The organism is Rheinheimera mesophila (assembly GCF_000986865.1).
GTDB lineage: Bacteria > Pseudomonadota > Gammaproteobacteria > Enterobacterales > Alteromonadaceae > Pararheinheimera > Pararheinheimera mesophila.
On record NZ_LAVS01000096.1, the window covers coordinates 115343 to 173013 of the forward strand.

General features: G+C 48.3%; 46 protein-coding genes (2 of these 46 running past the window's edge). 22 read left to right on the forward strand and 24 right to left on the reverse strand.

Features of this window, described 5'->3' with window-relative positions; genetic code table 11:
* From SD53_RS17085 to SD53_RS17120, 7 genes are all read right to left on the reverse strand, one after another.
* On the reverse strand, nucleotides 1–241 hold the 5' portion of the coding sequence (locus SD53_RS17085; RefSeq protein WP_241481855.1) for a glycoside hydrolase family 13 protein. Its footprint begins 1613 nt before the window's first position; only the first 241 of its 1854 coding nucleotides appear in the window; its start codon is at nucleotides 239–241; its stop codon lies beyond the left edge, outside the window.
* On the reverse strand, nucleotides 238–2643 hold the full coding sequence (locus SD53_RS17090) for a glycoside hydrolase family 31 protein (protein WP_046521396.1): 2406 nt from the start codon (nucleotides 2641–2643) through the stop codon (nucleotides 238–240). Before SD53_RS17090 ends, SD53_RS17085 begins: the two co-directional genes overlap by 4 nt.
* Before the next feature lie 49 nt (nucleotides 2644–2692).
* Nucleotides 2693–4189: a tryptophan halogenase family protein gene (locus SD53_RS17095; RefSeq protein WP_046521397.1), complete on the reverse strand. Its 1497-nt coding sequence runs from the start codon at nucleotides 4187–4189 to the stop codon at nucleotides 2693–2695.
* 98 nt (nucleotides 4190–4287) lie between these two features.
* A complete protein-coding gene (locus SD53_RS17100; protein ID WP_046521398.1) occupies nucleotides 4288–7140 on the reverse strand; it encodes a TonB-dependent receptor in 2853 nt (950 codons plus the stop codon).
* A gap of 437 nt (nucleotides 7141–7577) precedes the next feature.
* Nucleotides 7578–11567, reverse strand: a complete 3990-nt coding sequence (gene pulA / locus SD53_RS17110; protein WP_046521400.1) for a pullulanase-type alpha-1,6-glucosidase — start codon at nucleotides 11565–11567, stop codon at nucleotides 7578–7580.
* 71 nt (nucleotides 11568–11638) lie between these two features.
* Nucleotides 11639–14557, reverse strand: coding sequence for a TonB-dependent receptor (locus SD53_RS17115; protein ID WP_046521401.1), 2919 nt, complete (start codon nucleotides 14555–14557; stop codon nucleotides 11639–11641).
* A 338-nt stretch (nucleotides 14558–14895) separates the two neighbouring features.
* Nucleotides 14896–16536, reverse strand: a complete 1641-nt coding sequence (locus SD53_RS17120) for an SGNH/GDSL hydrolase family protein (protein WP_046521402.1) — start codon at nucleotides 16534–16536, stop codon at nucleotides 14896–14898.
* 447 nt (nucleotides 16537–16983) lie between these two features.
* On the opposite strand from SD53_RS17120, the gene SD53_RS17125 reads away from it, so the two are divergent.
* Genes SD53_RS17125 through SD53_RS18760 form a run of 3 tightly spaced genes read left to right on the forward strand, consistent with a single transcriptional unit; the run spans nucleotide 16984 to nucleotide 19375 of the window.
* Nucleotides 16984–18813, forward strand: a complete 1830-nt coding sequence (locus SD53_RS17125; protein ID WP_046521466.1) for a carbamoyltransferase family protein — start codon at nucleotides 16984–16986, stop codon at nucleotides 18811–18813.
* Nucleotides 18813–19223, forward strand: coding sequence for an SxtJ family membrane protein (locus SD53_RS17130; RefSeq protein ID WP_046521403.1), 411 nt, complete (start codon nucleotides 18813–18815; stop codon nucleotides 19221–19223). Before SD53_RS17125 ends, SD53_RS17130 begins: the two co-directional genes overlap by 1 nt.
* Complete coding sequence (locus tag SD53_RS18760; RefSeq protein ID WP_173425708.1) at nucleotides 19223–19375, forward strand: DUF5989 family protein; 153 nt, start codon at nucleotides 19223–19225, stop codon at nucleotides 19373–19375. The genes SD53_RS17130 and SD53_RS18760 overlap by 1 nt, the downstream gene beginning before the upstream one ends.
* A 146-nt stretch (nucleotides 19376–19521) precedes the next feature.
* Here the strand turns inward: SD53_RS18760 and SD53_RS17135 are convergent, their stop codons facing one another.
* Nucleotides 19522–21147 (reverse strand): methyl-accepting chemotaxis protein, encoded by a 1626-nt coding sequence (locus tag SD53_RS17135; protein WP_046521404.1) that lies wholly within the window; start codon nucleotides 21145–21147, stop codon nucleotides 19522–19524.
* A 177-nt stretch (nucleotides 21148–21324) separates the two neighbouring features.
* On the opposite strand from SD53_RS17135, the gene SD53_RS17140 reads away from it, so the two are divergent.
* From SD53_RS17140 to argA, 4 genes are all read left to right on the forward strand, one after another.
* Entirely contained in the window at nucleotides 21325–21738 is a 414-nt protein-coding gene (locus SD53_RS17140) for a DUF350 domain-containing protein (protein WP_046521405.1), read from the forward strand.
* Between the two features lie 27 nt (nucleotides 21739–21765).
* Complete coding sequence (locus SD53_RS17145; protein ID WP_046521406.1) at nucleotides 21766–22380, forward strand: DUF1190 domain-containing protein; 615 nt, start codon at nucleotides 21766–21768, stop codon at nucleotides 22378–22380.
* Between the two features lie 6 nt (nucleotides 22381–22386).
* Complete coding sequence (locus SD53_RS17150) at nucleotides 22387–23538, forward strand: glutathionylspermidine synthase family protein (RefSeq protein WP_046521407.1); 1152 nt, start codon at nucleotides 22387–22389, stop codon at nucleotides 23536–23538.
* Between the two features lie 328 nt (nucleotides 23539–23866).
* Complete coding sequence (gene argA / locus SD53_RS17155) at nucleotides 23867–25186, forward strand: amino-acid N-acetyltransferase (protein WP_046521408.1); 1320 nt, start codon at nucleotides 23867–23869, stop codon at nucleotides 25184–25186.
* On the opposite strand, the gene SD53_RS17160 is transcribed toward argA, so the two are convergent.
* From SD53_RS17160 to proB, 3 genes are read right to left on the reverse strand one after another with little or no spacing between them, the layout of a single operon-like run.
* Nucleotides 25181–26263, reverse strand: coding sequence for a glycerol-3-phosphate dehydrogenase/oxidase (locus tag SD53_RS17160; protein WP_046521409.1), 1083 nt, complete (start codon nucleotides 26261–26263; stop codon nucleotides 25181–25183). The two genes, argA and SD53_RS17160, sit on opposite strands and share 6 nt — an antisense overlap.
* Before the next feature lie 42 nt (nucleotides 26264–26305).
* Entirely contained in the window at nucleotides 26306–27550 is a 1245-nt protein-coding gene (locus SD53_RS17165) for a glutamate-5-semialdehyde dehydrogenase (protein WP_046521410.1), read from the reverse strand.
* Between the two features lie 2 nt (nucleotides 27551–27552).
* The gene (gene proB, locus SD53_RS17170) at nucleotides 27553–28671 is read right to left on the reverse strand and encodes a glutamate 5-kinase (RefSeq protein ID WP_206539968.1); all 1119 of its coding nucleotides are present in this window, start codon (nucleotides 28669–28671) and stop codon (nucleotides 27553–27555) included.
* A gap of 170 nt (nucleotides 28672–28841) precedes the next feature.
* On the opposite strand from proB, the gene SD53_RS17175 reads away from it, so the two are divergent.
* Both SD53_RS17175 and SD53_RS17180 read left to right on the forward strand, forming a co-directional pair.
* On the forward strand, nucleotides 28842–29492 hold the full coding sequence (locus SD53_RS17175; protein WP_046521411.1) for a YiaD family glycine zipper/OmpA-like lipoprotein: 651 nt from the start codon (nucleotides 28842–28844) through the stop codon (nucleotides 29490–29492).
* Nucleotides 29493–29592: 100 nt separating this feature from the next.
* Nucleotides 29593–30441, forward strand: coding sequence for an EamA family transporter (locus tag SD53_RS17180; RefSeq protein ID WP_046521412.1), 849 nt, complete (start codon nucleotides 29593–29595; stop codon nucleotides 30439–30441).
* 12 nt (nucleotides 30442–30453) lie between these two features.
* Here SD53_RS17180 and SD53_RS17185 read toward each other — a convergent pair whose 3' ends face one another.
* Nucleotides 30454–31119 carry a hypothetical protein gene (locus SD53_RS17185; RefSeq protein WP_046521413.1) on the reverse strand — a complete coding sequence of 222 codons (666 nt, stop codon included), beginning with the start codon at nucleotides 31117–31119 and terminating at the stop codon, nucleotides 30454–30456.
* A gap of 163 nt (nucleotides 31120–31282) precedes the next feature.
* Nucleotides 31283–32134, reverse strand: a complete 852-nt coding sequence (speE, locus tag SD53_RS17190) for a polyamine aminopropyltransferase (RefSeq protein ID WP_046521414.1) — start codon at nucleotides 32132–32134, stop codon at nucleotides 31283–31285.
* A 126-nt stretch (nucleotides 32135–32260) separates the two neighbouring features.
* On the opposite strand from speE, the gene speA reads away from it, so the two are divergent.
* The 4 genes from speA (at nucleotide 32261) to SD53_RS17210 (ending at nucleotide 37249) form a co-directional block, all read left to right on the forward strand.
* Nucleotides 32261–34147, forward strand: coding sequence for a biosynthetic arginine decarboxylase (gene speA / locus SD53_RS17195; RefSeq protein ID WP_046521415.1), 1887 nt, complete (start codon nucleotides 32261–32263; stop codon nucleotides 34145–34147).
* Nucleotides 34148–34236: 89 nt separating this feature from the next.
* Nucleotides 34237–35130 (forward strand): 1-acylglycerol-3-phosphate O-acyltransferase, YihG family, encoded by an 894-nt coding sequence (gene yihG / locus SD53_RS17200; protein ID WP_046521416.1) that lies wholly within the window; start codon nucleotides 34237–34239, stop codon nucleotides 35128–35130.
* On the forward strand, nucleotides 35130–36053 hold the full coding sequence (gene yihG, locus SD53_RS17205) for a 1-acylglycerol-3-phosphate O-acyltransferase, YihG family (RefSeq protein ID WP_046521417.1): 924 nt from the start codon (nucleotides 35130–35132) through the stop codon (nucleotides 36051–36053). The genes yihG (SD53_RS17200) and yihG (SD53_RS17205) overlap by 1 nt, the downstream gene beginning before the upstream one ends.
* Nucleotides 36047–37249 (forward strand): mechanosensitive ion channel family protein, encoded by a 1203-nt coding sequence (locus SD53_RS17210; protein ID WP_068226387.1) that lies wholly within the window; start codon nucleotides 36047–36049, stop codon nucleotides 37247–37249. The genes yihG (SD53_RS17205) and SD53_RS17210 overlap by 7 nt, the downstream gene beginning before the upstream one ends.
* On the opposite strand, the gene SD53_RS17215 is transcribed toward SD53_RS17210, so the two are convergent.
* The gene (locus SD53_RS17215) at nucleotides 37246–38442 is read right to left on the reverse strand and encodes a methyltransferase (protein WP_046521418.1); all 1197 of its coding nucleotides are present in this window, start codon (nucleotides 38440–38442) and stop codon (nucleotides 37246–37248) included. The genes SD53_RS17210 and SD53_RS17215 overlap by 4 nt on opposite strands.
* Before the next feature lie 180 nt (nucleotides 38443–38622).
* Between SD53_RS17215 and SD53_RS17220 the strand changes: the two genes are divergently transcribed.
* A complete protein-coding gene (locus SD53_RS17220; protein ID WP_046521469.1) occupies nucleotides 38623–39018 on the forward strand; it encodes a response regulator in 396 nt (131 codons plus the stop codon).
* Between the two features lie 68 nt (nucleotides 39019–39086).
* On the opposite strand, the gene SD53_RS17225 is transcribed toward SD53_RS17220, so the two are convergent.
* From SD53_RS17225 to SD53_RS17235, 3 genes are read right to left on the reverse strand one after another with little or no spacing between them, the layout of a single operon-like run.
* On the reverse strand, nucleotides 39087–40064 hold the full coding sequence (locus tag SD53_RS17225) for an FHA domain-containing protein (protein WP_046521419.1): 978 nt from the start codon (nucleotides 40062–40064) through the stop codon (nucleotides 39087–39089).
* Entirely contained in the window at nucleotides 40052–41308 is a 1257-nt protein-coding gene (locus SD53_RS17230) for a S1C family serine protease (protein WP_052749451.1), read from the reverse strand. Before SD53_RS17230 ends, SD53_RS17225 begins: the two co-directional genes overlap by 13 nt.
* A 25-nt stretch (nucleotides 41309–41333) precedes the next feature.
* Nucleotides 41334–42179 (reverse strand): co-chaperone YbbN, encoded by an 846-nt coding sequence (locus tag SD53_RS17235; protein ID WP_046521420.1) that lies wholly within the window; start codon nucleotides 42177–42179, stop codon nucleotides 41334–41336.
* Nucleotides 42180–42921: 742 nt separating this feature from the next.
* On the opposite strand from SD53_RS17235, the gene SD53_RS17240 reads away from it, so the two are divergent.
* Nucleotides 42922–44661, forward strand: coding sequence for an acetolactate synthase 3 large subunit (locus tag SD53_RS17240; protein ID WP_046521471.1), 1740 nt, complete (start codon nucleotides 42922–42924; stop codon nucleotides 44659–44661).
* A gap of 1 nt (nucleotide 44662) precedes the next feature.
* Complete coding sequence (gene ilvN, locus SD53_RS17245) at nucleotides 44663–45154, forward strand: acetolactate synthase small subunit (RefSeq protein ID WP_046521421.1); 492 nt, start codon at nucleotides 44663–44665, stop codon at nucleotides 45152–45154.
* Nucleotides 45155–45258: 104 nt separating this feature from the next.
* Here ilvN and SD53_RS18145 read toward each other — a convergent pair whose 3' ends face one another.
* The 3 genes from SD53_RS18145 to SD53_RS17260 form a co-directional block, all read right to left on the reverse strand.
* The gene (locus SD53_RS18145; protein ID WP_052749452.1) at nucleotides 45259–46557 is read right to left on the reverse strand and encodes a TylF/MycF/NovP-related O-methyltransferase; all 1299 of its coding nucleotides are present in this window, start codon (nucleotides 46555–46557) and stop codon (nucleotides 45259–45261) included.
* A 24-nt stretch (nucleotides 46558–46581) separates the two neighbouring features.
* Nucleotides 46582–47862: a cation:proton antiporter gene (locus SD53_RS17255; RefSeq protein ID WP_241481857.1), complete on the reverse strand. Its 1281-nt coding sequence runs from the start codon at nucleotides 47860–47862 to the stop codon at nucleotides 46582–46584.
* Between the two features lie 175 nt (nucleotides 47863–48037).
* Nucleotides 48038–49282 carry an NRAMP family divalent metal transporter gene (locus tag SD53_RS17260; protein ID WP_046521423.1) on the reverse strand — a complete coding sequence of 415 codons (1245 nt, stop codon included), beginning with the start codon at nucleotides 49280–49282 and terminating at the stop codon, nucleotides 48038–48040.
* A 210-nt stretch (nucleotides 49283–49492) separates the two neighbouring features.
* On the opposite strand from SD53_RS17260, the gene SD53_RS17265 reads away from it, so the two are divergent.
* Complete coding sequence (locus SD53_RS17265; protein ID WP_046521424.1) at nucleotides 49493–49756, forward strand: hypothetical protein; 264 nt, start codon at nucleotides 49493–49495, stop codon at nucleotides 49754–49756.
* A gap of 325 nt (nucleotides 49757–50081) precedes the next feature.
* Here the strand turns inward: SD53_RS17265 and SD53_RS17270 are convergent, their stop codons facing one another.
* Nucleotides 50082–50648, reverse strand: a complete 567-nt coding sequence (locus SD53_RS17270; protein WP_046521425.1) for a GNAT family N-acetyltransferase — start codon at nucleotides 50646–50648, stop codon at nucleotides 50082–50084.
* Nucleotides 50649–50726: 78 nt separating this feature from the next.
* Here SD53_RS17270 and SD53_RS17275 point away from each other — a divergent pair, with 78 nt between their 5' ends.
* Nucleotides 50727–52067, forward strand: a complete 1341-nt coding sequence (locus tag SD53_RS17275) for an NAD(P)/FAD-dependent oxidoreductase (RefSeq protein WP_046521426.1) — start codon at nucleotides 50727–50729, stop codon at nucleotides 52065–52067.
* Between the two features lie 210 nt (nucleotides 52068–52277).
* Here the strand turns inward: SD53_RS17275 and SD53_RS17280 are convergent, their stop codons facing one another.
* Nucleotides 52278–53024, reverse strand: a complete 747-nt coding sequence (locus SD53_RS17280) for a substrate-binding periplasmic protein (RefSeq protein WP_046521427.1) — start codon at nucleotides 53022–53024, stop codon at nucleotides 52278–52280.
* A gap of 76 nt (nucleotides 53025–53100) precedes the next feature.
* Here SD53_RS17280 and SD53_RS17285 point away from each other — a divergent pair, with 76 nt between their 5' ends.
* The 3 genes from SD53_RS17285 to SD53_RS17295 all read left to right on the forward strand — a co-directional run bounded on the left by SD53_RS17285 (nucleotide 53101) and on the right by SD53_RS17295 (nucleotide 55618).
* Nucleotides 53101–53361 (forward strand): GNAT family N-acetyltransferase, encoded by a 261-nt coding sequence (locus SD53_RS17285; RefSeq protein ID WP_046521428.1) that lies wholly within the window; start codon nucleotides 53101–53103, stop codon nucleotides 53359–53361.
* A gap of 105 nt (nucleotides 53362–53466) precedes the next feature.
* Nucleotides 53467–54003 carry a glycine zipper 2TM domain-containing protein gene (locus SD53_RS17290; protein ID WP_046521429.1) on the forward strand — a complete coding sequence of 179 codons (537 nt, stop codon included), beginning with the start codon at nucleotides 53467–53469 and terminating at the stop codon, nucleotides 54001–54003.
* Between the two features lie 160 nt (nucleotides 54004–54163).
* Nucleotides 54164–55618 (forward strand): diguanylate cyclase, encoded by a 1455-nt coding sequence (locus tag SD53_RS17295; protein WP_046521430.1) that lies wholly within the window; start codon nucleotides 54164–54166, stop codon nucleotides 55616–55618.
* Here the strand turns inward: SD53_RS17295 and SD53_RS17300 are convergent.
* Nucleotides 55602–56030, reverse strand: a complete 429-nt coding sequence (locus SD53_RS17300) for an Lrp/AsnC family transcriptional regulator (RefSeq protein WP_046521431.1) — start codon at nucleotides 56028–56030, stop codon at nucleotides 55602–55604. The two genes, SD53_RS17295 and SD53_RS17300, sit on opposite strands and share 17 nt — an antisense overlap.
* Nucleotides 56031–56224: 194 nt before the next feature.
* Here SD53_RS17300 and yjeH point away from each other — a divergent pair, with 194 nt between their 5' ends.
* Nucleotides 56225–57496, forward strand: a complete 1272-nt coding sequence (gene yjeH, locus SD53_RS17305) for an L-methionine/branched-chain amino acid transporter (RefSeq protein ID WP_046521432.1) — start codon at nucleotides 56225–56227, stop codon at nucleotides 57494–57496.
* On the opposite strand, the gene SD53_RS18430 is transcribed toward yjeH, so the two are convergent.
* Nucleotides 57453–57671: the 3' portion of a YceK/YidQ family lipoprotein gene (locus tag SD53_RS18430; protein ID WP_082101908.1), read on the reverse strand. It continues 117 nt past the right edge of the window; 219 of the gene's 336 nt are visible here — the last part of the coding sequence; its start codon lies beyond the right edge, outside the window; its stop codon occupies nucleotides 57453–57455. The two genes, yjeH and SD53_RS18430, sit on opposite strands and share 44 nt — an antisense overlap.

Sequence of the window (57671 nt, forward strand, 5' to 3'; positions counted from 1 at the left end):
CGACAAACAAATAATTGGGGTTTTCGACCTTTTGCAGCCCTGTAACTTTGACCCCCGGATAATTCAACTGCACTTGAGCCTGTTGAATATCCTTGGCATGTACCATCAGTTGCAGCTTAGGTTCTTTCATACCAGCCCACCAAAAGGCCGGTTCCAGATGTTGGATTGTGGTCGCCTGAGCTACAGGGGCCAGTAAAGCCAGACTCAGCAGCACAGCCTTTATCGGATACATAGTTGTCATTGCAATGCCACCTTCACTTTGGCCTGATCCCAGTTAAACTTCACCCGCACTTGTTGTTTCGCTTTATCAAACCAGGCTGTCCCTGCAGTCAGCTCCGCTGCAGAGTTCACCCATCTGTGGCTTTTACCATTGACCAACAGCTCAGAATTTTGAGCGAATTGGTGCACCACCAGCGTGACCTCACGCTGCTTCGGCATACCTGTATAGCCTAAGCCTGTGCGGTTCAATTCCAGTGTTAGTCTGTTGTTTTTCGCCACAGCGCCAAAGGTCAGCAGCTCATACTGGCCACTTTTTAACGAGTCCGGCGATACACCATCATCTTCATACAGCATGCCTTTGGCCGAATTCACAGATGAGTCGTGGTAATAATGCAGCTCTAACTGACGGCTGCTGTAGTCTTTTAAACTTTGTACCGCAGGTACCATAGGCACAAAGGAGCCAGCCCGCACCAAGACTGGCAAAGTAGTTAAATCCGTTGGCTGCTGAATAGTTTTACCGCCCTGATATACCTTATCCGTCCAGTAATCGAACCAAACCCCTGCTGGCAATTGCACGGCGACCGACTTGACACCCGCTGTTGTGACTGGTGTGACTAAAAAAGCATCGCCCCAGAGGTAACTGTCTTTATTGGCGATTAAGCTGGTGTCGGCTTCGTTTTCAAAAAATAACGGCCGCATCAGTGGCATACCAGTCATGCTATTTTCATAGGCCAAACTGTAGTTGTAGGGCAATAAGCGGTAACGTAATTTCACGTATTCACGCAGGATATCTTTGGTTTCTTTGTCGTGCAGCACAGGCTCAGGCGCTATCTGCTCCTGCGCATGAGGGCGATACACCGGCTGAAACACACCGTACTGCAACCAGCGGATATACAGCTCTTTATCAAAGACTTCGCCACCGGCAAAACCACCCAAATCGGAGTGGGTATAAGCCATGCCTAACAAGCCCATTTGCAATGACAATTCCACCTGCGGCTTTAACCCCTCCCAGCTACGGCTGACATCACCTGTCCAGGGGATCATGCCAAAACGTTGTGAACCGGCAAAACCAGAACGCATCATGATCATAGGACGCTGTGCGGCTTGCTGCTCTAAGCGGTTTTTGTAAAGCAGTTCAGCCCAACGATGACCATAGGCATTATGGATTTCATCGGCTGTGCCTATGCTATGAATAGTGTCCGCTGGATGTACTTCAGGTTCGCCTAAATCGCCCCACCAGCCTGCCACACCATAATCAGCCAGTTCGTTATAAATACCTTCAAACCACTTACTACCCTCTTCTGAAAACACATCGACTAAACCCGTGTTACCAAAATAAAAGTCGAAGGTTTTCGCCTTACCCGCTAAATCCCTGGCCAATGCGTTGGCTTGTACCGCTTCATTCCAGCGTTTAGAGCTGCTGAGTACAAAAGGCTCGGTAATCAGCACTGTATTGACGCCTTTGGCTTTAAAATCGCTGATCATGTCTTTTGGGTTGGGAAAGGCTTTTTTATCCCAGGCTAAGTTTCCCATGTGGCCCTGAATGTCTGGCCCAAACCAGTATAAATCCAATACCACAGCATCCAGCGGAAAGTCTTCAGCAGCAAATTTATCCACTATGGCACGGGTCTCGCTTTCGGTACGATAACCAAAACGCGAGGCAAAGTTACCAAAAGCCCAGCGCGGTGGCAGCGGCTGCTTACCTGTGACAGTGACATACTGTTCAATTAACGCCGGATAAGAAGTGGCTGTCATCACAATATAGGAGGTGCGGCCAGCCACAGCCTCAAACTGCAATACATCCTTTTCTGTTTTACCTAAGTCGACAAAACCACTGGCACTGTTATCAAACAGCACCAGATACTTTTTACTCGACAAGACGGCAGGCAAACCAAAATACATTTGCTGTGCTTCAGTACCGTAGCCATAACTGGCCTTGTTGTATAAAGGTAAACGCTGGCCCCGTCTGTCCATACCGACTACACGTTGACCTGTGCCTAACAGCTTTTCATCATCCTGTAACTGAAAACGGAAGCCGCGCAGGGTTTCATGGGCGAAAAAACCTTTTTCTTCGGCCAGGACCAGTTCATCGCCACGGTAGTAACTCAACCGGAAAGGCGCTTTATCAATACGCACTGTCAGATCTGTGGTGGCAAATTCGAGCTGCTGTGGCTGTTCATTCAGCGTAGCGGCAAGCTGTTGTTCCGGTGCAGCCAACGCAAAAGATGGCAGTTGTTTCAGACAGGCTTTTTGGTACAGCACTTCGACACTGCCTTTGCTTTTAAAGCTCAGAGAGACGGTGAACTCATCGGTTTGTAGCTGCAGTTGATTGCCCTGCAACTGGTGAGACTGATAGGTGGCAGCATGTGCGGTAACAGAAAAAAACACCAGCACAATACTCAGCCAGAAACGACTCGATATCATATAAAAATCCTGTGTCAAGCCAGCCTCAGCTCAGGTCTGGCGTCATACATTAGCCTGCTGAGATGCCACAAGCCCGGCGTAAGAACTCATCATGCGAGGGGAGTTTTGCTAAAGGCTCCTGTTTGATAGCCCTGATCCCACTTAACATGTCTTTTAACTGAGCTTCTGAAAAGTTGTCTGCCAACGGGTGATAATCTCTGGGCAATACCCCTTGTCCTAACATCACCTGTAACCAGGATGCGTCATGGAATAAGTCGTGTTGCTCACGGAAAATACTGCCATCGGCCTGAAACAACTCTATTTTATGTTTCAGTGAATCCGGAATTTGCAACTGACGCATATCACGCCAGAACTGGCTATCGGTGCGCTCTGTCACATGGTAATGCAGCAATAAAAAGTCGCGGATATAGACAAATTCAGCTTCGGATTGTTTGTTGTATTCAGCCACAGTGGCCGGTTCAATACCGTTATGCGGGAACATTTTCAGCAAACGCACTATGCCCGATTGCACCAGATGGATACTGGTCGATTCCAGTGGTTCCAGAAAACCGCTGGCTAAACCGACAGCCAGTACATTGTGATGCCATTGTTTACGGGCACGGCCTGTTTTGAATTTAATCAGTTTAGGCTCGGCCAATGCGGTACTTTGCAAATTCCCCATCAGTACATCCAATGCTTGTTGTTCGGTGTAGTGAGCACTACAGAACACCAGGCCATTGCCGTTGCGATGCTGTAATGGAATACGCCATTGCCAGCCCGCCTGATGCGCTATAGCTCTGGTATAAGGCAAGGTCTGCTCAAAACGTTCAGTGGGAACTGCCCAGGCCCGGTCACAAGGCAAAAAATGACTCCAGTCGTCATAGCCGACGCCAAGTTTACGTTGCAGCAACAGACTGACGAAACCCGAACAATCAATAAAGAAATCACCCTTCACTTCGCGGCCATCGTTGAGCAGTAAACTTTTGATATGGCCATTGTGATGTTGTGTAACCTGATCAACTATCCCCTCAGTACGTACTACTCCCATAGGCTCGCTAAATTTACGCAAAAAGGCTGCGTATAAACCGGCATCAAAATGGTAGGCGTAAGGTAACTCGAGGATAGGGTCTTTTGCGGTGATAGAAGCAAATTTACCAGCTTCAGCGCAGAGATAATTTAAATCGTACTGCCAGATAGACGTCATATCACCCAATTGTTGCCGTGCCTTTAACCACAAATGATGAAAGTGGCAAAAGGTCAGACTGCGGCCGGGAGCACCAAAACTGTGGTAGTAACTATCGCCCTGGGTACGCCAGTTCTCAAATTTAATCGCCAGTTTGATAGTGGCTTTGGTTTCACGCAAAAACTGCGCTTCGTTGATACCCAGCACCTGATTCAGCACACGAATAGGCGGAATAGTCGCCTCACCGACACCGACAGTGCCGATAGCATCCGATTCCACCAACTCAATCTCAACCACAGCACCCAGTACCTTTTTCAGCAAGGCGGCACTGAGCCAGCCTGCGGTACCGCCCCCCAGAATCACTACTTTTTTGATCGGAGTCATGCGAATTCCCTAAAGAAAAAACCCAGCCACAACGGCTGGGTTTTATACGAAATCAGTAGCCGGTCTGGGTTACAGTACCGGCACAACCTCAGCCTGCATTAGAACTTATAGTTTAAGCCTAACAGGAAGTTACGGCCAAAGCTCTGATACTGAGTGACCTGACGTGGATCACCTGGGTTGTTCTGAATGGTTTTCTCATCTGTTAAGTTCTGGCCTTGTAATGACACGCGCAGACCGTCCAGTGCGTCTATACCTGACTCACTGAAGTCGTAACCGATCTGTGCATCCCACAGCTCGCTACCCTGATCCACAGTAGGAGCCAGACTTAAGCTGATACCACGGGTTTCAGTGGCAAACTGGTCACGTTTAGTACCAGAGACACGAACCTCGAAACCTGCACGCTCATAATAAGCCGTCAGAGTGTAGATCTCTTCAGATAAACCCGGTACACGGCCACCGTCATCTAACTCACCGTCCATAAAGGTGGCGCTGGCCACTAAACCAAAGCCATCCAGTACTTCGTCGATGATATCAAACGGCACACTGGCCTGAACTTCGTAACCACGGACAAAACCTGTTAAGCCATCCTGACGGATATCCAGACGACCTAAGAAGGTTGCCGGAGGTGCATTAGGCGGTGTTGCCTGGGCTGAAGTCTGGTGGTAACCAGGAATGTAGTAATCAGAGAAGTCATTGATTAAGGTGATATTACGGTGCCAGTTTTTCAGGTCTTTGTAGAAGAAACTTGCCGCAATAAAACCGTTATCATGATAGTAATTTTCATAAGATAAATCGAACTGGTCTGCTTCTAACGGCTTCAGTTCTGAGTTACCGGCATTACCCGCAAAAGCGCTGTTTAACGGATCATCATCCAGAATGTTGGTGTCATTAAAGTTAAAGGTCACCTGACTGTTTGGACGTAAGTCATCCATACGTGGACGGCTCATCACTTTAGACACAGCAGTACGCACAAACTGACTATCTGCAACTTCGAAGCTCAGGTTCATGCTTGGTAACACATCAGTGTAATCCGCGCCACCTGATACCGGCACTGCGTTGGTGTAACGGTCGCTGCCTGAGGACGCGTTAAAACCAAAACCTTCCTGATCAGATTTGACAATTTGTACACCGATATTACCCGTCACAGGGATAGAGCCTGCGTCTGTATTAATATCTAACATACCGTACAGCGTGGTGATCTTCTCATTGATTTCGTAAGTGTCACCAAAACGACCATTTTCGAGGAAAGCTGCATCGGTAGCGATGTAATAGCCGTTGTTGTACAAGGCTAAGCTGTCATAGGCCAACACGCCGTTGATACCCACAAAACTTAAATCGGCTACACCTAATACATCAGGAATAGCGTCTGAGTTTGGCCATACGTTCGCAGTCAGATAAGCACCGTTGTTGACTTTGCTCTTGGTACGATCTTTGTAGACCACACCAGTTTCCAGACCGGTGAAAATACCCCACTCCACTACGCCATTAAATTGCAGACGTACGCTGTCCAGCTCTTCTTCAAAAATAGGTTGGTTTACGAAACCGTCCTGAGCTGTTGTTGGGCCATAACCGTCGCCTGTGTTTTGGAATGCCGGAACCGGAGCTAATGAGCCACCCCAGGCTTGTGGACCAGCTAAGCGAATGATAGAAGGGTCAGTCAGATCAACAGTAGCTATAGTTGGATGGGCACCAAACATAGCGCCTGACGGAGTCATTACCCATGAACGGGCCGTGATAGGTCTATTATCCGGGCCTAAACCACCGGCACGACCTACACCTGAATAACTTTCTACGTCGGTGATGGTTTTATCAACTTTACCAGTTGACAGATCCAGCTCACTGGTCCAGTTATCATTGATATTGTATTCCAGGTTCAGACCGAAGGTTTTCAGATCAGCATCCTGTTCACGGGCGTCATTTCGAATCACGGAGAAGAAACCGTCGTGGTAAGCCGCAGTAGCTAAACCATTCTGAACTTCAGTGATAGTGTAAGCACCTGTGCCCCACTCAGCCATACCTTCTTCTAAACCACGACGCACGTCAGTTTCGTTAAAGTCGATATAAAGCGCATCAAATTTAACTTTTAAATCGTCGCTGGCATCGTATTCCACAATGGCAGCAATAGAATCACGTTCCAACATAGCGGAACGGGTGAAGGTGTCATGACCACCAAGAATGAATGTATCATCCGGCACTGTGACGCCAGGCGCACCTTTTGTCGTTGCAGCTTCAGGATAACCCCAACCGCGGAATTGTTGTTCCTGACGCGGAGATTCGATAGAAGACAACACCAGGGCAAAACCCAGTTTGTCGTCCACAAATTTATCAACATAGTTGATTGATGCTTTATGACCGTGGTCATCAAAATCCGGGTTGCCGGCTTCCTGATCGTTTTGTTCGTAGTTCAGGTTAACAACAAAGGTATCTTCTGCCGTCAGAGGACGTACAGTTTGCAGGTCTACCGTACCGCCAATACCCTGCGCCATCAGTGATGCATCAGGAGTTTTGTAAACCATAGCAGTAGAGACTATTTCAGATGGGTACAGGTCGTATTCAACACCACGGTTGTCACCCATACCTAATAATTCACGACCGTTTAATGAGGTGCCCACGTAGTTTTCGTTAAAACCACGCACAGATAAACCACTGGTACGGCCGTTACGACGCTCACCGGCTAAGCCAGGTAAACGCGCTAATGATTCTGCCACGCTAGTATCCGGCAGCTTACCTATATCTTCAGCTGATAAGACCTCAACAATGGAATTTTCGCTCATCTTCACAGCCTGAGCTTTTTGCAGACTACCACGGAAACCTGTGATACCGATGACTTCGATTTGTTCTTCTTTGGCAGGTGTGGCTTTGGAATCTTCGGTCTGTTGTGCGTAGCTGTACGAACTGACGCCAGCAGTCGCAATAGCCATGGTGAGTATGCTTAACTTAAATTTATTCATGCCCTTATCCCCGGATTTGTTTGTTTTTCTGTTTCAGACTTATATCTGTCTGGTAATCGATACTAGTCTGACCTTACTAGTTAAACTTATCGCCGCCAATGTTCAACATGAATACGTATTCACCTCCTATGTTGACGCCCCTTTGCAGGGCATTTATGCAATTTTGCATGCTATTGGTGCAAACATCTTGCTGAATCGCCTGATTTATTTGAAGGAATGGACCAGAGCTTACGCCCTAACTTAATGCAAACTTAGCTCAGTTCATCAAAGTTGCAAGTGGGTATGCATTCAGCTTTGCATAGCTGCGGAATCAAGACGTTACAGTGCTGTGGTCTGGCCGACCGCTCAGCGGCTCAGTCTGCTGCAGCCCGATACGGCCAAAGACCATAAAAAAAGGCCGTTATCTCTAACGGCCTTTTTTGCTACAGAGTTTGGTGTTATTCGACTTTCGACACCGTCAGTACAGGTGCAGCAGTATCTGTTGCATCTACTGCAAACTGATAATTTCCTGCCTCGTCCAACTGCAGCCGTAAATCGGCACCCGGCGATTCAAGCGTTTTTGCTGTACCAAGCGTGACATTAACGTCTGCACCACCACCAAAGTTCACGGTCGACCAGTCCGCAGAAGCGACTTTAAAGCTCTGTGCTCCGGTTCCCAGGTTTAAGGTAATACTGTAAATGTTAGAGCCTGCGTACTCAAACTCATTGGTTGTGCCCCAGTCACCGCCAACGCCACGCAGATACACCGAGGTTTCGCCATAAGGCACATACTCAGTGACTGTCAGCACAGGAGCTTCAGGATCATTTGCATTCACGCTGAAGGTATAACTGGAGGTTTTTGGAATAGTGATCTTCAGGTTTGAAGCGCCACGAGTTAAGGTTTTGGCTGTGCCCAAAGCCACTTGTTGATCCGCTGAACCGAAGTCCACTGTAGACCAATCACTGGATGCGACCTTGAACTCGTAGTCGCCCGCATCAACTGTAATGGTTGCGCTGTAGACGCCTTCGCCTTCATAGGTCATCGCATCAGTTTCGCCCCAGCCATTCATACCACCGCGCACATAGACTGTAGTTAAGCCGTAAGGAGCTATATCAGGCGCTCCCATAGTGGCGTCTGCTTTTAAGCCTTCTCCCTGATCGCCATTCTGCACTTTTACAAAGACTGCTGCAGTATAAGCTGGCACAGTGAAGGTACCTTCAGTGGCCGCCTCATCAAAGCTGGCCTCCCGCACCACTGCGTCCACAGAAGCCGCCTGAACAGGGTGCAAAGTAAAGCCTTTTGCTGTAGGTACTGTATGAGATTGCTGTTGCGAGGTGCCATTGATCACCACCACCACTGCGTCATGCTCAGGGTCCAGGTCGGTTAAACCAGTGCCATCGTCTATGCTCATGACAATCAGGCCTGCTGTCATATTACGGCCAATATTATGGAAGCCTACTCTGTCTATCACATCCTGGCCTGTAGTTAAACGGAACAGATTTGTACTTTTCCGAATTTGCAGGAACTCGTTAAATACAGCAGAGGAGTATTCAATATCATCTGCAGTAGCTTTAGTGGATGACTTAGTCGCCACCGCGGCTATAGTCGGCCAGTTGGCACTGTTATCCTGAGCCAGAGGCAAGCCTACGTTCCAGTTGTTGGTTTCTTTGCTGAAATCAACAAAGTTAAACCAATCTCCCGAATCGTAGCTGTTACGGTCTAACGACTTAGAGCGCAGCAGATCGTCACCCATTTGCAGGAACGGGATCCCCTGACTTAACAAAGGTATAGCCAGGGCTATACTGTTCACTCTGACACGATTCTCCAGGCTCAGCTCTACACCTTTGTTATGTAGCTCTAACTGCAATTTATCCCAAATCGCTTCGTTATCGTGTTTCGAGACGTAGTTAATGATGTCCGCAGGGTCTTGTGCATAACCAGCAGCCTGACCATTCCAGGTCACATCCGATGCCGGACCTGCAATACCGCGATAATCCTCAATCACAAAGTCTTTTAAGGTACCGGCTAAACCAATCTCAATAAAGTTTTGCTGCTGACGCTCTCCGTCTTCGGCTATGCCGGTAAACAAGGCTGCGCTGCGCACGCTGTCACGGATTCTGTCGTTAAAAGTACCAACCTCAGTCCCTGCCATATTAGCCTGACGTGCTTGCTCGAATAAACGATCATCGGCCACTTCGCCAAAGTTCCAGCCTTCGCCATAGAAGTAGGTATCAGGATCAACAGCAGTGACGGCATCACGAGCAGCTAAAATGCCAGATTTTGGGTGGTGGCCCATGATATCAAAGCGGAAGCCGTCAAAGCCGTATTCACGAGCCAACAGAACCAATGAATCTTTGACAAATTTATCCATCATCTTGTGTTCAAGTGCGGTATTTTCACAGCAGGTTGAGCGCTCAATGGTGCCTGTGGTCGGGTTGTATCTGTGGTAGTAACCCGGAACCACTTTGTCAAACACTGAGTTATCAAACACAGCAGATGAATTAGTGTGGTTGTACACTACGTCCAGTACCACTCTCAGCCCCATCTCATGCAAGGCTTTATTCATCGCGCGCATTTCTTTGATCCGGGCCACCCCCTCAGCGCTGGAGGCGTAACTACCTTCAGGTACGTTAAAGTGATGAGGATCATATCCCCAGTTAAAGCCGTCTGTGGCGCGCATATCATTCACTAACTGCTGAGCCAGTTCACCCGATGGCTGGTAGGATTTCAATAAGTCGATCAGCACTGTGGCATCGTTTTCGACGCCACAGACTTTGGCGTTGGCATTAACCTTACACAAATCGCCGACTGTATCTGTGATCTCGACACGTTTAGTGACATCTTCATTGACTGTGGCCATGTCTGTGGCTGGCAGCATATGGAAATGAGTCACACCACTTTCAGCCAGCTTTTTCAAATGCTGCACTGGTGCACTGTCCGTTTCGGTGAAGGCCAGATATTTACCACGGTTGGCTTCACTGACACTGGCATCACGAATGCTGAAGTCACGAATATGGCCTTCGTAAATCACAATATCTTCCGGATTTTCAACAGTCGGAATAGTATGAGTAGCCCAGCCTTCAGGCTTCAGATCCTCGTCAGCTAAATTGACAAACTGGCTGAAACGGCCATTGGTCGACACACTGACAGAATAGGGATCTGTGCTTTCGATAGTTTCGACTTTTTTCGTTGCCGGATGGTAAACCTTCACTTCAAAGCGGTAGAAACTGCGATCGAGATTGGCTTTTGTGCCGCTGTAACTCCAAATCCCTGTGGTGGTATCCAGACTCATAGCCTGAGTCGACGTCAGTGTTTTTGCCGCGTTATAGAGTTTTAACGCCACACTTTGTGCCGTCGGAGCCCACACAGCCACCTTCACTGTATCGCCTTGATAGCTGACCCCAAGAGTCGCTTCATCCGCATCCGCTTCAGCTTTGGTATACAAGTCATCCAGTACTTTGGCTGCTTGCACATAACTGGCGGCGGCTAATTTATTTTCCGCATCATACGCAGCCAAGACCAACTGATTTTTCACAACAGACTTCGCTTGATCTGCGGTCAGATTAGTTCTGAATGCAGGCCAGTCGGCAATATGTGGCACCAGAGCTTTTTGCTGCTCAGTCAGTTCTGTTGGTTCTAAAGCCAGAGTCTGACCATTTAGCTGATCATCTGCATCGATTTCCAGATCAGCGGTAGCGGAATGATGTAACTGCACTTTACTGGCAATAGCGCGATCGACGTTCCAAACAAAGGTATTACTATCCAGCCAGTGCGCCGCTGAATTAGCGATGGAAACGCCAAGAGATAATAAAGGGAATTCGAATACCGAGTTTACGCCAGAGAACGTAAAATTCATCCGGGCAAATTTTTCATCCGATTTCGGTCCCAATGGCATTTTCTGATCGCCACCGCCCATCTCTTTACCGGCATCATCAGTACCTATGTGGATAATGAAATTACCGCAAGCACCTTCAACCCCAGCGACACCGTCTTTTAATTCCAATATCCAGTAAGCACCATAATTCGGATCAACGCCATTGTGCACCAGACCGTTGTCCCAGGACGCCGCCAAAGAACTGTCTTTATAGGCAGAACAGGCATCGTTGTTCCAGGTATGTAAACGATACCCTTCATAGTTACCGTCAGCCCGCTTATAAAATAAGGCGGCCTGGCCTGCAGCCGGAAAAAAGATGGGCTCAGGCGCATTCGGATCGACCCCTACAATACAGGTCTCGTTTTTCGCATCAGGCACTGTCGGTGCTTTACATTTGATCGGTGGAGGATCGATACAAGCTGTACCCGCCGCATTAGGAATTTGTGGCACATTACAGGTCAGCAATTTAGTGCCACCGTCCACTGAGTCTTCGCCCCCACCGCCACAAGCGGCTAGCGTCAGCGCAGCCAGCCCCAAAAGGACCAGCTTTAAGCTATGTGTTATCTGAAACATAAGTCGTGCTCCAATCAATTCTTGTTATGAGCACCCGTTCATCAACTGGGTGCTAAATTCATCACCCAGGGTCAGAACGTGTAGTTCGCACCCACAAAATACTGGCGGCCAAAAAACTGGATAGTGCCGGTATTTGCCTCTTCACCGAAGTAACTTTTTGTCGGCTCGTCTGTCAGGTTATTGACCTGGAACAACACACCAAAGTTATCGTTGATTTGATAAGAGGCCTGATAATCGATCACTGTCTCGCCATCAAAGTTTACGGTCTGAGCTTCAACCGCCACCTGCTCAGAGACAAAATTGTCGCGATAACGGCCACTGATACGGGTTTCAAAGCCCTCGTATTCCCAGAATACTGTGGCTGTCATGACATTTTTCGATAAGCCAGGTAAGGTGATATCAATAGTTTGGGCACCTAAACTGACCTGCTGTTGGATTTCGCTTTCGGTATAGGAATAGCTGCCGCTAAAACCTAACCCCTGCCAGAATGAAGGTAAAAACTTCAGTACCTGGGTGTAAGCAATCTCAGCACCGCGGATATAACCACCTTTGTCGTTATTCACTGCCGTGGTGTAATTACCCGCTGTGGTAGCCACCGGAGGTAAACCATCCGGATTGCCAGGTTCTGTGCCAGGCACGTACTCTGGAATAGGGAAACCGGCAGCCGCGAAATCGAAGTTCGCAATAGTGAAGGTGTTAATAAAAGACTCTATGTCTTTGTAAAACACCGCGGCAACAAAAGCCCCATCCGTTTCAGTAAAGTATTTCTCATAAGAAATATCGTACTGAGTGGCGTAAAATGGCTTTAAAAACGGACTGTTAGAACTGGAACCATTCACCTGACCTGTCAAAGCATCTATGGTGTAACTGGTATTGGACGCCAAACGATCAATAGGTGGACGCGACATCACTTTGGCCGCTGCAAAACGAATTTGATCGCTGTCAGTAACCGCAAAGTTGAGGTTCAACTGCGGCAGATAATCTCTGTAGGTCTGACCAATAATACCGGGTTTGTAGCGGGTGTTGACTAACCCTGCCGCGTCGGTAATATTTTGTGCACCTAAAGTCGCATCACCGCCGACATCGGTTAAATCCGAAGCGTACTGGTCGGTTTCCACCATACGCACACCTATATTACCTGTCACCGGAATAGAAAAGATTTCAGTGTCCAGATTGGCCATCACATAAGCGGCCATCACATCTTCATAGACTTCACCGCTTTGCAGCACAGACCAGGCCGTATCAGGACCGCCAGGCACTCGCTGTGATGGCAAAATACCAGCATTTCCGGTGCCCCAGGTTTGCACGGGTTGTGGAATACCTTGTGGGAACCAGGCGTTCAGTGCTTTATCCAAATCAATCGCCAGGTAACTGGGGAAATGAGAAAAATTACCGCTGAAGTTCACCACATCCACCATGTCCGCAGTCAGACGCAGTGGCGGCTGCGAGCTTAAAAAAGCACCGTCTGAACCGTACTCAAACACCTGACGATCATTGGAGTACTCACGCTCCGAATAACGCACCCCGGCCTCGATTGAACTGACCACCGGATTATCCAGCTCATATTTACCATCCAGTTTGTAGGCGTTGACCTCATCCGAGTTGATATAGGGGTAAATACCGTATTTACTGACCATCACTCTGTCGATATCAGTAAAAGCAGCTTCCTGATTAAACCCCACATCAGGCAGGTTTAAACCATTCAGCAAATAGCTGATCGACACATTGGTATCCAGTACCGGATTGGCCACAGTGGCGTCTTCTGCTACTAAAGACCACAACAGACCGTTTTTAAATACGCTGTCTGCGGAGGAATGAGAAACGTCAAAGTTTAAAGTCAGCTCGTCTGTTGCCTCGAAATCAACATTAAAGCCAAAACTTTTCACTTCATCGTTATCTGTGTTGTCGTCATTGACCAGTTCGACCCTGGTGTTACCGTTGGTTTTGCGGTTAAAAGTACCACCAATCACCAGATTATCGTTGATCACCGGATTACCGATAGCGGCGCCATCGCCTTCCAGTTTTACCCTGAAACCACGGGCAAAGGCTTCAGTATCAAACTTAGATAAAAAGGCATCGGCCTTGACGGTTAGTTTATCTGTTGGGATCCACTCAAGTGCAGCCATATAACCGTTACGGGTTTCTTCACCGCCACGGTGCTGCATTTCAAAGCCTTCGCTGATCAGCTCGTTTGGCTCTGCTTCGTCTATTCCATCCACATCAGCCTGTTTGTTATATGCCAGGCCAACAAACTGAGTGGACACGCTGGGCTGATACAAACGGGCAAAACCAAAAGCCACACCTAAGGTTTCATCTAGAAACTTGCCCTGATAGGACAAACTGAAACGGTCGCCTGTCTCCTGACCATTGGGGATCTCATCTGCCCTGTCGTTGTACATGCCCCGGGCGTTGACAGTGAAATTATGAGTTTCTTTGGCTTTTAGCGGGCTGGCTGTTTTTAACTCGACGGTGCCGGCTACGCCACCTTCAATCAATGACGCTTTTGGCGATTTATACACTGAGGCTGAGGAAATCAGCTCGGACGGATACTGATCAAATTCGATATTGCGCTGGCCACTGGTAGACACCTGTTCGCGGCCATTTAAGGTAGAAAATACAAAACCACCGGCCATACCACGGATATTGATTTCAGACGCCTGACCACCGGTACGAACTGCAGAAATACCAGGGAGTCGGGTCAGCGCGTCGGCCATAGACACGTCTGGTAAAGCACCTAAATCGTCTGCGGAAATCGATTCCACCACAGTGTCAGCGAAACGTTTGTCGTTCAGTGACTTAATTAAACTACTGGAGAAGCCTTTCACTTCAATGACTTCCACTTCTTCTCTGGTTTTGCTGGTGTTCGAACCAGCGCTGACTTGTTCTTCCTGTTGTGCGAGTTGCTGGTTTGCTTCTTCTGCGCTGATGCTGCCACTAAAACCTGCAGCAGCAATAGCAAGCGTCAGCAAACTATGCTTATAGTTTGACATGCCTCTTGTCCCCGATTTGGATTGTTATAGGTCTTTTCTGAACAGCCACAGCATAAAAAGACCGGAATTATTTAGAATGTTCCGAGACTATTTATTGACCAAGCTAAAGCCGCCCACAACATGAATACGTATTCATGATCGAACCTTGGTAACAAACTGGTGCAAAAGGAAAAAACTGCTCCACTTTGGTGCAGCCGGATCAATGAAGACTATGTGTTTTTCACACCATCGGCAGGATTGGTTCACAAGCTATGTTGCTCAACGCCGAAAGCTGTGCGGCAACGGTTGTGTCAGTGTTTCGCGCTTGATGAACAGACTACAACTGCTGGGTCTCAGCATTAACGCGGCGTGGCTAACTCAGCACGCTGTTGGTAGAACACTGCTTCGGCTGAGCGATTTTGTTGTCGTAACATTGCTGCGGCCAGGGCATTGAGCTGTTGATGTTGTGGTAGTGCATCGGCCAGGATCAGGGTAGTTTTCAGCAACATCGCTCTGTCCTGACGCTGCTGGTACCCTTGATAACTCAGCTCCAGCATTCTGATCCAAGAGATTTTGCCGTGAAAATAATCCAGTCCCAATTGTTGTTGCCAGTCTTTGGCTGCAGGCAAGACCAACGGCTGAGGTTGCGGTACAAATGGGTAATCAGAGGTGAGCTGCAGAATACGGGCTGCTCCGGCGAATTCTTCGGCAGGCAACAGCGGGCGCTGCGCCCACGCCACCTGCGGCTCAATCACGCGTTGCCAGCGGCCAGCAAACTGCTGGCGCTTGAGTTGCTGGTAAAAGCTATCTGCCAGTATAAAATAGCCCTGCACATTGGGATGCAGATGCTCAAGCATCAGCGATTTGCCAACCAGCCCCAGCGCCGACTGGCGAATAAACGCCTGCTCAACATCCACCAAAACAGCACCATAACGAGCGGCCAGTTGACGGATCTGCTGGTTGATGGCCGATGGAGCCCGGAATCTGAGTTGATCAAAGTCTTTGGCTCTGGTTAACCACAGTAAAGCTTCAGAGTGTTGTTGTGTTTTACGGTAGTATTGCCCCAGCTCATAACTTAAAGCGGCATGGTGTTGCGCATTGGCCATCTGCTCCAACTGCTGTCGTATCTCTGGCCACTGAATTTGACTAAGCATCTGCTGCTGTTGTGCCGTCAATGCTTCACTGACAAAAGGTGGCTGGTCGGCAATATTGCTGGCAATAGTGGCGATATAGACTGCAACACCTGCCTGCTGATACTTGTCCAATAACAGACTGAGATTCTGCTCAAACTGCTGCAGGCCGGCATGATACAAGTCAGAATCAAAGGCTATATGCTGACCTTGCGCTACTCTGGCCATCAGAGTGCGCCCCGTATCCTGCTGCGTCTGGGGAAGTTGCCATTGCTGGTACAAATCCTGAGCGGTCTGGAAAGTTGCTAATCGCCTGAGCTTCATGTAAAGCAAATTAAAGGCCGCCGAATTACTGCTGCTGTAGCTCGACCCAACACCAAGCACGCCAAGGTATTCGTTGTGACCGACATAAATCAACACTGCATCAGGTTGCTGCGCAATAATTTCATCAGCAAAATCTAACAGCGCAAAGCTATTGACCGCTGACATAGCAGTGTTAATCACCTCCACCTTGCGCTCCGGGAAGGTGCGTTTCAGACGTTGGTCCAACATTCCAGCTAAAGAAGCCCCCAAACCATAAGGGTAACCCGCCGTGGTGGACTCCCCCTGCACGACCAGACGCAAGCCGTTATCAGCTTTGGTTTTCAGAAAAAAAGTAGGTTCGACTGTTACATGAGGAACAGCGCTGCCAGATGGGAAATAGCGTTTAATCACATCGGGTCGGGTGAGTAGGTAGTCGTCAGCGGCTGGGTTTGCAATAAATAATGGCCAGCTTTGGTGCAAACCGCCCCAACGCAAACCATATTCAAGCAACAGAAAAAACAGCACTGGTACACTCAAGGCAATGCCACGAAACAACCATAACTTCATTCAGACCTCTGCTGATATTCAAAAGCCGCTATCCGCTGTAGCTACTATAAGGAATTAAATAATAAGTTTGCCACTTTAGCGGCTTCAGCCGGTGAATACCAGTTGTCCGGCGATACATCAGGCACCAGCTCAGGAGGAGACTCAGAACGCTGAATCAGCTCAGGGTTAGGTGTCTGCTAACCGCTTGATACCAGACTCATGTTGTAGTTAGCCTTTTTCGCCCCGGCTTGCCCCAGACAACAAGGCAGCGGCCACACTGAATGACTCAGAACTGATATTTACTCCTTGAATAAAGGCGTCATTTTGCGCAGAGTAGAGCGCATTCTGCTGCACTCAAGCTGGATTGTCCTCTTGCCCGCGGCAGCGATAAAGACCTGATTTTACCAAGCGGCCCTGGTTTTCGCCGCCATGCCTGACCATCAAAGATTTGGATATAAAAACAAAAACATGGCAAAAATTCTTGGAATATCATGCTATTACCACGACAGTGCCGTGGCATTGATGATCGATGGAGAAATTATAGCGGCGGCGCAACAAGAACGTTTTAGCCGTATCAAACACGATCCGGCTTTCCCGACAGAGGCTATCTCCTATTGCCTCGCACAGGCACAACTCAGTCTGGACCAACTGGACGCTATTATTTATTACGACAAACCTCTGCTGAAGTTTGAGCGTTTGCTGGAAACTTATCTGGCGATGGCGCCCAAAGGTTTGCGCTCGTTTTTAAAAGCCATGCCGGTGTGGCTGAAAGAAAAACTCTATTTAAAAACTCTGTTACGCCGCGAACTCAAGCAATTTTTAGCTGAAAAAACCGCTTTACCTAAGCTTTTATTCAGTGAACATCATCAGGCCCATGCCGCATCTGCTTTTTACCCCAGTCCTTTTGATGAAGCGGCAGTGCTGTGCCTTGATGGAGTGGGTGAATGGGTCACCAGCTCGATCTGGCACGGCAAAGGCAACGAACTTACCCCGCTGCTGGAGCTACATTTTCCACATTCCCTGGGATTGTTGTATTCGGCTTTTACCTATTATTGCGGCTTTAAAGTCAATTCAGGTGAATACAAACTGATGGGATTGGCGCCTTATGGCAAGCCATCTTACGTTGATATGATTTACCAGCATTTGCTCGATGTAAAAGCAGATGGCAGTTTTTGTTTAAACATGGCCTATTTTGATTATGAAACTGGCTCATGCATGACCAACCAGAAATTTGCCCAGCTCTTTGGTGCTCCCGCTCGCAATGCCTCGGAACCACTTGAGCAGCGCCATCTCGATTTAGCCCGTTCGGTGCAGCAAGTCACGGAAGAGTTAGTACTGAATATTGCCCGCTACGCTCAGCAGATAACAGGTAGCACCAATCTTTGTCTGGCTGGTGGCGTAGCGCTGAACTGTGTAGCCAACGGTCGTTTGCTCAGGGAAGGCCCCTTTGACCAACTGTGGATCCAACCTGCAGCAGGCGATGCCGGTGGTGCTTTAGGTGCGGCTTTGCTGGCCTCTTATCAGTATTTTGCGCTACCGCGGCAAGTTAATCCCACGGATAGTATGCAAGGTGCTCTGCTGGGACCTGAATTCAGTCCTGAACAAATTCAAAGTTATCTGGATTTAGAGGCGTTGCCTTATCAGCAACTCAGCGCAGAGGAACTGCCCCGGGTGACAGCTCAGCTATTGGCCGACCAGGCGGTCGTCGGTTGGTTTCAGGGCCGGATGGAGTTTGGCCCCCGCGCTTTGGGCAATCGCTCTATTCTGGCGGACGCCCGCAGCCCACAGATGCAAAAAGTGATGAACTTAAAAATCAAAAACCGTGAATCCTTCCGGCCTTTTGCCCCTATAGTCACAGTTGAAAAGATGACCGATTATTTTCAGTTAAGTCAGCCTAGTCCTTATATGCTGCTGGTTGCGCCGCTGCAAACTGAATTACAGTGGCCAGTGGATTCGGAAATACAAGGCCTTGCACAACAGCAGCAACAGCACTCAGCTTTACCTGCTATTACCCATGTGGATTACAGCGCCAGAGTGCAAAGTGTGGATAAAAAGCAAAACCCCTTGTTGCATCAGGTACTGAGCGAATTTGAGCAGCTCACCACTGTGCCGGTACTGGTCAATACCTCTTTTAATGTCAGAGGCGAACCCCCAGTCTGCGCTCCAGAGGATGCAGTACGAGGCTTCTTAGCAACAGAAATGGATTATTTGTTGTTAGGACCCTTTTTACTGGATAAAAAAGCGCAAGACCCACAACGCATCGCCCTGGCTAAACAAACAAAATTTGCGGAGGATTAATGCGCAGTTTATCAGCCACAAGGACGGATCATCAGCTATTAAAGGCTTTTGCTTACAGCTTGAGCTGGGCTTTCCCACTGGTATTTGGCCTGTTATTGCCCTGGCTGTTTTCCTATGCCTGGCAACTTTGGCCACTATTTGTCAGTGCCAGCTTACTGGCACTTGCCCTGCTGCACCCGGCCTGGTTGTACTACCCCTACCGACTCTGGATGGCGATTGGTATGACGCTGGGCTGGGTCAATAGTAAAATCATTCTAACCTTGCTGTTTTATCTGCTGTTGACCCCGCTAGGTGTAGTGCTGCGGTTACTGGGCAAATTACAGTATCAACGCAAGCTGAAACCAGACCAACCCAGCTACTGGCATAACAGCCAGCCAAGCGACAGATCTCAATTGGAGAAACCCTTTTAATGCTGGAACTGCTCAAAGACTTATGGGACTTTTTAAAAATACGGAAAAAACTCTGGCTGATGCCTATAGTGTTGGTGATGGTATTGCTGGGCGCTTTAGTAGTAGCCAGCCAGCAATCGGCTTTGGCGACTTTTATTTATACGGTGTTTTGAATAAGCGGCTACGGAATGACTGGGCCCATCATATGCCATAGCAGCCAGCAACAGCCTGGTGACAGCGCACTTTACCCGCTAAAGCACTGCTGTTACCAGATTAACCAGCGGGGCCTCACTCACAAGGCCCGGCCTCTTTGTGCTGCTTATACCCGATAAGACGCAGCCTGCTGCTGCAAACGAGCGGCCAACTGAGCCAATGAGCTGCTGGCATCAGCACTATGAGTCGCACTGCGGGTCATTTCCCCTATGCTGACACTAAACTCACTGATATTTTTATTAATATCTTCTGCCACTAAGGTCTGTTGCTCGGTTGCAGCCGATATCTGTACATTCATATCTACTATGGTGCCTACCGCAGATTTAATATCCTCCAATACTGCACCAGCCTCCTGTGCATTCACCACACTGCTACTGGCATAGTGGCCGGATTGAGCCATCGCCTGCACAGCTTCGCGCGCAGAAGCCTGCAAAGTGTCAATCATCACACGGATAGACTCAGTCGCCTTTTGGGTATTGGTGGCCAGAGTACGCACCTCATCGGCCACTACTGCAAAGCCACGGCCTGCTTCACCCGCTCTTGCCGCTTCAATAGCGGCGTTTAATGCCAGCAAGTTGGTTTGCCCGGCAATCGTCTGGATCACCGCCAACACCGCAGTGATTTTCTCTGATTCTCCATTCAGTTGCTCTATCACCTGACTGGCGCCGTTGACCACTGTGGATAACTGCTCAATCGAACTGACATTCTGAATCACTTTCTGATAGCCCTGCTGGGTTTTCTGATCCACGTCGTTGGCTTGCTCTGACGTCGCTAAAGCGCTGTTGGCCACTTCCTGTATCGCGGCCGACATTTGATTGACTGCAGTTGCGATTAAATTAGCCTGTTGCTCTTGCTCAAAAGCTGTGCCGCTGACCTGAGTGCTGATCTGACTCATCTGTTCTGAAGCCGCCGCCAGTTGTGAAACCGCATCCCCTAGCTCGGTAAAAAACTGATGGACCCGACTGATGGTTTGATTAAACGCAGCCGCAGTGACTGCGATTTCGTCCGAACCTGTAATTTGAGCCCGAATTCGTAAATCAGACTGATCCCCCACCACAGAAATGGCTTGTTGCAGTTGATTCAGTGGGTTGTGAATAGAACGATAAATGATCCAGGACAAGGCGGCTAAACAAAACAACACCAGCAGCAAGGCGGTGACAAAAAGTTTCAGAAAAAACTGATACTGCTCTGCGGCTGCCAGTTTAAACTTTTCAGTCTCCACCAGTTGGATATCAATTAAAGCCGCCAGCGACGCACTCAAGGGATCGGCCAATTGATACAGCTCTGCATTAAAGTCTTTCGCACTGCGCTTGAGCAGTGAACCATCGCTGATTTGTGCCTGATACTGTTGTAACTGTTGCTTGAAAAGCAGCATTTGTTGTTTAGCTTTTTCTGCCAGACTGGCCTCTTCACTAGTGAGGGTTGTGGCAAGGTAAGCCTGCCAGACCTGATCCGCCACCTGCCCTTGCTGTTGTAACTGCCCCACAGCTTCAGTAGCGCTGAGCAACTCGCCCCGGTACTTATGCAATACATCCACCGAAGTTACAGCATAAGCATCTGCCACCTGCTTGATTTGTTTCAGCGGCACCACACGGTCATCATAAATACTGGAGGCTCCGTCACTTAAATGCCCCATTTCTCTGACCGAGATCACACTAATGGCAATTAACACCAGTAATGGCACACAAACCAATAGCAATAAGCGGATTTTAACCGACATTTGATTTAACATTAGGATGAACTCCTTAACAGATCAGTAACTTAGCGGCTGCACTTTCTTATTGAGCATAGCCCAAAACTGACAGGTTCAAAGGATTCACTGAAAATCTGATGCGATTCAGTGGTTGCCTTTTGACTGGCTTTTCTGGATCATCGCAATAGCCCCTCCATTTAAAGAAAGGATTTTGCAATGAGTGACACTTTATTAGCCTCAGTGGCTGGTTTTCCTGAATTTATCAGCTTCTTTTTTCTGGCCATTTTATTAATAGCCCTGTTTTGTCGTTTTTATACCTGGATCACTCCACACGACGAACTTGCCCTGATCAAAGAAAATAACAGCGCCGCGGCTATCGCCTTCGCCGGTGCCTTAATTGGTTTTGCTTTGCCTTTATCCAGCGCTATAACGCACTCGTTGTCATTAGCCGATTGTGCTATTTGGGGTGCTATCGCTTTAGTGGTTCAAGTGCTGACTTTTGCTGTGGTGCGCTTTGCTCTGAAACAGCTACCAGAACGTATCAATAAAGGCGAAATTGCTGCCGGTGTATTTTCTGCGGGTTGTTCTATCGCTATTGGTTTAATCAATGCCGCCAGCATGACGTATTAATCTGCACCACCTTTTAAGGAGTCACTGATGAAACAAAAAGTGCTGAAACGCAGTAAAAAAGCCGCTTTAGTGTTAATGGTGCCTACTGCCACCTTTCTAATGGCAGGTTGTGGTCAGGAAGAAGCGGTGCAAACTGCAGCTTTTGAGACTGTTGACCAATGTGCTGCTTATTACAACCCTGAACAATGTAAAGCCGATTTGGGGCAGGCCTTGGCCATGCATGCGCAAGTTGCGCCTAAATACACCGACAAAGCCGCTTGTGAAACGGACTTTGGGGTAGGCCAGTGTGAAACTCAGGCTCAGGCTGCAGCTGCTGCCGGGACAGAGCAAGTGCCACAACAAGCGCAAGCTTCCAGTGGCGGCTTTTTTATGCCCATGATGATGGGCTTTTTAGCAGGCCAGATGCTGAACCGTTCAGGTTCACAGTTAAAACAACCGGTACAGGCACAGCCTTTGTATAAATCAAGGGACGACCGCAGCACCTTCCGCACTGCGACCAATACGCCTGTGGCCAAAGGGGTAGGAACGGCTTACGTTAAACCCTCGTCAGTTCAGCCTAAACCTGCCGGTGTGGTCAATCGTGGTGGTTTTGGCGCTCAGGCGCAAAAACGCTCCAGTTCAGCCAGCAGTTTTGGTGGTTAAGCGCAGATGAAGAAAGTCGCTTGTGATGAGCGCCCAGGCTGGCGCTCTTATGCTGAATCTGTAGGTTTTGAGTTTCATACCTTTGATGGTGAACCCTATTGGGACGAAACCGGCTATTACCAGTTTAACCTGCGCCAAATTGAACAGGATTTAGAAGAGCCGACCGAAGAGCTGCATCAAATGGCGTTGTCGTTAGTCGAGGATGTAGTTCGGGATGAAGAAAAGCTGCAGCAATTGGCTATACCGGAAAAATTCTGGGATTTTGTCGCTGACTCCTGGCGGACTAAAGCGCCGTCTTTATACGGCAGGCTGGATTTAGTCTACGACGGTAGTGGCCCTGCTAAATTGCTGGAGCTGAATTACGATACCCCGACCTCGTTGTTTGAAACCGGTTTTTTCCAGTGGGTCTGGCTGGAAGACCAGTTGATGCGTGGCAAAGTGCCACAGGGGGCCGATCAGTTTAACTCACTGCAAGACCAGCTCGAAGCCGCCTTTGCCAACCTGCCTCTGGCCAATCCTTTGTATTTCGCTTCGGTGGCCAACAGTATCGAAGACAAAGGTACAGTGATGTACCTGATGGATATTGCCAGACAAGCTGGTGTCGACAGTCGTTTTATCGAACTGGAACAACTGGGCGAAGCCAGTGGTCAACTGGTGGATCTGGAAGGTTACGCCATAGGTGGTTTGTTTAAGCTGTATCCGTGGGAATTTATGCTGCAGGAAGATTTTGCTTCTGTCATCTTAAGCAGCCAAACCCAGTGGCTGGAACCCGGCTGGAAAATGTTGTTGTCAAACAAAGGCATATTGCCTTTACTCTGGCAAAAATATCGCGGCCATCCAAATTTGCTGGAAAGCCATTTCGAACAACCAGGCCAGAGTTTTGGCGCTGGCTGGGTGCGTAAACCGCTGTTTTCCCGTGAAGGCGCCAATGTAGAATTGATACTGCCCAACGGTGAAAAAGTAACTGAACCCGGCCCTTATGCCGACTCCCCATTTATCCGCCAGAAGTTACAGCCATTACCAAAATTTGGCGACAGCTATACCATGATAGGCAGTTGGGTGGTAGGCAACAGCGCCGCTGGTATTGGTATACGCGAGGATAACTCGTTAATTACCAAAGACAGTTCGCGCTTTTTACCTCATATAATTTTGGATTGACCTCTCCTAGCCAGGCCAGCTCAGAGCTGGCCTGCATCGCTCAATATATTCATGCAGTAAATCAGTATAAAAAATCACTTACCAGCATTAACAACAGATGTCGCCCAAAAATAAGCAATTGATTTATATTGATTTTATAAAAAACACCTTATGAGCACAAATTAACTGTTGGTTATTTATCCAAAATTGTTTAAAGTGCGCGCTCATTTGCGCTGTCCGGACTGCGCCCGCTCTGGCTTTTGTATTCTTTTGCTATGCTTAAGCCGCTGTCGTATTCCTGTCACAAGGCAGCCTTAGTCTTATTTTGTTTTTGCCAGAAGGAAACAAAGTGCGCACCACAGAACTTGTTGATGGCTTTCGTCAGTCCGCCCCTTATGTCAATGCTCACCGCGGTAAAACCTTTGTCGTGATGCTGGGTGGCGAAGCCATAGATCAACCCGGTTTTCGCAGTATTATTAATGACATAGCTCTGCTCAATACCCTCGGTATAAAAATAGTGCTGGTGTATGGTGCCAGACCGCAAATTAATAAAGCACTGGAAAAAGCCGGCTTGAATTGCGATTACCACAACAGGATCCGGGTCACAGACGATGATTCATTCCGGGTGATCAAACAAGTCGCCGGAGCATTACAGTTGGATATTACCGCTCGTTTATCCATGAGCTTAAGCAATACGCCCATGCACAATGCTCAAATCAACGTCGTCAGCGGTAACTTTGTCATAGCTCAGCCTTTGGGGGTGGATGATGGCATCGACTACCTGCACAGCGGCCGGGTACGCCGTATTGATGTACAAGGTATTCGTCGTCAGTTGGATAACAACGGCATAGTGCTGATGGGCCCGATCGCAGCCTCTGTCACAGGGGAAAGTTTTAACCTGACGGCAGAAGAAATTGCCACCCAGGTCGCGATTAAACTTAAAGCGGAGAAAATTATCGGCTTTAATGAAGTGGGCGGCATCATGGGGGAAGATGGCGACATTACCGCTGAACTGATGCCGAATTATGCTGAACATCTAATGTGGCAGATGGAGCAAAAAGCCGATGCCTGTACAGCGACTGTTGCCTTTTTGCACGCGGCTATTACTGCATGTCGCTCTGGTGTGCCGCGTTGTCACTTGGTCAGTTATGGCGAAAACGGCGCTATGTTGCAGGAATTATTCTCCCGCGACGGTATTGGTACTCAGATAGTCACCGAAGCGGCCGAGCGTTTGCGTGCGGCCAGCATTACGGATATTGGCGGTATTCTGGATTTGATCCGGCCGCTGGAACAACAAGGTTTATTGGTCCGTCGTTCGCGCGAACAGTTGGAAATGGAAATTGACCAGTTTGTGGTGATTGAACGGGACGGTTTAATTATCGGCTGTGCCGCGCTTTATCCCTTCCCGGAAGAAAATGTTGGCGAATTTGCCTGTTTGGCTGTGCATGAAAACTACCGTGATGCCGACCGAGGCAGCGCCTTGCTGAAAAACATTATTCAGTTGGCCCGTCAGCGCAAGTACTACCGTTTATTTGCCCTGACCACCCGCAGTATTCATTGGTTCCAGGAGCATGGTTTTGAACTGGTGACAGTGCAGGACTTACCAGAGAAAAAGCAGCAGCTATATAACTATCAGCGCCGCTCAAAAATTCTGGCGCTGGATTTATAAGTGTTTTTGTTGTATCTGTTCCACCACAGTCCGGGCTAAGGCCCTGGCTGTGGTCCACTTGCCTCCGGACACAGTCAACACCTGTTGCTGCCAATTCAGTGCATATTCCCGACTGGCGGTGCTGGCACTGTCACTGCCACCCAATAAAGGCCGGACTCCGGCAAATTTACTTTGTACATCAGCGTCAGACAATGGCTTATCAAAATAGTGATTATACAGGGCCAGTAAATAGCTCTGCTCTGCGTCGCTGCATTCGATAGGCTCTGCCAGACTTTGTCGTACTTCGGTGGTTCCCACTAAGGTTTTTCCCTGATAAGGCAAGACAAACACAATGCGGCGCTCCCCCGGCACTTCCAGCATATGGCCATAACGACTGATGGCAGGCACCAGCACATGACTGCCACGCACCAGATCCAAAGCTTGTTGCAGTGGCAACTCCGATTGTTCCAGTAACTGATTGCTCCAGGGCCCGGCCACATTCACGACCAAATCAAAAACTTGCCAGTCAGAACTATTGGCAGCAAAAACCCCGCCAGTGGCGGTGAATTGACGGACAGGGCAATGCTGATGAATCTGCACTCCGGCTTTGATGGCTTGTTCTGCCACCCAAAGCCCTAGTTTTCTGTCGTCCATCTGGCCATCAAAAAATAAGTAAGCCCCTGTTAAACCCTCTGCTTTTAGTTGTGGCGAACAGCGTTTTGCCTGCTCTGCAGTTAACCATCTATGTCGGCCTATACCTTTTTTTCCGCTCAGCAGATCATAAAGCCACAAACCAACTTTGATCTGCCAGCGGGGTCGTTGGCCGTTTTGATAGATGGGATACAAAAGCGGTAATCTTTTGGTTAAGTGGGGGGCTTTTTTCAGCCACCAACGTCTTTCCTGCAAAGCTTCATGCACCAGACGAAACTCGCCCTGCTCCAGATAACGTAAGCCGCCATGCAGCAATTTAGAGGAGGATTTGCTGGTGGCCTGCATCAGCTCGTGGCGCTCAAACAAGGTCACCTGATGGCCAGCCAAAGCCAGCTGCCAGGCAGATGACAAGCCATTAATACCACCCCCTATCACAGCTATCTTCATAGGCTAATCCATTAAGTCTTTGATTTAGCATAGCAGAACAATTTAGCGGGTTTGACCGTCACCGATGACGATGTATTTTTCTGTGGTCAAAGACTCTAGTCCCATAGGACCATAGGCATGCAGTTTGGACGTAGAAATCCCAATCTCAGCTCCTAAACCCAGCTCGCCACCATCACTAAAGCGTGAGGAGGCATTGACCATCACCACTGCACTATTAATTTGCTTTAAAAAACGCTGGGCTGTGCTGAGATCCTGAGTACAGATCACCTCAGTATGACCTGAACTGTGGCGCTGAATATGAGCCACAGCTTCGTCATAACTAGCGACTGTTTTCACCGAAATGGCCAAACGTAAATACTCAGTATCAAATTGCGCCTCATCCGCTTTGCTTGCCTGCGCGAAATAAGGCAAGGACAAGTCACAGGCAAAGACCTCGACTTGCTTTTCTTCAAAGGCAGCAGAGGCCAAAGCTAAAAACTGTGGCGCTATATCCTGATGCACTAATAAGGTTTCCAGCGCATTACAAACACCAGGCCTTTGGGTTTTGCCGTTGAGCAACAACGCCATGGCTTTGTCCAGATCGGCCGCTTTATCGACATACAAATGGCAAATGCCTTTGTAATGCTGAATCACCGGAATTTTGCTGTGATCGCTGACAAAATGAATTAAACCTTCGCCGCCCCGGGGTATCACTAAATCGACACTGTCTTTTTGCTGCAGCAATTCCAGCAATAAAGCCCGGTCCGGGTCGGGGATCACGCTGATAGCGGCAGGGTTAATACCTTGTGTTTCCATGGCTTTATGTAAGGAAGCTGCGATCGCCAAACTGGAATTTAACGCCTCACGACCACCGCGTAATATCACCGCATTGCCGGATTTTAAACACAAAGCACCGGCGTCTGCTGTGACATTAGGCCGGGCTTCGTAAATCATTGCTATGACGCCCAATGGAATACGCATTTTGCCAACCTGAATGCCATTAGGCCTTGGAGCCATCTGGCGGATTTGACCTACAGGGTCTGGCAAAGCCGCGATAGCACGCACTGCATTGGCTAAGCTTTTAATCCGCTCTTCGGTCAAAAGCAAACGGTCCAGCATAGCATCCGCTAACTGTTTCTCGCGTCCTGCCGCCATATCTTTGGCATTACCAGCCAGAATCAAAGCGGTATCAGCTTCTAACTGCGTAGCCATCGCCAGTAGTAATTGGTTTTTATCGGCCTCGGACAGTTGCGCCAGTTGTAATGCAGCGCTTTTGGCTTGCTTGCAAATCGCTTTAATAGTGGTCATATTCAGCCCTCCACCAAGGCTAAATCGTCGCGGTGCACCACCACTTCGCTTGGGCAATACCCCAGAATGCTTTCAATCTGTTGACTATGTACACCACGGATTTTGCTCAGCTCTGACTTACTGTATTGGCTAATGCCTTTGGCCAGTTGTTTACCGGCCGCATCACACAACCAAATGGCGTCACCTTTATCAAAATCACCGTTGATGCTGCTGATACCTTTAGGCAGCAACGACGCGCCTTTATGCAATAACGCCTGCACAGCACCGCTGTCGAGCTGCAGCTCACCCCGGGTTTTTAAACTGTGTAACAACCAGTGTTTTTTTGCGCTTAACCTTTCCTGCTGTTTATGAAACAGCGTGCCACAGGCTTTGCCTGCTAAAAGTTGGGCAAAACTATCGGCTTTCTGACCATTAATAATTAAGGTGTCGATGCCTTGTGAAGTGGCTTTACTGGCCGCCTGCAACTTGGTGGTCATACCGCCTGTGCCAATAGCGTGATGACTGCCACCCGCCATGGCATGAATGTCCGGGGTAATTTGATGTACTTCTGGTATCAAAGTAGCGGTGCTGTCTGAACGTGGATTGGCGGTATATAACCCATCGACATCAGAACAAATAATCAAAGCATCGGCATCTACTACTGTCGCGACCAAAGCCGCCAGATTGTCGTTGTCCCCTACTTTGAGTTCAGCAGTCGCGACCGTATCGTTTTCATTGACGATGGGCAGCACGCCATGATCGAGTAGAGTACGCAGTGTATTGTGGATATTTAAATAGCGGCTACGGTGCTGTAAATCATCGTGGGTCAGCAGAATTTGCGCACAGTCAAAGTCGAGTAAATTACGCCAGCTTTGCATCATGCGGGTTTGGCCTACAGCGGCCATAGCTTGTTTGACATTAATGGGTAAGGGCTGATGGGCAAAGGGGATAGCAGCACGGCCTGCAGCCACACTACCAGATGAGACCAATACCACTTCAACCCCTTGTTGCCTGCACTCGCTGATAAACCCAGCAATAGCCAACAAATAACGGGTGGAGCAACCTTTTGCTTCCGGTGCAATCAGGGCACTGCCCACTTTCAGCACCAGACGTCGCCACTTTAACCCAGCCATAACACCCATTTATCTCCAGTTATTTTTTAATCACCCGAGCATACCTATTTAGACGTATATATGTCTATAGCCGTATTACTTGAAGCTGTAGCTTTGTTGACTGCAGGCTTTGGTTTAGTTCAGCGCTAATTCAGTTGGATTAAGGTACAATCGGCTTACAAAAATTAGGGAGAATTGACATGAGAGCCAAACACTTAGGTTTAGTTGCTTTATGCAGCACTTTAGTTTTATCCGGTTGTGCCAGTATGAATATCGCACCGGAAAACCAAAATACAGCCAAAGGCGCAGCCATTGGCGCTGGTGTAGGTGCTGTGTTGGGTAAAGCCACAGGTAACCACAAAAACAAAAGACTGGCTATTGGCGCTGCTATTGGCGCTTTAGCTGGTGCCGCTGTTGGCCGTTATATGGACCATCAGGAAATGGCCTTACGTGATCAGTTATCCGGTACAGGTGTCAAAGTACACCGTGACGGTGATATTTTACGGTTAGAAATTCCGTCACAAATCACCTTTGCGGTGAATCAGTCAGCTATTCAACCTCAGCTATATCCGGTATTAAACGACGTGGCGAAAGTACTGGGTGAATACGACAAAACTATGCTGGTGATCAGCGGCCACACCGACGATACCGGTGCTTATGACTACAATATGCAGTTGTCGAAAAAACGGGCTGAAAGCGTAAAAGATTATTTAGTGGCGCAGCGTTTAAACCCAATCCGTATTGAAACTCAGGGTTTAGGCCCAAGCTACCCTGCTGTGCCAAACAATTCGGAAAGCAACAGAGCAATGAACCGCCGCGTTGAGATACATATCGAAGCAATAACCCAGTAATTTAGCCGTCGCCCTAATGACTTAGGCTAAAGCTATTAAAAATTTAAAACTCCGGCTATGCTGCCGCTGAATTTTCAGTACCAGCAGGTCGGAGTTTTTTATGGGTTTATTGTGGTTAGTCACGCTGATTTGGGCTTTTAGTTTTTCCTTAATAGGCGAATTTTTGTCTGGCCGGGTTGACCCTTATCTGGCGGTCAGCAGCCGTATGCTACTGGCTTTAATCTTGTTCCTGCCCTGGTTGCTGAAAAGCACCAGCTCCAAAACTCAGGCCTCCGCCCTTGCCGCTATTGGCGCTGTGCAACTGGGACTAATGTATTTATTTTTGTACCACAGCTTCCTGTATTTAACTGTGGCTGAAGTGCTGCTGTTTACTATTCTAACCCCTGTGTATATCTCGGTTCTGGACTACTTCTGGCGCTACAAAAAACTGCACCTGCGCTGGTTAGGCCCTGCTCTGCTGGCTATTTTGGGGGCTTTAGTCATTCGTTATCAAAACTTAAGTGCAGATTTTTGGTTAGGTTTGGCGCTCATTCAAGCTGCTAACTTGTGTTTTGCTTTTGGTCAGGTGGCGTATCGCCAGCTGGATTTAGGTTCGACGGGGTCACAGCGTTATAACTTCGGCTGGTTTTTTGTGGGCGCAACCATTATCAGCTTAGTGGCGACCGCTTTATTTGCTGATTGGAACAAAATGCCCAGTACCACCCTGGATTACGGAATTTTAATTTGGTTAGGATTGGTGGCTTCTGGTTTAGGCTATTGGTTATGGAACGCAGGCGCGCGGCAAGTGAATGCCAATCAGCTGGCCGTCATGAACAATGTACTGATCCCAGCAGGCCTGGTGGTGAACTTTGTGTTTTGGCAACAAAATGTCAACTGGCTTACGTTAAGCGCTGGCTCGGCGCTGATTTTAGCCAGTTTGTTCTGGGCAAGCAGGCAAAACACCAACTAAATCACAGACCACTTAAGGCCGTGGTTCTGCTTTAACCAGCAGCCGTATTTGCCAATGAGTTTTAGTTTTCCGCTCCGACATATAAATATGCTGCCACTGCGGCTCCATCCCGGAAAGCTGTTTTAGCACTTCGTCCGCCTTAACTTCAATCGGCAAACGCAGTTGTACCAAACAGATATTATCCCTGCAGCCTGACGCTGCTGATTCTGCGCCAAACTTGCCCTCCAAGTCAGACAATGCGTGTTCCAGATTGTGTTCAAGTTGGTTATCTTGCTCATATTGATGAGAATAATGTAGCTGTTCAGCTGCTTCGCGAAAATTACTGCTTTTGAATAGCAATTCGATTTTGGCGCGAGACAACTCCGCATTTGAGCTGATCAACCTCAAATGCCAGTTTTCTTGTAAATCTAAGGTACAACCCCGACCTTCAAGGCATATCGAATCAGCCGGCTCAGGCTCGACCACTGCAGGCTCTTGCACCAGCGTATCGCTATGAACAACTGCCATGTTCCGAGCCGATGATTCAGCCTCTTTTTCATATCGCAAATGCTGGGATGTGTTTTGAACTCTGGTGATCACCGAAGGCGCCGCTTCTGGCTGCACTGGCTCGGCGCTATCATTGAACCAAAACCAGCCTGCCATCAGTACCACCACTACACCACTGAGAAGCCATTTCATTATTCGCCATCCTCCATGAACTACAACCTTAGCTAGCGGACTCAGAGCTGCCCCTTGCTGTTACAAGTCCCATAACACAACAGGGCTCCCGCCTGTTATCTGACGCACTGGTCGAATCATGTAACAGATGACGACTCAACAAAGTGCCGGAACCTCATTACCTCTAAGAAAACGCCTTCTTCACAAAATTAGGCAAAGCCATAGCGGCCTGATGCACTTCTGCATTGTAGTACTGAGTTTCAAAGGCAGGATTTTGCGCAGCTTCCACCCGGAAGCCATCAAATTTGGCGTCTTTACGGGCCAAAGTACAAGTCCACCAGCCGGATGGATAGACCATCTGCGGGAACAGCAGGCTTTGTAAATCGGCAAAACCAGCCTCTGACATCGCATCACGCATCGCTTTTAACAGCGGCATATGAATAAGAGGCGACTCGCTTTGTTGCACTAAAATGCCGCCCGGGCGTAACGCTTTTAAACAGCTTTCATAAAAGGCACGATTAAATAAACCTTCACCTGGGCCAATAGGGTCGGTCGAGTCGACAATCACCACATCCAAAGATCCAGGTGCAGCGTCACGCATATAGGCGATACCGTCAGCAAATTTTAAGGTCGCGCGTGGGTCGTTATTGGATTCGCACAGTTCGGGGAAGTATTTTTCCGCCATGCGGGTGACTTGTTCGTCGATATCAATTTGCGTCACTTGTTCGATATCAGGGTGCTTTAACACTTCACGCAAAGTACCGCAGTCGCCGCCGCCTATAATCACCACTTGTTTTGGATTTGGGTGAGTAAATAACACAGGATGGCTTAGCATTTCGTGATAAAGAAAATTATCGCGGCTGCTGAGCATAATCACGCCGTCGATCACCATCAGATTGCCAAAATGGGTGGTCTCAAACATTTCAATATGTTGAAAAGGCGACTGCACCTCATCCAGTTTTTTGCTGATCGCCAAACCAAAGGCACTGCCACTGGCCGCAAAAATTTCGGTGAACCATTTGTTGTCGCCCGACATACTAAACCTCTCGTAAACAAACTAAGCTAAGTATTTTGCCAGCCAGGGCAGGATGAGACAAACTTTTCATGTTTTTTTCACAGCATTGGCTTTAAAATAGCGCATCATTTTTTTAAGGGCACGACAATGGCAGATTGGGGTATCGAAAAAGCGCGATCTATTTATAACGTAGCAGTCTGGAGTGAAGGCTATTTTGATGTAAACAAAAATGGCGACCTGGTGGCCTATCCGGATCAGGACCATAAAAAACCCGGTATTAATTTCCCGGAACTGACTGCCCGTTTTAAAGAGGAAGGCTTAACCCTGCCTGTACTGGTGCGTTTTACCGATATTCTGCAGCACCGTGTTGGCACTTTAATCAACTCTTTTGCGCAGGCCAAACAGGAGCGGGATTATCAGGGGGAGTACACTGCGGTGTACCCTATCAAAGTAAACCAGCAATTTTCTGTGGTAAAAAAACTGGTCAGCCATGACAGCGGCAAAGTAGGTTTAGAAGCAGGTTCCAAACCTGAACTGATGGCGATTTTAGGTATTACCGACAAACCTCTGCGTATCGTCTGTAACGGCTATAAAGACTCGGAGTTTTTACGTCTGGCCACTATAGGCCAGATGATGGGCCATCAGGTCTATGTGGTGGTTGAAAAAATCACCGAATTAAAAACCTTAATCCGTGAAATCGACAGCTTAGGTCAGGCACCCATGATTGGTATCCGTATCAAGCTGAACTCGGTCGGTAAAGGCAAATGGCAAAACACTGGTGGCGAAAAAGGTAAGTTTGGCTTAACTGCTACTCAAGTACTGCAAGCCATCGATATTTTGCGCGAAGCAGGCAAACTGGACTTGTTGCAGTTAGTGCATTTTCATATCGGCTCGCAAATCGCCAATATTCGCGATATTCACAACGCCATCCGTGAATGTGCCCGTCACTACGCTGAACTACGCACCTTAGGTGTGCCTATCACTACGGTAGACGTAGGCGGTGGTTTGGGTGTGGACTACGAAGGCTCAAACTCACGTTCGGCCTGTTCAATGAACTACACCATGCTGGAATACGCCCGCAACGTGGTGTATGGCTTAAAAGAAGTCTGTGACGAATACGACTTACCGCACCCGAACATTATCACTGAATCTGGTCGTGCGATGACGGCACACCACGCAGTGTTAATCACTGATGCCATTGACGTTGAACGTGCGCCAGGCTTAGTCAATATGCCTGAACCCAGCGAAGACTCACCAGCCGTAATTTGGGCTTTGTGGGATTCGTATAAAAACGTGACGCCGCGTACCGCAGTTGAAGCCTACCACGATGCAGTGCATTATTTTACCGATGCCCATGCCCAGTATGTGCATGGTTTGCTGACACTCAAAGACTGGTCGCTGCTGGAGCAAATTTATTTTGCCACCATCAACAAAGTGAAAAACAAACTGGATTTATCCTCGCGCTCCCACCGTGATATTCACGATGAGTTAAACGAGAAATTAGCCGACAAACTGTTTGTAAACTTCTCTTTGTTCCAGTCGATGCCGGATGCCTGGGGTATTGACCAGTTATTCCCTGTGATGCCATTGGAGCGGATGAATGAGTCGCTGGAACACCGCGCTATTATTCAGGACATTACCTGTGACTCTGACGGTGTCCTGAAAAGCTATGCAGACGGCAACGGTATTGAATCCAGTCTGCCACTGCCTGCGTACAAAGAAGACTCGCAGTTCCTGTTGGGTATGTTTATGGTCGGCGCTTATCAGGAAATTCTGGGTGACCTGCATAACCTGTTTGGTGACACAGACTCAGTGCATGTGGAGCTGGACGATGAAGGTGGCTACCGTCTGACCAATGCGATCAAAGGCGATACAGTGGCCGATGTACTGCGTTATGTCCAGTTTGATGCGAAGAAGCTATTGGCCTCTTACCAGAAACAATTGGCGAAGATGGACTTTACCCCTGAAATGCAAACCTCGTATTTAGATGAGTTAAAAGCCGGGGTTTATGGTTACACCTACTTCGAAGATTAAGGTAAACTTGCCACTGATCAGATGAGTGAAGGGGCGAGAGCACTAAAGCTGGTGCTCTGCCCCTCTAAATTTTAGATGGTGGTGACTGAATGCTACACTTTTTACCAGCCCCAATACGTGGCTCGCTTTCTTTTCTGCTGTACTTTATCAACACTATTTTCTGGGCTATCCCTATTTTGTTGCTGGCGTTGGTCAAACTGCCTCCGGTCAAGATCTGGCAAACCTGGATCACCTATTTACTCGACTTTTGTGCCACTAGCTGGATCAGCCTGAACAACTTAACAACTAGAATTTTTACCCGTATTCGTTGGGATATCAAAGGCATAGATAATTTAAGCGTCAAAGACTGGTATCTGGTATTGGCCAACCATCAATCCTGGGTTGATATTCTGGTGCTGCAAAAAGTCTTTAACCACAAAGCACCGTTTTTAAAGTTTTTCCTGAAAAAAGAACTGATTTATGTGCCAGTCATTGGCTTATGCTGGTGGGCGCTGGACTTTCCTTTTATGCAACGTTTAACGGCTAAGCAGCTAGCAGAAAAACCTGAACTTAAAGGCACAGATATAGAGACCACCCGCAAGGCCTGTGAAAAATTCCGTTACAAGCCAGTGTCTGTGATGAATTTCCTCGAGGGCACTCGTTTTACTCAACACAAACATGACAAACAACAGTCGCCTTTTACTCATTTGCTTAAACCTAAAGCTGGTGGCATTTCCTTTGTCCTCAATGCCATGGGCGAACATTTACACAAACTGCTGGACGTGACTATTTGTTACCCCAAGGGTATCCCTAGCTTCTGGGATTATATTTCCGGTAAAGTGCAGCACATCAAAGTACGAGTGAGGGTCCTGCCGATAGACTCAGTTCTGATTGGTGATTATGAAGATCCGTTGTTTAAACAAAAATTCCAACTCTGGGTCAATCAACTCTGGTCAGACAAAGACCTGTTATTAACCGAGCTGAAGCAAGGAGAACGAAGCTAATGCTGCATTGGTTACCTGCGATACTAAAAGCCCCTTTAGCATTTTTGCTGTTTAGCTGCAATTTAGCCTTTTGGGGCAGCTTGGTCACGCTGATTGGTCTGGCTAAATTAATTTCGCCCAATACAGCGGCCAGAGCCTTCTGGTCCAAACCGGCGCATTGGTGTTATCGCGGCTGGTCAAGTTATAACAAGGTATTGATGGAGCTGTTTAACCGGGTTGAGTGGCAAGTCAGTGGTGTGGCTGAACTGAAAAAAGACAGTTGGTATTTACTGATTTCTAATCATAAAAGCTGGTTAGATATTCCGGTACTGAGTCAATTTGCCCTGAACCGCATTCCTGAGCCGAAGTTTTTTTTAAAAGAAGAGCTGAAATGGGTGCCTTTTATTGGTTCAGGCTCCTGGGCTTTGGATATGCCTTTTATGAAAAGATACAGTCAGGCGCAAATTGCAAAGAATCCACAACTTAAAGGCAAGGATATTGAAACCACCCGCAAGTCGTGCGAAAAGTTTAAACATACCCCAACCACCATTATTAACTTTGTTGAAGGCACCCGCTTTACCGAACAAAAACACAAGCAAAAACGCAGTCCGTTCCGGCATTTATTGCCGCCCAAAGCAGGTGGCATTGCCTTTACTCTGGCCAGTATGGGCCAGCAATTTCATTCAGTGTTGGATGTCACTATTCTGTACCCTGACAATCCAGGTCATGTCGCTTTGGATATGTTGTGTGGCCGATTAAAACGGGTAGTAGTGCTGGTGGAAATTCTGCCCGTGGATCACCAGATTATTGGCGATTATTTTAATGACGAGGCCTTCAGAACCAGTTTTCAAAATTGGCTGAATCAGCGCTGGCTGAAAAAAGATCAGGCGATTACCCTGTACCATCAGCCCGAAGCAGCCAGTCCGGAAAACGCTCTGTGTTAGATCTGTATTTACAACAGCTTGCCAGCTATGTTGGGCTTAACTTAGCCGCCGATCATCTGCTGATGTTAGCGGTTAGAGTGCTGCTGGCTATTGCTCTGTTGAGTATGCTGTTTGTGCTGGCCCGGCGTTATTTGTTACCCGCTATTGCCCACCTACTGGATAAAGTCGATGGTGACTTACAACATCAAACGGAAAAACAACGGTTAAAACTGGCTAGCCATCTGGCGCATTTATTGCCCGCTGTGGTATTGATCAGCTCAGCCGAGCAATTTTTCCAGTATTGGCCTGCGTTCAGGTCTGCGGTGCATTTAGCTCTGTGGATCTACTTCTATTGTTTTGCCGGTTTGGCTTTTGCGGCTCTGATTAACTTTGCTACCACTATCTACAGTGCTGTGGATCGTCAGAGTAATGTGCCTTATCTTGGTCTGGCGCAAGTGCTGAAATTACTCGACTTTATCGTGGTCAGTATTTTGATCCTCAGCACCTTACTCGGTAAGTCTCCGGTGTATTTACTCAGCGGCCTGGGCGCCTTAACGGCGGTATTGCTGCTGGTATTTAAAGATACTATTTTAGGTTTAGTCGCCAGTATTCAATTGGCGACTAATAAAATGGTTGCGACAGGCGACTGGATTGAAATGCCCAAGTATGGCGCAGATGGTGCCGTGATTGAAGTGGCACTGACCACGGTGAAAGTGCAAAACTGGGACAATACTATCACCACTATTCCCACTTATGCGCTGATTTCTGACTCCTTTAAAAACTGGCGGGGCATGCAGCAATCCGGTGGACGCCGTATTAAAAGAGCGATCAAAATTGATATTCACAGCATAGGATTTCTGGATGAGGCAGAAAAGCAGCAATTAATGCAGCACACTGTACTACAACCTTTTCTGATAACAGAGATAGCCAAAGAGTTATTACAACAACCTCACCTGACCAATCTGAAACTATTTCGTTGTTACGCCAAGTGGATGCTGCAACACAACCCACATATTAATCAGAATATGACCCTGATGGTACGCCAGTTAGAGTCTAACGAGGTGGGTTTACCGCTGGAAATTTATTGTTTCAGCGCCGATAAAGTCTGGGCGAACTACGAACAGATCCAGGCCGAAATTTTCGAAACTTTGTTTGCGACTTTACCTCTGTTTACCTTAAGCACCTTCCAGCGACTGGGCGGTCGGCAGGAGCTTTAACTTTTGCAGGCACTGATCATCAGGTTACGCGGGGTCAGTTGGTAGTCGCAAAATTGTTTCACCTGGACCTGATAGCCTTGCTGTTGTAAATATAAAGCCCTGTCCAGTACCAGCCACTGCTCCAGCACAGGCCGGAATAACGATCGTACCAACTGCATTTTTTGTACTAACTCCTGTCGTTGTTGCCCCAACTGCAGGTAATGCTCCCAGTTAGTCCCCGCCGGTATCTGCCATTGGTGCTGTGCAGCAGCCCAGTGCGCAAAAGCACTGAACTCACCGCTAAACCAATGTTTAGCCACAGAAGATAAAGGCCTGTAGTCTTTTATCCCTTGCATAGCCTGATACAACTCCTGGTAGGCCAGACGCCACAGCACTTCGGTATGACGCAAGCGCGCCACCCGTTCTCCGGCTGTGACCTGAGCCTGCACCGCCAGCTTCAGTTCATCCCGGCTTAGTTGCCCCAACTGACTTTGCTGCGCCAGGCTGGATAAGGCCTGATACTGCTCAGAAGCGATTAAATGATAACAACAAGGTACGAGATCCAGGTGTCGGGTCCCAGCCTGAGTTGCCTGCTGTAACAAGCGAATATGCAAATCTCCACAGGCATGCAAAGCCACCGCCTGTTGGCTCGCCTGAAGGTAGGTGGCACTCTCGGGCTTTAACACATCGGCCTGAATAAAGTGCTGTGGCAACTGGAGTTTTTCAGCCTGATGTTGACCATCCAGACAAAGTGCCTGCTGCCATTCCAAACTTTGCACTGTGCGTTTGTGGCTAAAGCATAACCAGCGCCCTAAATGTCCTTTACCGGCACACCATTCCAGCACAGGCAAATCACTGTGCTGCATCTGCCTAGCAAACGCCTGAATTTGTTCCAGTTTCCGTCCTTTAATATCCCGACTGAACCAGAACGGCGGCTCGGGAAGCGCGGCGTCTTTGCTATCCGCGACTACCAGCGCAAAAGGACTAGACTGAGTTAACTCCGGGAAAAATTCTGCAAAATAGTGATACCGCTGCGCTTCGTCTTGCTCCAGTTGCTCTGTTTTTGCAGGCTGCAGCAGCTGCAAACGCCGACCAAGACCTGTGCCGCTCCAGGGCAGCGTCGTGAAATGAAAAGGACTAAAACGCCAGAACTGCTGGTATCGGGTTAACACTGCATCTGAGTGTAGAAACTGTTCAGATAAAGACAGGGACATAAGCAGGCACTGCATCAGGATGGCAAAAAACTGAGGCTACTATATCACTTCGCCAGCTAAAAGCTGTGCCGCTACGCCACGGAATTTTTTCTGAAACACCTACTGACTTCAACTGGCATAGCTGTTAAAAATAATGCACACTCAATTGCATGATGACGATCCAGGCGAAGAGACATTGTGGTGACAGAACTTAAACGTATTATGCATGTGGAAGATGACCCGTCCATTCAGGCTGTAGCTAAAGTAGCACTGGAAGTAGTGGGCGGTTTTACCGTAGAAACCTGCAGTGGTGGTGAAGAGGCCTTAAAAAACTTCCACAGTTTTCAACCTCAACTGATTTTACTGGATGTGATGATGCCCGGCATGGATGGCCCCAGTACCTTAAAAAAGATGCAGGCGGATTTTGATTTAAGCACTATTCCCGTGGTCTTTATGACGGCTAAAGTACAGGCCAATGAAATTGAATCATACAAAGCACTGGGCGCTGCCGATGTGGTGGTAAAGCCTTTTGACCCCATGACGTTGTCCGATCAGATCCGTGAGATCTGGCAGAAACTGCAGGGGCCAGAATCTTGATTCTGCCCCCTGCATAGCACAGAGTTCAGGCTCCATTCGACTAGGGTACAGCAGCGCTGGCCCTTCTTTTAGTCTTGCACTGACTCTTGTCGCTGCTGTTCAACCTGTTCAAACAACTGCTGTAAGTCCTGCTCATACTGCTGCAGATCTTTGCCCTTGCCCAGGTAAAAAGGCAAAGGCAATAAACGTGAGTCATAGTGCAAACTGCGGTCAAAAGGTGACGCTGGGGTCAGCAAACCGGCCCACTGGCCTGATGTCGCCAGAAACGCTACTGCCATAGCAACCGCCACCTGAGCTCTGGCCGACCAATGGGTCGCCAGCCATAAATTGCCGCAAAATAATGCCACCAGAATCAGGGTGTACCCCATCACTTCGACAACTTGGGCTATGGCAGAACCATCCAGATTAAAACCCAGCCAATAACAAAAAACACCCCACAAGGCGCTGGAAGCCAGCGCGGCATAGGTAAGGCTAAGCTGAGGTAGAAAGTGGCTTTCCTGCTGATTGAATCTGCTCCAGAGGGCCAGAATGGCAGGCCAGATACAGAACATCAGTAAGGTTTTTGGCAGGTCAAGTAAACGAACTGTCCATAAATGCTCTAGCTGTTTTGGCAAGGTCAGCCAGATTTCAGCCACCTGATCTGCCGCCAGGATCAGAGCAAACAACAGAATAAAAGCCCAGTGCCCCAGAGCCTGAAGTTTTTGGCCTACAGCACTGAAAGGCAAAGTTGCAGCGACAGGATGCGCGTCATCATACAGACGCAGTGCCTGTTCACCTAACCAGCAAATTTCTCCTGACCGCAGTGGCTCTTTGGCTGTAACGGCTTTGCGGTCTGATACAAAACTGCCATTGACTGAACTTAAATCTTCCAGCCACCACTGCCCCTGCTGATCTTGCTGCAAGGTGGCGTGATAAGGACACACATGCTTATTAAACAGGATCACATCGTTATCGAAGGCCCGGCCTAAACGTACCTGCTGCTGCGCAAATTTATGCCGCTCTGTGACCTTTTGCTGTTTGTTCAGTACTTCCACTATGACTGCCATACCACAGCTCCGATAAACTTACGACTGAACTGCAAAGCCATTTTTTGATCGACCCCGGCTAAGGTAAAGTGACTAATCACCCCTTGCTGCTGGTGATCCAGGGAGGCTGAAATATAAGCCACATCAAAAAGCTGCGGATAATTACGGTAAGCCCGTAAACAAAACACCGCTTTAGCATGTTGACCTTGTACCGGAGTGACCAATTGATTCTGACAGGAAAAGGCGGTGACATCGTCTTCGCCAGCGCTGTTGTCGGCGTTCATCTGATTGATACTTTGCTGATAACGGCGGAAAAACTGCAGTGGATGTAAATCTTTCGCCTGGATCCATTCAAACTGCATTTCAATACGGCCTGTGCTGAATTCTGACGATAAGAATATTTCCTCCGGCTGATTACAAAAGGCATTGACTCGTTTCACATCGTCTTTGTCTTTTTCCACATTAGAGGTGCCCCAACAGCGGATAAAAGGCACTATTTCGTCCGGTACTGTGGCAGGACCAAAGCTTTTCAGTTGCCAATCCGCCTGCAAAATTTGTTGAAACATCTGTTGCTGGTTACTGATCAATTGCTGCTGAATATCCTGTTTTAAATCAGTAACAGGGTGTTTGTTCAGTAGCTGTTGCAATGCGGCTGCCGGCACCAAAAACCCCAGACCATTGCCACCAGAGGCCACATTCACCCCAATCACTTCACCGGCGGCATTGACGGCAGGACCGCCGCTCATCCCGCTGTTAATAGCACCGGTAAAATGAATACGAGGATAAAAACTATGTTTTTGCAGGCCATTGTAAGTGCCGGGCACCACAATTAAACCCAGATCATGTGGGTTACCGAGGGAATACACTTCAGCCCCCTGGGCAGGAACCTGCTGTTGCAACTGAAAACTTTTAGCAGGTCTGTAGTCAGTTTTCAGTAAGGCTAAATCGTTGACCACATCTACAGCTACTATCTCAAGTTTGCCCTTTTGCTGATTTTGCGCCAGAAACTCTAACTGGTATTTTTGTGGGAATAATACGGCTTCAGATACGACATGGTAGTTGGTCACCACGAGTTGAGGTTCAGCCAGTAAAAAACCACTGCCAATAGCCGACTTTGCCCCGGAAGCATGTTCAAGTACCTTGATTTGCAATAAAGCATCGGCGTAATCGGCAAATACTTTTTCAGCCACAGCGGCACTGTAACCTGGGGTCGGGCAACAGCACAGAATCAGCAACAATACACTGATCCATGTTTTTTGTAGCATAGGGGGTCCTTTCAAAAATTAGCAATTAATACAACAGGCTATAGAGTTTACGTCTGTAGCTGGACGCCAGAGGCTCACCTTTGGGTAAGGTCGCCAGAATATCCAGATAGAGCTTTTTCGCTTCACCAAAGTTCAGATCCTGCTTCAGTATTTCAAACAGCACAGCCAAAGCTTCAGCCGAACGCTGCACCTGATGATATTGCACCGCCAGTTGTTGTTGCAGCTCTTTATTGTCAGGATTTGTTGCTAAGGCTTGCTCCAATGCTTTGATTTCAGGGCTGTCAGCCGCCTGTTTCGCCAGCTCTAACCGGGCTTTCACGCTTTGATAGAACGCATCCTGATCAGCCATCAACACAGTCGCCAGCGCTTTTTCAGCGGCGTCCAACTGACCCAGTTCTACTTGCACCAGCGCCAGTTGTAGACGGATATCCACCCGCTCAGCAGCCAGCTCATTGGCTTGTTTGAGTAATGGATAAGCTTCAGCGAAGTTTTGTTGCTGCAGCAAAGGTTGAGCCTGCTGCAGTAACATATCTTCAGGCTTAGGTAAAAATACGCTTAAGCGCTGCAAAATAGCCTGTTCGGGTTCTTCACCGGCAAAACCATCGACCGGCTGACCTTCCTTAATAAAGAGCACAGTAGGCACTGAACGCACTCCAAAGTGCGCCGCAAGCTGCTGCTCCTGATCACAATCCACCACGGCCAGCGTCAGCGCATTGGGGTAACTTTGCGCTATACGCTGCAAAACAGGGCCTAAGTTTAAGCAGGCCGGGCTGCGCTCAGAATAAAAATAAAACAACACAGGCTGGGCAAAAGACAGCTCTAACAGTTCACGGACATTTTCAATCGAAACGGGCTTGATATTAGTGGACACAACTCACCTATTTTTATTCATACCGGACAACTCCGGTTTTATGCAATGCTTTAAAGCACTATGTGGCCGGGGCTTTAGATTTGCAAGTCGGGGGTTGAGGGTATGAGGGTTGTTATCAGAAGAAGTTTGTTTGCCTTTCAGACAAATCGCAGGATTTAATCGCTTCAAGCCTTTAACTTCGAAGACTATACTTTTGCTGCACTTCCAGATCTGGAGCTTATTGATGCAGTTTATGATCATGTACGGTGACCGAATATCGTTATGATAAACAGCCACTTACACAGAAGATTTTATAGTCTCAAGGCGGATTATCTGCAACACTGCTTTAACTCTGCAAAAGAAGACTTAGCACAAGGTAATGTCGTTGACGGCGAATACTTTCTTAGCGATCTGTAATCACTGAAATTTAAAGCATCTCGCCAGCGGCGAAACGCTTTGAATGCCGTTTACGCAATTCGTCCCTATGTTCAAATTTATCCTGAATTTTTAGTCGACTTTAGCCGATTATTCCCTTAAATTAGCCATCAAGCCTGCTAAATAAAATATAAAAACGACCACTGAGTCGGATCCATACCTCAAGGTATACAGGCACATAGTTTTGACAGACCCCTTACTCTGTCCGTCCACGTAAAAGAAAAATTAATGCTGTTCTGTGCAAGCAGAGTGGTGATTTTTGCTTTAAGCCTTTTTGCAAACGCAACAAGGCTTAAAGTTCGCACGTGCAAACTATGAGACCTTACCAATGACAAGCCAAAACACCCAACCAGAACTGCTGTCTGGTGGAGCCATGCTGATCCGCGCCTTAGCTGACGAAGGCGTAGAGTATGTCTATGGTTACCCCGGCGGTGCCGTGTTACACATTTACGATGCCATGTTTCAACAGCATCAGGTGAAACACGTGCTGGTCCGCCATGAGCAAGCCGCGACCCATATGGCGGACGCCTACGCAAGAGCAAGCGGCAAAGCTGGTGTAGTGCTCGTCACATCCGGCCCTGGCGCAACGAATGCGGTGACCGGCATAGCCACTGCTTATATGGATTCTATTCCTATGGTGGTGATCTGTGGTCAGGTGATGAGCCATCTGATTGGCGACGACGCCTTTCAGGAAACCGATATGCTGGGCATTTCCCGCCCTATTGTGAAACACAATATGTCGGTGCGCCGCCCGGAAGATATTCCGTATTTAGTGAAAAAAGCTTTTTATATAGCGCAAAGTGGCCGCCCCGGTCCTGTGGTATTGGATATTCCCAAGGATATGACGATTCCGTCACAGAAATTCCCTTATGAGTATCCAAAAGAGATCAAGCTGCGCTCTTACAATCCGAACGCTAAAGGCCATCCGGGTCAGATTAAAAAAGCTCTGACGACCTTGTTAGCCGCCAAACGCCCTGTGCTGTATTCAGGCGGTGGCGTAATTTTAGGTCAGGCTTCAGACGAGCTGACCACTTTGGCGCGCAAGCTGAATCTGCCTGTCACCAATACCTTAATGGGCTTGGGTGCTTATCCTGCTTCCGACCCACAGTTTATTGGTATGCTGGGCATGCACGGCAGTTATGAAGCCAATCAGGCCATGCATAACGCTGATGTGATTTTTGCCGTAGGGGCGCGTTTTGACGATCGCGTCACCAACGCCACCAAAAAATTCTGCCCCAATGCCACCATTATTCACATCGATATTGACCCGGCCAGCATCTCCAAAACCATCAATGCGCATATTCCTATTGTAGGTTTAGTCAAACCTGTGTTGCAGGAGATGCTGCAGCAACTGGAGAAAAACCAGGGCCAGTTGGATCAACAGGCGTTGGGCCAGTGGTGGCAGCAAATCCAGCAATGGCGTGAAGTGCATGGTGGCCGCTACGACCACAACCCATCGCTATTAAAACCCCAGGCGGTGATTGAAGCTGTGCACCGGCATACCAAAGGCGATGCTTATGTCACGTCCGACGTAGGTCAGCACCAGATGTTTGCCGCTCAGTATTATAAGTTTGATAAACCCAACCGCTGGATCAACTCAGGTGGCCTTGGCACCATGGGGTTTGGTTTGCCGGCCGCTATGGGTGTCAAGCTGCATTACCCGGACGCTGAAGTAGTTTGTGTGACAGGCGAAGGTTCTATTCAGATGAATATTCAGGAGCTGTCAACCTGCAAACAATATGGCCTTGGGGTGAAAATCATCAACCTGAATAACGGCTATTTGGGTATGGTGAAACAGTGGCAGGACATGAACTACGACAGCCGCTATTCCAGCTCTTATATGGATTCTTTGCCTGACTTTGTAAAGTTAGCCGAAGCTTATGGCCATGTCGGTATTCGGGTCACTAAAGCCGAAGAGTTAGAACCAGCCCTAGAGCGCGCTTTTGCCTTAAAAGACAAACTGGTGTTTTTAGATATTCATGTCGACCCGACCGAGCATGTGTATCCAATGCAAATACCGGGCGGTGCGATGAATGAAATGTTTTTAAGCAAAACGGAGCGGACTTAAGATGCGGCATATTTTATCTGTATTGCTGGAAAACGAGTCCGGCGCTTTAGCCCGTGTAGTCGGCTTGTTTGCCCAGCGTGGTTATAACATTGACTCACTGACAGTAGCAGCCACAGAAGACCCCACTATTTCGCGCCTGACGCTGGTGACCCGGGGTGATGATCAGGTCATCGAACAAATCACCAAGCAACTGCATAAACTGATTGAAGTGGTGAAACTGGCGGATTTAAGTGAATCGGCTCATATCGAACGTGAACTGATGATGGTCAAAGTGAAAACCACAGCCGAACAGCGCGAAGAAGTCAAACGCTGCGCCGACATCTTCCGTGGCCAAATCATTGATATCACTGCCAATACTTACACTATTCAGGTGGTTGGTACTTCGGAAAAACTCGAGGCTTTTATTGAAGCCTTAAGCGGCACCCAAATACTGGAAACAGTCAGAAGTGGTGTATCGGGGATTTCCCGTGGTGAACGTACTTTAAGTTTGTAAACACCGAAAAAAGACAAGACGAATTAAACCGTCTTGTCTTTTGCTCCTGTGCCACCAGGGCACAGGCTGTACTTCAGTGCTGTCTTGGATCCGAACCTCTGTGGTCAGACTATTTTTTGCTGTAATTGAATCGCAACCTCTCTGCTGAGCAAAGAGGCGGCAATCAGTTTGTAATTCCAACCTGACTCCAGAATAAACTCTTCAAACGCTTTCAGTTCGTGCTGCTCAAAACCCGGAAAACCGAGGAAGTCATCAAATACAATCACAGTACCTTCAACAAATCTGTCGGCTAATTGTTCCAGCACAGTGCGGGTGGAGCTGTATAAGTCACAATCAATATGCAACAAACTCAGCTTATCCTGATGCGTCGCCAGGAACGCAGGTAAGCTGTGTTCAAACCAGCCTTTGTGTAGCCTGACATTGTCTGCCACTTCAGGTAAACGCCCACCGGTCGAATAACTACCTTTTTGCTCGCCGGCTTTCCAATCCTCCGGCAATCCTTCAAAACTGTCAAAGCCGTGCACTAAACGGCGGGTTGCTTTTGCCAGTAAATTCACAGAGCGACCAAAAAACACTCCGGCTTCCAGCCACAAACCTTCAGCAGGCGCAACTTCAACCGCCGCCTGCAACACCTGAGTTGGCACACCAACCCAATGGATGTCCTGCTCATGCTGCATTAACCAATTCAGACTTTGCTTTTGTACCGCGGGTAACACACCAGCTTTATTCAATTGATTTTGCTTGATATTCACTAAGGCTTCCGCCAGATGTGCCAAGCCCTGATGGTCCGGGTAGAGTTTTCTCCAGTTCTGTGCCGATTCCAGCGTAGCCGCAATACCTTTTTGTTTTAACTGCAGATGCAGCTGTAACAAGGCCGCTTCTCCGGAGTGTTTAGTGCTTTCGATTAAAACCGTCAGATGATTCTGCGCTTCGGCTAACAAATCCAGACTCATCAAAGCCCGCACCAGAGGTAAAACATAGTGCTCGTTGTCAGTTTGCTGCTGTACCGAGGCCTGAAAGGCTGCCAGGCTATCCTGATAAAACCCCAGTCGCCAGCAGACTTTGGCATAACTTTGCTGAATTTCGGGCTGACTGGACTGTTGCGCCATACGTTTTAATTCGGGGTAGGCCAACTGGTCCTGTCCGGTCAACTGATAAAAGTTGGCCAAGGCAAATTGATAGTAGGCTTGATCAGGCTTTAAGCTCAGCGCATTTTTCAGACAACCTTCGGCATCATTCCAACGGCGCACTAAAAATGCGATATCAGACAACAACAACCAGGCCTCCGCCAGTTGACTGTTCTCCCGCAACAGGGAGCGGCATAACTGCTCCGCTTCGACCAACTGCTGCTGACGTATTAATTGAGCTATTTGCTGCAACCGCAGCGACACAGATTCAGACACTACTCGATACTCTCTATCTGGATATTAATGTGGAGTACTGGCACACAAGGGTGACTCAGTTCGTTGTTTGTTTTTCATATGCCGGCCATACACCAGTTCAAACAAAGGGGTAGCCATTAAGGTAGTGACTATCGCCATAACCACCATAATAGAGAATAACGCGGGTTCTATCACACCAAATTTCAGCGCTATGTTGATAATAATCAGCTCCATCAGGCCACGGGCGTTCATTAAAGCGCCCACAGCCATAGCGGTTCTGTTATCACTGCCGGTCAGGCGGGCCGCGGCCCAGCAGGCAATACCTTTGGCAAATACTGAAGCCGCCAGAATCACCAGAGCTATCGACATCAGGTCCCAATCGGCCAGAATCGTCAGTTGGGTTTTTAAACCTGAATAGGTAAAAAACATCGGCAACAACACAAAAATAGTGATTTTCTCCAGACGTTTACGCAGGTGTTCCACTATGGCGCCCCGCGGCATAGCTATGCCTAAAATAAAACCACCAAAAACTGCGTGTAAACCCACCCACTCCATTGAATAAGCCGACAAAGCAAACAGTAGCAGCAGGAACGCAAACTGACCCCAGCTCATTTCGCCTTTGGTTTCAATCCGATCGGCCAGAGGCTGCAACCAGCCTGTGACTTTAGTAAACATCAAGGTCGCGTAAGCCACACCACCTACGACAGCTTTCACCGCCAGCAAAGCTCCACCACCAAAACTGGCCAACACCACCGCCATCACAGTCCAGGCCGCCGCGTCATCAATAGCACCAGCCGCCAAAGCCAGAGCACCTAACGAAGTACCAGACAAACCCCGTTCATAAATAATACGGGCCAGCATAGGAAAGGCGGTAATAGCTATGGCCGCGCCTAAAAACAAGGCAGCATTGCCATAAGAAATATTGGCCGCAAACAAGCCCGGTATATCCAGCAACCATACACACAACAAGGCCGCTACGGTAAAAGGCACCAGCATACCGGCCAAAGATACAGCAATAGCGCTGCGGGCTTGCTGTTTAAACAAACTGGTATTGAACTCCAGTCCGACTAAAAACATATACAAGCCTACCCCGACCTGAGCACCAAAATACAACACAGGCATAGTGTCAGCCGGGAAGATTTGTTGCTGAATATCAGGCCAGAACAGACCAAATAACGAAGGGCCCAACACCACACCGGCAATCATCTCGCCCACCACTTTCGGCTGGCCAATAAAACGCGCCAGATAACCAAAAAGTTGTGCTGCGACCAGAATAACGGCCAGTTGCAGCACAAAGGTGACCACAAATTCTAATGAATTCATCATTTCTACTTCTATAGTTGTTGATGTATAGGTTGCTGTTTTATCGAGGGAAAAGGTTGTGTTCTGCTACCTTGCTGCCAGTTTAAACCGGTCTCTGAATTTGAGACTACAGAGCGGCTTAAACCAGCGCAAGCAAATTTATCTATGCTGAAATTAAACGAATGATTATAGAAAGGTTTTATTTCGTCAGGTACCACCAGATAAACAGCAACGCAAAACCAAATAAGTAAATCAGTCCCAGCCAGGATAACAAGCGGATCCAGGGCTGCATCAGATGCTTTTGCTGGCCCCGCATCAGGCGGTAATTCAGCCAGGCAAACACAGGGGTAGTAACAAAAGCCAGGCTCATGGCAAAGGTCAGCATAGGGCCAAGTGCTGATTTAAAAAACAAAATCACCGCCATACCCGACGCAGCCTGCGCCAACAACCAAAGGTTGTAGCTGTTTTTTCGTTCAGTGTTTTGCCAGCCCAAAAGTTGAAAAGACTCATTGATGGTACGGGCATACCCGTCCAGCACAGTCAGCGTGGTGCCAAACATACAAAGAAAGGCCACTAAAGCCACCAACAGCTTTGACCAGTCGCCTATAGTGCTGGCGTACATAGCTACAAACTGGTGGGTATAAGCAGCACCGGCTAATTCTACTTTCTGATCCGAGCCATATTGCACCAAAGCGCCTAGCGCCAGAAACACCAAAGCCAGCACTGTGGTACTCCAGTAGCCTAAGTTAAAGTCAAACAAACCATCTTGTTTATTGACCGGAGTATGCTGCTGTTTGGCTTTGAGCCACAAGGAGTTAATAGCGGAAATTTCAATAGGAGCCGGCATCCAGCCCATCAGCGCCACTAAAAAGCCTAAATAGATTAATTGCCAGGGCGAAGGGCCAACAAAATCCGGCGCAGCAGTGGGGCCTTTGTTAAAGGCGATCACAGCCGCAGCTACTGTGGTGATGGTTAACAGCACCATCACCCATTTGGAAACGCTATCAAGTAACTTGTATTGGCCCGCCAATAAAATCAGCAAACACACAGCCAGCAAGATCAGGCAAAGCACAGTCAGGGATAACTGCACCGGCATAAAAAACTGCAGCAAACTGGCTGTCAGCAGCAACACACCTGCGGTATTGACTACTGCCGCTATTAAATTCAGCCAGACAAAACTGAATAAATAACCCCGGCCTTGTTTTTGATAGCCCTCCAGCAAGGTTTCACCACTTTGCAGGCTGTATTCCACGCCAAAACGGAAAAAGGGGTACTTCAATACATTAACCAGCACAATCAGTACGGCCAGTTGCCAGCCAAACAAAGCACCAGCCTGAGTCGAAGCCACTATATGTGAACCACCAATAGCAGCGGTTGCCAATAAAATGCCTGGGCCCAAAGCTTTTAGCTTGCTGTGCCAGTTTGATGAATATCCCTGTTGCATAAGTTTTTGTTTTAATGTTTAAAAAGCCGTGGCCCAGCTTAGCCAAAGCCATAGCGGAACACCATCAGGCCAGTGCAAAAACTTCAGAGGTCGGTCCTTCGGCTTGCCGCTTGGCCTGAGCTCTGGCATGCTGCGCCCCATTCGCCCTTAGCCGCTGAAGCGGAAGCTTCAAGTACTAAGAGTAAAAACCTAAATGAGGCAGAGGACACCATGAGCGAAGAACATTTAGAAACACAGGAACTCTTGTTTGAAGTGCTGGAAAACCAGCTAGCTGATAATAATCCAAAACAAGTCAAAGAAACGCTAATGCGGTTATGTATGACAGGCCACAGCAGAGAAGATGCGCTGGAGCTGATGGCATGCGCTTTAGCACCAGAGATGGAAGCGGTGATCGAGCGTAACGAAAGCTTTAATCTGCCGCGCTATATCGAACATCTGGCGTTATTGCCGGACATGCCTTGGGTGACGGAATAGTCTGACAGGCATCTATCTGATGTTGGACGGGCGGGGATAAACCCGCGCCGCTGCGGCATCAAGGACGCAGGATAAAATCCAAAGGCATTGGTGTTGTAGCAAGGCGACAAAGGAATGAATCCCCATGAGCATAGATTACCTATGCGATTGGGGTGAATGACTGCAGTCAACGCCGCTGCGGCATCAAGGACACAGGATAAAATCCAAAGGCATTGGTGTTGTAGCAAGGCGACAAAGGAATGAATCCCCATGAGCATAGATTACCTATGCGATTGGGGTGAATGACTGCAGTCAACGCCGCTACGGCACCAATGACGACGGATTTTCAGAAATAGATAATCATCTCGGCGGCCTCACATCGACAATCAAAACCACAACGCACACATTCATAGCCGTTATGACTGTCTTGCCGCCATTTATCCGGATGAATTTTCACCAGTTGCCCGCCTTGTTTAGTGAAGTATTTGACCGCCGCATTGCCCGGGCTTTGCCGCCACAAATGCGCCACTCCGGCTTTGGCGCCTTGCTGTTTCAATGCAGCTATAGAGCGGCTCATCAGTTCACCACCTATGCCGTGTCCCTGCCAGAGTGGCGCTATGGTATTGCACTTAAAGTAGCTGGTTTCAGCCACAGTGGTTTGCCAGAGTTCAGTGCTGCACCACTGATCAGGTTGCCATTGCCCGGCAGCCCAACATAGACGAAAACCTACCAGTTGCTGGTCGGCGTAAGCGACAAAACTGGCATCTATGCCTTGTTTAATACTTAACTGATGGTAATAAGCCAGCGACTGAGCGTCCAGATAACCCTCACCATGCACCCGATTGGCTAATTGCAACAGGGCAGCATAATCCTGCAACTGCAACTGGCGGTACTGAATAGCACTGGAAAACATAAAACACTCTTGGTTTTTTCTGTGGTTCTTGCCATGATCGCGAAAATGCTCATCCAATACAACAAAAAGGAAAAACGGATGTACGACCCGCTGTTAGACCCCCATCCAGGCCAGGGCCAGCCGTTGCCAAACAGCTATTGGGCCGATCATTCAGGTACTGCTCCTCTGGACGATGGCCAGTTGCAACAGGATCTGACAGTGGATGTCGCCATTATTGGCGCAGGTTATACCGGCTTGTCCTGTGCTTATCATCTGGCGACAGAACATGGTGTCAAAGCTGTGGTGTTGGAAGCCAACCAAACCGCCTGGGGTTGCAGCGGCCGTAATGCCGGTTTTGTACTGAAATCCTCTGGCCGCAAACCTTATTCAGTGATGCGTTCGCAGTATGGCGAAGCCGCTATGCATGGCATTTATAACGAATTTTGTGCTGGCCTTGAAACCGTCAAAGCTTTGATTGCCACCGGCATAGACTGCGACCAGCAGGACGCAGGTTATCTGCGCATGGCGCATAAGCCATCTATGATTAAAACCCTGCAACAACAAGCCAGCTTGTTGCAAAAGGAATTTGGTTATCAGGTGGAGTTGTTCAACCGGGATGAACTGCACCAGAAATTTGTCGCCGACCAGCATGCCTATGCCGCCTTGCGTTTTTACGATGGTTTTGGTGTCAACCCGCTGAAACTGGCCTGGGGTTATCAGCAACGGGCACGACAAGCCGGAGCTAAAATTTATAGTGCAAGCCCTGTTACGCAATGGCAACAAGACGGGGAACATCAGCTTTTGATCACACCCCAAGCTCTAGTGCGGGCCAAAAAAGTAGTGATTGCCAGCAATGGTTATACCCCGAAGTTGCTGCACAGCGGTGTGCAAGAGCGCACTTTGCCTGTGTTATCACAAATTATTGTTACCGAACCTTTGTCTGACGCTCAGTTAGCCGCCTGCAACTTTTTAACTTCGCAGGTGATTATGGATACCAGAGCACTGAAGTACTATTACCGTAAATTACCGGACAACAGAATTTTGTTTGGCGGCCGTGGTGCTATTACCGGCAAAGGGGCTGACGATCCTTATTTCGCCAGGCGTTTGCTGGACGTGCTGAAACTCAGCTTTCCGGCTTTGCAGCAACTGCGTTATGACTACAGTTGGTCAGGCTGGATTTGTATGACGCTGGACGATATTCCGCATCTGGCGCAAGCCGATGACAAAGGCCAAGTGCTGTATAGCATGGGTTATTGTGGCAGCGGCTTGACCTTTTCGGTGCAAGCGGGCAAACGGCTGGCTGAACGCTTAATGGGGCTGCCTTTACCGCAGATCCCACTGTACCAAACTGCCTTGCCAAAGTTCCCACTACCGGCGTTGCGGCGTTTAGGCCAATGGGGCTATTTTCATTATGGCATGGTGAAAGATCGCTGGTTTTGATCTCACGCCATCAAGTGGTTGGGGGAATTCAGCAGACTAAGGTAAACTAGCCGCCATAGACCGACGGACAGAGATAACAGAGTATGAGTTCAAGCAAAGCGTTAAAAAAGAAAATCAGTAAAAGAGCCAAACAAAAGAAAAATATTCTGGTGAAAAACTCAATCCGACTGAAGCAAAAAGCGGAAGAAGCTCAGGCTGCGCTGACAGCATCTACAACTGAGGCTCCTGAAGCTGCTGATTCACTTCCGAAAAATACTTCAGCTGTAGCTGAGTAAAAACAGGCTCTTGCTGTACCTCAGCCAGAGCCTTGTTAAATTTGTTTCTTAACCTGATATTTTTAAAGGCCGCACTGTACAAACTGGCCGGAAATACAGGCGCAAGATCAAAAAGTTGCATACTCTGCCCCGCCTGTTTGGCATAGTAATAAAAAATGTTTCTGTCCATCACCACCACATCGCAACGCTGCAACAACAACATTTGTAGCTGCTGACTTTGATTGGCAACCTCCTGATAACTCATAAACAAAGGGACCAATTGCTGGTACTCCGGACCCAGCAGAGTGCGTGCATTGTGGAAGGCTACCACAGCATAAGGTTTTAGCTGGGCTAATTGATGCAGTTGTAAGCTTTTTGAGGCAAGACTAGCTGCAATATTCTGATAACGAATATAGGGCTGCGAATAATACAACTGCGGCTGTTGAGGATCAGGTTTTTGTAAAGTCGCTATATCTGCTTTGCCATCCAGCATCAGATCTTTGATTCTGGCGTTAGGTACATGCAAAAACACAGGGTCATACCCCATTCGTTTGATCAGTAAACCTAATAAATCCAGCTCATAGCCTGAACTGTCGTTCAAATCTATGTAAGGAGGTTTGTCTAAACCAACCAGTATGGTGAGTTCAGTCTTGGCTTGTATGGCAAAACTAAAGGCGATACACAACAGCAACAACCATCTCATGCGTTTACCTCTATGCCAAATGCAATAAAATCTTTAAGCTGAATTCAATTATCCTGCACCATCAAAGGTGGTCTTTATGTCAGAACCGATCGAAATTCAGCACAAGCCCAATGAGCAGCGATTTATTATTCAGTGGGTCAATGAACAGGCGGAGCTTTTATATAGCCTTGATCCAAATAACCGGAAAATCAACTTTTACCGTACTTATGTTCCTGAAAGTGCCAGAGGTCAGGGCTTAGCTCGCCTGCTGGTGGACGCAGGTATGCAATGGGCTAAAACACAAGGCTATGAAATGCAGGCCAGTTGTTCCTATGTGCAACCCTTCTTAAAAAACTAAACATTTCCTTACGATTCAGTTTGAGTACAGCTTGACTGACCTACACTTTGCTCAACTTCATTGCCATGGGCAATTGAACTTTATCACAGTGAATTGAGGTGCAGCATGAACAAGTCTCTTATTGCAGGTTTAGTGGTAGGTGGCATAGCCGTTACTGCTTTAGGCTCTATGGCAGGCTACAGTTATTTAGATAAAGAACCGGAATTTGCTGAGGTCGTAGCCAGCAAAGCTGTTTACGAGAGCTATAACGTGCCGGTTGAACAATGTACCGATCAGATAGTGCAACAGAAAAAAGCTGTACAGGACCAGCATCAAATCGCAGGTACAGTATTAGGTGCTGTAGTTGGCGGTGTGCTGGGTAACCAGGTTGGTGGTGGTTCAGGTAAAAAGATTGCAACTGTGGCTGGTGCTGCTGCGGGTGGTTATGCCGGCAAACAGGTTCAAACGGATATGCAGAATAAAGATGTCGAAACTACAACCCGCCGGGTCTGTAAAACAGTGCAGAAGCAGGAAAAACGGGTGATTGGTTATGACGTCACTTATCTGCTGGACGGTAAAGTTCATAAAACCCGTTTAGACGAGGAACCGGCAGAACGTATTCCGGTGAAAGATGGGCAATTACTGACCGCCAGCGTCCAGTAAACAACATAGCCGCCCTTTGGTTAAAATGCCCCGCTCTGGGGCATTTTAGTTTGCATCTTGTTCCTGCTGGTCGTTATATTTTTTCATCCGCCTTGCGACTTATCCAAACCAGACCTATGGTGCTAAAACAGCATAAGCTAACACACTAGGTTTTTATCTGATGTCAGCGTCAGGCTTTATCTGTTCAGCCACAGTTCTTGTGCTGAGCTTTGTCCTGCTAAGTCTGCCTGCCAAGGCGGGCCCTGTGCTGTCCGACCAACAGATCACCTATTTGAAGCGCAAAGGTCAGGTAACCTACTGCATAGACCCGGATTGGTTACCTTTTGAAGCCTTGTCTGAGCAAGGTAAACATATTGGCATCTCAGCAGAATACATTCGCTTGCTGCAACAGATGATACCTGTACCGCTACTGTTGTACCCTACCGCAGACTGGCCCTCCTCTTTACAGGCAGCAAAAGACAGACGTTGTGATTTACTCACCTTGGCCATGCCAACGCCCTCTCGCCTTGAGTATTTGCTTTTTACCAAAGCCTATCTGGAAGTTCCTAATGTCGTGGTGACCACCAAAGACAAAGCCCTGATCCGCTCTGTCGCTGATATTCCCCCCTCTTCTGCTGTGGGCATCCGCTCTGGCTTTGGCACGCTTGAGCTGTACCAGCAACGTTATCCCCAGTTAAAGCTGGTGCCCTTTCATGACTACGAACAAGGACTATTGCAGGTACAGGCAGGCTACTTGTACGGCATGCTTGGCAATATGGGCAGTATCAGTTATAGCCTGCAAAAAAACGCCATCACTAACTTGAAAATAGCAGGACGACTGAGCGAAGACACGCTGCTGAGCCTGGCCTGCAGGAATGATGACCCTCTGCTTTTGGAAATTTTTGACACCTTGTTACTGCAGATCAGCCCGGAACAAAAACAACAAATCAACAATAGCTGGCTGGCCATTCGTTATGAGCAGAGTTTTAACTACGAGCTGTTCTGGCAAATGTTGTTGGCTTTTGCCTTGCTGATTTCGGTCGTCAGCATCAGTTATCTGAAGCTGAAAAAGCTGAATCAGGCTCTGCTTGAGGCCAATCTGCGCCTGGAGCAACTCAGTCAGCACGACCCGCTGACCGGGTTGTACAACAGACACTATTTTGAACCTCGTGTGCAGCAGGCTCTGGCTTTATGTCAGCGACAACAACTGCCACTGACGCTGGCAATGATGGATCTGGATCACTTTAAAGACATTAACGACACCCTGGGCCATAACTTCGGTGATCAGTGTTTAAAAGACTTTGCAGCACTGTGCCAACGTCAGTTTCAGCGCAAAGACGACCTGCTGGTACGCTATGGCGGCGAGGAGTTTATTCTGGTCAGTGTTGGCAGTGACGCTGAGACTATGCAGCAATTGCTGGAAGATTTCTTGCAGAAGCTTGAAGCTCATCAGGTACGATTGAACCATCAACAGGGCTATTGTACCGTCAGTATCGGCTGGTACTGCCAGATCCCCCCTGCCACTATGGACAGTAAGCAATTGGTTGAACTGGCGGACCACGCTCTCTATCAGGCCAAACACTCAGGCCGGAACTGCGCCGTTCGGGCGGCTTCTGAGGCTAGCCCAGATTATTAATCCATTCACTCATCACCACATGAGTGCGGATTTTAATCACATCCAGTTCAGCATCCAGTAACTCGCGGATTTGATGCAACCGCTGCATAGATTCCGTTTTGACATAAACTAATAAGTCCATTTCTCCGCTGATGCCATGACAGGTCATGACTTCAGGAATAGCCCGAAATACATGCATCACATCAGCACAACGACCACAGCGGTGCTGAATTTCAAAGTAAGCCGAGACTGCACTTTTCTGCGACTCAGACAGCAAGACCTGATAGCCGCGGATCACACCGTTTTGCTCCATACGCTTAATACGATCAGATACCGCACTGCGTGACAGGCTGACTTTCTCTGCCAAAGTCGACACGCTTTGCCGCGCATCTTTTTTCAGCTCGGCCAGAATATGTTGATCAAATTTATCCATCTGTTTACCCGGGGAACCTTAAAAGCTGAGTTTCACAGTGGTCGAATTCTACATGCTGCAGCTTGTCTGGTATATCTACTCCGGCATTTTGTCGCCTTTGTACTTATTACTGCGGCATTTTCACGGTGGAAAACCGCAGTTTGTCGCTTCGGCTTTGATTAGACTATTGGCAGTCTACTTTGCTGAGAACAACTATGTCTGATCATGGAATTGGCCGCTGGCAAGGTGCAGCCTTGATGGCCACCACCTTACTGGGAACCGGAGTATTTATTTTGCCACAAATGACAGTCGCGGTGGCAGGTAGCTGGGCTTTACTGGCCTGGTTGTTGCTCACTCTGGCGGTAGTACCGCTGGCTATTACCTTTGGTCTGCTGGCCAGTCGTTTTCCCCATGCCACAGGGCCAGCGCACTTCGCGGCTTTAGCCTTTGGCGAGCTGACAGGACGGGTACTGGGACTGATGTTTTTATTGGTCGTGCCACTTGGTGCCTCTGCTGCCCTGATGATGACCTTTGAATTTATTGCGCCTTTGCTTCCATCTGCCCAGCAATGGCGACTGCCAGTGGAATTCGGTCTGCTGGGGCTTCTTTGGCTGCTGAATTACCGCGGATTACAACTGTCTGCCCGATTACAATTTGGCTTAACTTTATTGATTATTACCGTCGTCTTGCTGCTGTTGCTGGCCTTTGGTTTGTTGCATCCCCAGCCATGGCAATACCCCTCGCCTGCTGACTTTAACCGCAGCGCATTAGCCGCCGCTTGCGCTATCGCCTTTTGGAGTTTTTTAGGTGTGGAGGCTATGACCCATCTGGCTCATGATTTCCGTGACGCCAGCAAAGATTTATTACCTGCACTTCTTCGTGGTTGTCTGGTGGTTGGAGCTATTTATCTGGCTTGCAGTTACCTGGTGCTGATGGCCGGGTCAGAGCATCCACTTGCGATGATTGGTATTTTTAATCAACTACTTGGCGGCTACGGAGAACTGGTCCTTGGCATGTTAGGTTTTTGCAGTGGTATAGCGACAGTCAATGTTTATACCGCCAGTGTCGCCCGATCTCTGGCCAGTTTTAGTGAGCAAGGCATTACCCCTGGCTATTTTCAGCAGAAAAATCGCTACCATATGCCACAACGAGCGCTGAGCGCCATTATCGCCGCTATGGCGGTAGTATTGGTGCTGACCTGGCTTACGGCTCAACAATTGGACGATCTGATCAGTTGGGTCAACGGTGTTTTTGTGGTGATTTATCTGGTCAGTATGGCAGCCGCCTGCCAACTCTTGCCGCGGCGTTATAAGGCAGTGAGTGTACTGAGTTTCGCTTTGTGTCTGCTACTGGTTATAGCGATAGCAGAGCATATGCTGTATGCCCTGTTATTGATTCTGCTTGTTTGGCCAGCTTTATATATACAGCAAAGAAAACAACGACTTAGCGTACCACCTTTAGGGAGCCATCCTTCAGTTGACGGCTGATGGTATAAGGCAAAGCCAGCGTATCAGTGACGGCACAAAGCATGGTGTCGATGGCCCAAACCGGCACGTCCGCCGCAGTGGTATAGCTGGTTTTATTTGGCTCGCCATACATTTGGCAAAAGTTATGCGCAACACCGCTGTAAATCCGGGGAATAGACTGGCAATAGCTGTGTTT

Coding starts and splice junctions, on each gene's coding strand:
- yihG (WP_046521416.1), top strand. CDS start 34,237: ATGCTACACTTTTTACCAGCCCCAATACGTGGCTCGCTTTCTTTTCTG.
- SD53_RS17300 (WP_046521431.1), bottom strand. CDS start 56,030: ATGGATAAATTTGATCAACATATTCTGGCCGAGCTGAAAAAAGATGCG.
- SD53_RS17150 (WP_046521407.1), top strand. CDS start 22,387: ATGAAGAAAGTCGCTTGTGATGAGCGCCCAGGCTGGCGCTCTTATGCT.
- pulA (WP_046521400.1), bottom strand. CDS start 11,567: ATGTTTCAGATAACACATAGCTTAAAGCTGGTCCTTTTGGGGCTGGCT.
- SD53_RS17140 (WP_046521405.1), top strand. CDS start 21,325: ATGAGTGACACTTTATTAGCCTCAGTGGCTGGTTTTCCTGAATTTATC.
- SD53_RS17165 (WP_046521410.1), bottom strand. CDS start 27,550: ATGACCACTATTAAAGCGATTTGCAAGCAAGCCAAAAGCGCTGCATTA.
- SD53_RS17280 (WP_046521427.1), bottom strand. CDS start 53,024: ATGAGATGGTTGTTGCTGTTGTGTATCGCCTTTAGTTTTGCCATACAA.
- SD53_RS17285 (WP_046521428.1), top strand. CDS start 53,101: ATGTCAGAACCGATCGAAATTCAGCACAAGCCCAATGAGCAGCGATTT.
- SD53_RS17175 (WP_046521411.1), top strand. CDS start 28,842: ATGAGAGCCAAACACTTAGGTTTAGTTGCTTTATGCAGCACTTTAGTT.
- SD53_RS17225 (WP_046521419.1), bottom strand. CDS start 40,064: ATGGCAGTCATAGTGGAAGTACTGAACAAACAGCAAAAGGTCACAGAG.
- SD53_RS17290 (WP_046521429.1), top strand. CDS start 53,467: ATGAACAAGTCTCTTATTGCAGGTTTAGTGGTAGGTGGCATAGCCGTT.
- yihG (WP_046521417.1), top strand. CDS start 35,130: ATGCTGCATTGGTTACCTGCGATACTAAAAGCCCCTTTAGCATTTTTG.
- SD53_RS17185 (WP_046521413.1), bottom strand. CDS start 31,119: ATGAAATGGCTTCTCAGTGGTGTAGTGGTGGTACTGATGGCAGGCTGG.
- SD53_RS17230 (WP_052749451.1), bottom strand. CDS start 41,308: ATGCTACAAAAAACATGGATCAGTGTATTGTTGCTGATTCTGTGCTGT.
- SD53_RS17160 (WP_046521409.1), bottom strand. CDS start 26,263: ATGAAGATAGCTGTGATAGGGGGTGGTATTAATGGCTTGTCATCTGCC.
- SD53_RS17125 (WP_046521466.1), top strand. CDS start 16,984: ATGGCAAAAATTCTTGGAATATCATGCTATTACCACGACAGTGCCGTG.
- SD53_RS17180 (WP_046521412.1), top strand. CDS start 29,593: ATGGGTTTATTGTGGTTAGTCACGCTGATTTGGGCTTTTAGTTTTTCC.
- SD53_RS17095 (WP_046521397.1), bottom strand. CDS start 4,189: ATGACTCCGATCAAAAAAGTAGTGATTCTGGGGGGCGGTACCGCAGGC.
- SD53_RS17240 (WP_046521471.1), top strand. CDS start 42,922: ATGACAAGCCAAAACACCCAACCAGAACTGCTGTCTGGTGGAGCCATG.
- SD53_RS17215 (WP_046521418.1), bottom strand. CDS start 38,442: ATGTCCCTGTCTTTATCTGAACAGTTTCTACACTCAGATGCAGTGTTA.
- SD53_RS17295 (WP_046521430.1), top strand. CDS start 54,164: ATGTCAGCGTCAGGCTTTATCTGTTCAGCCACAGTTCTTGTGCTGAGC.
- ilvN (WP_046521421.1), top strand. CDS start 44,663: ATGCGGCATATTTTATCTGTATTGCTGGAAAACGAGTCCGGCGCTTTA.
- SD53_RS17120 (WP_046521402.1), bottom strand. CDS start 16,536: ATGAAGTTATGGTTGTTTCGTGGCATTGCCTTGAGTGTACCAGTGCTG.
- SD53_RS17145 (WP_046521406.1), top strand. CDS start 21,766: ATGAAACAAAAAGTGCTGAAACGCAGTAAAAAAGCCGCTTTAGTGTTA.
- SD53_RS18760 (WP_173425708.1), top strand. CDS start 19,223: ATGCTGGAACTGCTCAAAGACTTATGGGACTTTTTAAAAATACGGAAA.
- proB (WP_206539968.1), bottom strand. CDS start 28,671: ATGGGTGTTATGGCTGGGTTAAAGTGGCGACGTCTGGTGCTGAAAGTG.
- SD53_RS17275 (WP_046521426.1), top strand. CDS start 50,727: ATGTACGACCCGCTGTTAGACCCCCATCCAGGCCAGGGCCAGCCGTTG.
- SD53_RS17115 (WP_046521401.1), bottom strand. CDS start 14,557: ATGTCAAACTATAAGCATAGTTTGCTGACGCTTGCTATTGCTGCTGCA.
- speA (WP_046521415.1), top strand. CDS start 32,261: ATGGCAGATTGGGGTATCGAAAAAGCGCGATCTATTTATAACGTAGCA.
- SD53_RS17100 (WP_046521398.1), bottom strand. CDS start 7,140: ATGAATAAATTTAAGTTAAGCATACTCACCATGGCTATTGCGACTGCT.
- SD53_RS17255 (WP_241481857.1), bottom strand. CDS start 47,862: ATGATGAATTCATTAGAATTTGTGGTCACCTTTGTGCTGCAACTGGCC.
- SD53_RS17090 (WP_046521396.1), bottom strand. CDS start 2,643: ATGATATCGAGTCGTTTCTGGCTGAGTATTGTGCTGGTGTTTTTTTCT.
- yjeH (WP_046521432.1), top strand. CDS start 56,225: ATGTCTGATCATGGAATTGGCCGCTGGCAAGGTGCAGCCTTGATGGCC.
- speE (WP_046521414.1), bottom strand. CDS start 32,134: ATGTCGGGCGACAACAAATGGTTCACCGAAATTTTTGCGGCCAGTGGC.
- SD53_RS17260 (WP_046521423.1), bottom strand. CDS start 49,282: ATGCAACAGGGATATTCATCAAACTGGCACAGCAAGCTAAAAGCTTTG.
- SD53_RS17265 (WP_046521424.1), top strand. CDS start 49,493: ATGAGCGAAGAACATTTAGAAACACAGGAACTCTTGTTTGAAGTGCTG.
- SD53_RS17130 (WP_046521403.1), top strand. CDS start 18,813: ATGCGCAGTTTATCAGCCACAAGGACGGATCATCAGCTATTAAAGGCT.
- SD53_RS17135 (WP_046521404.1), bottom strand. CDS start 21,147: ATGTTAAATCAAATGTCGGTTAAAATCCGCTTATTGCTATTGGTTTGT.
- SD53_RS17270 (WP_046521425.1), bottom strand. CDS start 50,648: ATGTTTTCCAGTGCTATTCAGTACCGCCAGTTGCAGTTGCAGGATTAT.